The organism is Stenotrophomonas sp. STEN035 (assembly GCF_056759935.1).
The window spans coordinates 1-56,654 of the sequence record NZ_JBRRDY010000027.1; the positions used below are offsets into that span (position 1 = coordinate 1).

Below are 56,654 nucleotides of genomic sequence, written 5' to 3' on the forward strand. Positions count from 1 at the left end.
ACCGCGGCGCGAAGCAAACATTTCCGAGCGGGCCCCAGAGCAGGGCACCCAGCCGGAATGACGCAGTACCTGTAGGGCCGGGCCATGCTCGGCAGGGGCATTATCGGTAGAGCCCTTGCCGAGCATGGCTCGGCACTACGGACATCCGGTTTTATTCCGCTTCCGGCGCGACGTAACCCGCAGGCTTTTCCGCGCCACCAGAGAACAGGAACTTCACCAGCTCTTCCTCAAGGAAGGCGCGGTGCTTGGGGTCGCGCGGCGATAGGCGGTTCTCGTTGATCAGCATGGTCTGGTGTGCCAACCACGTGGCCCAAGCCGGCTTGCCGATATTGGCGAAGATGCGCTGCCCCAGTTCGCCGGGGTAGGGCACGAAATCCAGACCCTCGGTTTCGCGTTGTTCGTATTGGCAGAAGACGGAGCGGGGCATGGTGTAGTCCTGTCGAATCAGTGCGCCGGATGACGTTCCAGCAGTTTGCGGATGGGTGCGGGCAGGCCGAGTGTGGCCAGTTCGTCACGCGCTACCCAGCGTAGATCGGCATTGTCACCGACCTTGGATGTGAGTGCGACCTTGCGCAGGTGCAGTGGCTGCAGATGCAGGCGGTAATGGCTGAAGGTATGCACGATCAGCGGCAGCTCGTTGGCGTTGTCGTAGTTGCCTTTGATGCTGGCAGCGAACCACTCGCGTAGCGCGCTGTCAGTATCGGCCTGCGGCAGCGTCCACAGCGAGGCCCAGATGCCGGTTGGTGGGCGCTTGAGTAGCAGGATGCGGCCGTCGACATCTTCCAGCAGCAGGGCGCTGGCTTCGCGCTCCGGCAGCACTTTGCTGGGCTTCGGAGTTGGCAGTGAATCAACCAGACCCTGCGCATGTGCGACACAACTGCTCTGCAGCGGACACAGGATGCAGGCTGGCTTTGCCCGCGTGCACAGGGTTGCGCCGAAATCCATCTGCGCCTGGGTGTAGTCGGCCATGCGACCGTTCGGCACCTGCGCGACGTGTGTTTCGGCCTGCGCCCAGAGCTGTTTTTCGATAGCCGGCAAGCCGGGGAAGCCAACGATGCCGTGGTAGCGAGTCAGTACACGTTTGACGTTGCCATCAAGGATCGCGAACGGGTCGTTCCAGGCCTGGCTGAGGATTGCACCGGCGGTGCTGCGGCCGATGCCGGGCAGGGCGAGCAGGGCGTCGAAATCACGTGGCAACTCACTACCGTGCAGCTCGACGCATTGTTTGGCGGCGGCATGCAGGTTGCGGGCGCGGGCGTAGTAGCCCAGGCCTGCCCAGTGCGCCATCAGCGTGTCGTTGTCGGTAGCTGCCAGATCGCGCAGCGTTGGGAACGACTGCACGAAGCGCTGGAAATATGGCGTCGCGGTGGCGACCTGGGTCTGCTGCAGCATGATTTCCGACAGCCACACCCGATACGGCGAACGCGGATGCTGCCAGGGCAGATCGTGGCGGCCGTGCTGGTCGAACCAGGTGAGGAGTTGGCTGGGGAAGTTGGGCATTTGCTCGCAGGCGATGGCTGGCGATTGCGCGTTTCCCTTCTCCCGCTTGCGGGAGAAGGTGCCCCGAAGGGGCGGATGAGGGGGGGGGATTCCGCTCGTAGAGCTTCCCCTCACCCCAACCCCTCTCCCGTAAACGGGAGAGGGGCCAGCAGATCAGTTGCTGCCCAGCGCCTGCGGCAGCAGCGCGTCAACGAAGGCTTCAGCATCAAACACGCGCAGATCTTCCGGGCGTTCACCGATACCGGCGAAACGAATCGGAATGCCGAACTCGCGCGCCAGTGCGAATACCACGCCGCCCTTGGCGGTACCGTCCAGCTTGGTCACGACCAGGCCGGTGACACCGGCTGCAGCATGGAACTGGCGCAGCTGCGACAGCGCGTTCTGGCCGGTGGTGCCGTCGATCACCATCAGCACTTCGTGCGGTGCGGATTCATCGATCTTGCCAAGTACGCGGCGGATCTTGCTCAGCTCGTTCATCAGACCGGTCTGGGTGTGCAGGCGGCCAGCGGTGTCGGCGATCAGCACGCTGGTGCCACGCGCCTTGCCGGCCTGCAATGCGTCGAATGCGACCGAGGCGGCATCTGCATTCTGCCCTTGAGCGACCACGGCCACGCCATTGCGTTCGCCCCAGATCTGCAGCTGGGCGACGGCGGCGGCACGGAAGGTGTCGCCAGCGGCCAGCATCAGGCTATGGCCCTGATCCTTGAAGCGCTTGGCCAGCTTGCCGATGGTGGTGGTCTTGCCGACACCGTTGACGCCGACGGTGAGGATCACGAATGGTTTTGCATTGGTGTCGATGACCAGCGGCTTGGCGACCGGCTCCAGCATCGCGATCAGGTCGGCGCGGAGTGCAGCCAACAGGGCATTGGCATCGGCGAACTCGCGCGATTTCATGCGCTTGCGCAGGTCTTCGACCAGCACCATGGTCGCCGGCATGCCGACGTCGGCTGTGATCAGTGCGGTCTCAATTTCGTCGAGCAGGTCGTCATCGAGCTTGGGGTTGCGCGAGAACAGGCCACCGAAGCTGCGCGCGAAGCTGCTGTTGCGCAGACGATCACGCCAGCCGAGCTTGCCGGCCGGTGCTGCGGGAGCTGCGTCGACGGGAATCAGTGCTGCGTCTGAATCTGGGGCGCTTGGGGTGATGGCTTCGGCTACGGCCGGGGCGGAAGCAGCAACAGGAGCAGCAACAGGAGCAGCAACAGGAGCAGCAACAGGAGCAGGTTCCACTGCCTGCGGAGCGATCTCGGCGACTGCAGGGGAGGCGGCTTCGATAGCAGCCGGGGTTTCGGCCTGGGCTGCAACAGGCGCTGCTTCAACTACGACAGCTTGTTCCACAACCGGCGCGGGCGTTACTGCGACCTCGGTTGCTGGTGCTACAGGCGCTGCTACAGCGACAGGAGCTTCGACCGGCACTTGCGCGGTTTCAGTCTGAATGGGTTCTGCTGGCAGCGGCGCTTGCGCCGACGGTGCCTGCGGGAAGGCGGCGGCCAGTTCCTCAACGCTCAGCGTAGACGGCTTTGCGGGCTGTTGGGCGTCGTCGGTCTTTTTGCGGCGAAAGAAGCTGAACATGGAGGAAAAAGGCCTGAAATCAGTTGTCTATGTTACCACCGGCGGTCAGGTGGCCGGCGTTGCAGGCAGCACGATGGCAGTTGATTGAAGCCCCTCTCCCGTTTACGGGAGAGGGGTTGGGGTGAGGGCAGCTTCTGGGGCTTTACCAGTAAGGCCTCTGCCGAGCATGGCTCGGCACTACGGGCATTGTGGGGAAAGCTCCTGCCGAGCATGGCTCGGCACTACACTCAGGCCGACAGTTCCAACAGCAGCTTGTTCAAGCGGCGCACATAACCCGCCGGGTCCTTCAGGCTATCGCCAGCGGCCAATGCCGCCTGGTCGAACAGCACATGGGCAAGGTCGTTGAAACGGTCCATATCGGCCTCCGCGTCCAGCTTCTCGATCAGCGGGTGGGCCGGGTTGAACTCGAACACCGGCTTGCTGTCCGGCACCTTCTGGCCGCTGGCTTCCAGGATCTGGCGCATCTGCAGGCCCAGATCCTGCTCGCCGATGGCCAGGATGGCCGGCGAGTCAGTCAAGCGGTGCGAGACGCGCACTTCGGCAACTTCTTCGCCCAGTACGGTCTTCAGGCGCGCGGCCAGGCCTTCCTTGGTCTTGGCGACTTCTTCCTGTGCCTTCTTGTCTTCCTCGGTCTCAAGCTTGCCCAGGTCGAGATCGCCGCGGGCGATGTCAGCGAAGGATTTGCCGTCGAACTCGGTGAGGTAGCTCATCAGCCACTCATCGATGCGATCGGTCATCAGCAGCACTTCAATGCCCTTCTTGCGGAACACCTCAAGATGCGGGCTGTCCTTGACCTGCTGGAAGCTTTCGCCGGTCAGGTAATAGATCTTGTCCTGGCCTTCGATCATGCGACCGACGTAATCGGCCAAGGCAACGCTTTGCTCGCCGCTGCCGTCATGGGTGGAGGCGAAGCGCAGCAAACCGGCGACTTTCTCGCGGTTGCCATAGTCCTCGGCCGGGCCTTCCTTCAGCACCTGGCCGAAGTTCTTCCAGAAGCCTGCATATTCTTCCGGCTTGTCCTTGGCCAGCTTCTCCAGCATGTCCAGCGAACGCTTGGTCAGTGCCGACTTCATCGAGTCGATCACCGGGCCGGACTGCAGGATTTCGCGCGACACGTTCAACGGCAGGTCGTTGGAATCGACCACGCCCTTGATGAAGCGCAGGTACAGCGGCAGGAACTGCTCGGCCTGGTCCATGATGAAAACGCGCTGCACATAGAGCTTGAGGCCCTTGGGCGCGTCACGGTGGTACAGGTCGTACGGTGCGCGGCCCGGCGTATACAGCAGCGAGGTGTACTCGAGCTTGCCTTCGACCTTGTTATGGGTCCAGGCCAGCGGATCGGTCGGATCGTGGGCGATGTGCTTGTAGAACTCGGTGTATTCCTCGTCCTTGATCTCGGACTTGGGGCGGGTCCACAGCGCGTTGGCGCGGTTGACGGTCTCCCACTCTGGCGTGGCCGGCTTGTCGGCATCCTCGCCGTGGTGCTCTTTCTGCAGCTCGATCGGCAGGCCGATATGGTCGGAGTACTTCTTGATCAGGCTGCGCAGCTGCCAGCCGTCGGTGTAGCTGTCTTCGCCTTCCTTCAGGTGCAGCACGATCCGGGTGCCGCGCTCGGGCTTGTCGATGGTCTCAACCTCGAACTCGCCTTCGCCCTTGGACGACCAATGCACGCCTTCGTTGGCTGGCAGGCCGGCGCGACGGCTGTACACATCAACCTGGTCGGCAACGATGAAGGCTGAATAGAAGCCCACGCCAAACTGGCCGATCAGGTTGGAGTCTTTCTTCTGGTCGCCGGACAGGTTCTTCAGGAACTCTGCGGTGCCGGACTTGGCGATGGTGCCGAGGTGGGCGATGGCTTCATCGCGGCTCAGGCCGATGCCGTTGTCGTCGATGGTAAGGGTGCGCGCGACCGGGTCGGCCTCGATGCGGATGCGCAGCGGCGCGCCGCCTTCGAGCAGTTCGGGCTGGGTCAGCGCTTCGAAGCGCAGCTTGTCGGCGGCGTCGGCGGCATTGGACACCAGCTCGCGCAGGAAGATTTCCTTGTTCGAGTACAGCGAGTGGATCATCAGGTGCAGCAGCTGCTTCACCTCGGTCTGGAAACCGCGGGTTTCCTTGTGATTCGGGTTGCTCATCGGTCGGGGTGCTCCGTTGCTGATGGATCGCGCAGCTGCGCGGTGGCTGCAGCATGGGTAAGGGTGAATGGGCCGATTTCAAGGTGGGCGCAGCCGGGGCGGGTGCTGGTCTATCATCTGCAGCACTTGGATCTGTTGGATGTAGGCCGCCGATGTATTTGATTTGCCACGTTTTGTCATTGGCTTTGCCGGTGCGGGCCGGATGAGCCCGATCCGCGGCAAGGCGCCCTCCGCCAGTGGGCAGGTGCGCATCGTCGGTGGACGCTGGCGCAATACCCGTCTGCAGGTTCCTGAATTGCCGGGCCTGCGGCCGACCAGCGACCGGGTGCGCGAAACCCTGTTCAACTGGTTGATGCCCAAGCTGCCTGGCGCGCGGGTCCTGGATCTGTTTGCCGGCAGCGGTGCGCTTGGGCTGGAAGCGGTGTCGCGCGGTGCGGTGTCGGCACAACTGGTGGAGCGCGATCCGCAGTTGGTGGCTGCTCTGCGCGGCGTGGTCGGGAAGCTGGGGGCAGCGGCACAGGTTGAGGTGATTGCCGGCGATGCCCTGCAATGGCTGGGCAGTGCGTCGCCCGCACGGGCCGATCTGGTGTTTCTGGACCCTCCCTTCGCTGCCGGTTTGTGGGAACAGGTGATCGAACGCCTGCCCCGGCACCTGGCTGAAGATGCCTGGCTGTATGTGGAAGCGCCGGTGGACGCGGCGCTGCAGCTGCCGGCGGAATGGCAGCTACGCCGAGAGGGCAGCACCCGCGAGGTGGCCTATGCCCTCTATCGGCGAGCCGCTGCTACACTTCGCGGCGACATGAACGCGACCGAACCCGCATGACCTCAGCCAATCGCCGCATCGCCGTATACCCGGGCACTTTCGACCCGATAACCAACGGTCATATCGACCTGGTGAACCGTGCCGCGCCGTTGTTCGAGAAGGTGGTGGTTGGCGTGGCGCAAAGCCCGGCCAAGGGCCCGACGCTGCCGCTCGAACTGCGCGTAGCCTTGGCGGTGGAAGCACTCCAACACCACGACAACGTGGAAGTAGTTGGCTTCGACACCTTGCTGGCCCACTTCGTGCGCTCCGTGCACGGCGGGGTGCTACTGCGCGGCCTGCGCGCGGTGTCTGATTTTGAATACGAATTCCAGATGGCGAGCATGAACCGGCATCTGATTCCGGAGGTGGAGACGCTGTTCCTCACCCCCTCCGAGCAGCACAGCTTCATTTCCTCCTCGCTGGTGCGTGAAATCGCCCGGTTGGGTGGGGATGTCTCCGGCTTCGTGCCGGCCACTGTGCTTGAAGCGTTGCGCAAGGCCCGCGAAGCGCGCGGGCAGTAAATTTTTTCAGTAACACCACTTTTCAACGGGAGAACGATCATGAAGAACACGATGCGCGTGCTGCTTGCCGCCTCGATGGTGCTGGCTGTAACCGCCTGCAAGAAAGAAGAAGCGCCGGTAGTCGAAGCGCAGCAGGCGCTGGTCGCCCCGGCCAAGGATGACGATGCAGGTTGGAAGAAGTACCTGCAGGCGGTCGCCGTGCAGAACATGGGCAACATCACCGCCAGCCCGTTCCTGTACTACCTGCCGCCGGAATCGGATCCGGAATTTGCTGCCAAGTACGACCGTCAGGCTGAGAGCGCTACCGGCGCCGTAGGCCGTGGCATCCAGCCGGGCAACATGCTGGCTTTCGGTTCGTCGGCTTCGGCCAAGATGGCTGACCTGATCGAGACCAGCTTCAAGGACGTGCAGGCTGATTCGATGAAGGGTGTGCGCGTGGTGTTCATCGGCGACGCCGCTGACAACGCCCGCGTGCAGACCATCGTCAAGCCGACCGGCGCCGACTACGTCTTCGTCGAAGCCAAGTGACGCACTGGCGCGGGGCCGCGTAGCGACCCTGCCTTTGCCAGTGCGTCATCCCCGCGAAGGCGGGGATCGCTCTTGCTTCTGCTCTAGCCCTGGCTTCTGCTCTGGCTCTGGATGTAGCTCCGCTCCAGCTGGCGCGGGGCCGCGTAGCGACCCCGCCTTTGCCAGTGCGTCATCCCCGCGAAGGCGGGGATCGCTCTTGCTTCTGCTCTAGCTCTTGCTTCTGCTCTGGCTCTGGATGTAGCCCCGCTCCAGCTGGCGCGGGGTCGCGTAGCGACCCCGCCTTTGCCAGTGCGTCATCCCCGCGAAGACGGGAGTCGCCCTTGTTCTGCTCTTGGCCTCAGCGTTGGCTGTAGTTCTGCTCTGGCATTGCGTGACCCCTGTCAACAACGCGCAATTCAGCCAAATCCAGCCGCCACCAAAGCCAGCACCCACATGCGCGGAACGCTGTGGAAGCAGTGGTCTAGACCCCGCCAAAACGAGTATCCGGTAAGCTTGCTGTCGGCACTGCCCTTGGCAGGCCATGAACAGCAGGACCGACGAACCGGCAGGCGCCGGTTGCAAGCCCCGCTCCGACGGGAATACCGCAACAATGTCTTTGAAAATCAATGAGCTCTGCGTCAACTGCGACGTCTGTGAGCCGGCCTGTCCCAACCAGGCCATCGCAATGGGCGAGACGATCTATGTGATCGATCCGGCCCGTTGTACCGAATGTGTCGGTCATTTCGATGAGCCGCAATGCGTGGTGGTGTGCCCGGTCGAATGCATCGACCCGGACCCGGAAATCGTCGAAACCGAAGATCAGCTGCTGGCCAAACTGGCCGGTCTGCAACGCGATCACCCTGAGTTTTACCAATCGGAGAATCCAACGGCATGAAACTCGTTGCCCGTTCCCTGCTGCTGTTCGCACTGGTGTTGTCACCGGTTGCGTGGGCAGCCGATACCGCACCGGCCCGCGCTGCACACCCCGATGGCGCGGCAATTGCCAGCGGCCATTCGCTGGCGACCCAGGCCGGTATGGAAATCCTTGGCAAGGGCGGTAACGCGTTCGATGCCGCGGTGGCCGTGTCCTCCACCCTGGCCGTGGTCGAGCCGATCAGCTCGGGCCTGGGCGGCGGCGGGTTCTTCCTGCTGCATGACGCAAAGACCGGCAAGGACGTGATGCTGGATGCGCGCGAAACCTCGCCTGAGTCCGCCACGCCCGAGCAGTTCCTGGACAAGAACGGCAAGCTGGACCGTGACCGTTCGGTCAATGGCCCGTGGTCGGCCGGCATCCCCGGCCTGCCGGCGGCGCTGGTGAAGCTGGCGCGTGAGCATGGCAAGTTGCCGCTGAGCGATTCGCTGGCGCCAGCCATCCGCGTCGCCACCGATGGCTTCCCGGTGTATGCACGCATGGCCCGTGGTTACGCCACTCGCCGCGAAGTGATGGACCGTTACCCGGGTACCCGCGAGGTCTACCTGCGCAATGGCAAGCCGATTGCCGAGGGCGATATCTTCAAGCAGCCGGAGCTGGCGCATACGTTGCAGCTGCTGGCGACCAATGGCTTTGATGGTTTCTATCGCGGCGAGACCGGGCGCAAGTTGCTGGCCGGCGTGAAGCAGGCCGGCGGCCGCTGGACCGCCGAGGAACTGGCCGGCTATACGGTCAAGACCCGTGAGCCGATCGTGTTCAACTACCGAGGCTGGAAGATCACCACCGCCTCGCCGCCGTCCTCCGGTGGCATCGCGTTGGCCTCGATGCTGCAGATCCTGGAGCCCTGGGATCTGAACAAGATGGATCAGGCACACAGCACCCATCTGGTGGTGGAAGCGATGCGTCGTGCCTATCGCGACCGGACCTTCTTCCTTGGCGATCCCGACTTCGTCGATATCCCGCAGAAGGTGCTGACCAGCCGCGACTACGCGCAAGGTCTGCGTGCCACCATCCATCCGGAAAAGGCCACGCCCAGCGATCTGCTGTCGGGCAACCCGACGCCGCTGGAAGATGACGAGACCACCCATTTCTCGATCATCGACAGTGAAGGCAATCGCGTTGGCGGTACCCAGACGGTAAACCTGCTGTACGGCTCGGGTCTGATCCCGGCCGGCACCGGCGTGCTGCTGAACAACGAAATGGACGACTTCGCGTTGAAGCCGGGCACGCCCAACGCCTTCGGCGTGATGGGCTACGCGGCCAACGCGCCGGCCAAGGGCAAGCGCATGCTCAGCTCGATGACGCCGACCTTCATGGAGAACGACGACAAGGTCGTGGTGATTGGCACGCCGGGTGGCAGCCGCATCATCACCATGGTCCTGCTTGGCATCCTCGGCTATGACGCCGGTCTGGACGCACAGCAGGTAGCCGCCTTGCCGCGCTATCACCACCAGTGGTTGCCGGATGAGATTTCAGCGGAAACCGGTGCGTTCTCGCCGGAAGTTGCCAAGCAGTTGCAGGCGATGGGCCACAAGGTTGAACTGCCGGGCGACTCGGCCGAAGGCGGCCGCGGTTCCAGCCACGTATGGGGCAACCTGCAGACGGTGGAGTGGGATCGACGCAGCAATGTACTTAGTGGCGGCAGTGACCCGCGTAACCCGGTAGGTAGTGCCGAGGTTCGCAAGTCAGGAAAGGTTGACTGAGGAGAACAGGAAACCCCGCTTCGGCGGGGTTTTTGTTTGATTTTTGATCCGTGCCGTCATTCCCGCGCAGGCGGGAATCGCACCTGCTTTTTGCCTTATGTTCTTCGCTCCATTTCCTGCTCGGTCTACTGCATCGTGTAGGCAGTGGCGAGAGCAAGAGTAGAGCGATTCCCGCCTGCGCGGGAATGACGGCATAGGAGCAGAAGCCGATCCAAAGTCAGGCCTCGTCAGCAACCATCCTTCCAATAGGTGCACGCAACACTGCGCTCCCCATCTGTGCCAGCCCGTCAAATATCCGCCACCAGATCCTTGCGAATATTTAACGCGCAGCGGGTAGAATTTTTCATATGAAACTATGGTCGATTCGCGGTAACTCGCAAAAACTCGATGGCGGCGCAATGTTCGGCAACGCACCCAAGGCGTTGTGGGAGCGGTGGGCACCGGCCGATGAATCCAATCGGATTGAATTGGCATGCCGCGCCTTGCTCGCCAGCCCGCTGGGCGGCAAGACCGTGCTGTTCGAAACCGGCATCGGTGCGTTCTTCGAGCCCAAGCTGCGCGAGCGCTATGGTGTGCAGGAACCGCGTCATGTGTTGATCGACTCACTGCGTGAAGCAGGCTTCGAGCATGAAGACATCGACGTGGTCGTGCTCAGTCACCTGCATTTCGATCACGCAGGCGGTTTGCTGGCGCCGTGGTCGGAAGGTCGCGAGCCAGAGCTGTTGTTCCCCAACGCGACCTTCGTGATTGGTGCCGAGCACTGGGAACGAGCCAAGCATCCGCATCCGCGTGATCGGGCCAGTTTCATTCCTGAGTTGACTGGATTGCTGGAAGCCAGTGGGCGCCTTGAAATCGTCAGCGGCGCGTATTCGAAAGTATTGGGCGAGTCGGTGCGTTTCAGCTTCAGCGACGGCCATACGCCGGGATTGATGTTGGCCGAGATCGTCGGCCCCGAGCGGGTCAACGGGCAGCCGCGTGGCGGCGTGGTGTTCTGCGCGGATCTGATTCCCGGCCGCTCCTGGGTGCACGTGCCGATCACCATGGGTTACGACCGCAACGCCGAATTGTTGATCGACGAGAAGCGGGCATTTCTGGAGGACAAGCTGGCGCGCAACGTGCACCTGTTTTTCACCCATGACCCGCAGTGCGCTATGGCGCAGGTGGTACGTGATGAGAAGGGGCGCTTTGCCACCGCACATGAAGTGGGCGAATTGAAGGCGCGTTCGCTGGCTGCCTGAGCTTTCCAGGTAATATGTGACGCGAGCGAAAAGAGCGGAACCCACGGGTTCCGCTCTTTTTTGTTGCCTGCCGATGGCGCTCAGTGGGTGCGCAGGCAACTGCTCATGAAGGTCTTGCGGGCATCGCCGGCAAGATGTTTGCTTGCGGCGTCGGTGTTGCAAGTGGCCATGCGCTGCTGCGGGGTGACTGCCGCGGTTGCGGTGTGTGCTGCAGGCATCGGCGTCGGCGTCGGCGTCGGCTTCGCTGCAGCCGACGAAGGCATTGCCATGGCCGGGTGCGCGGCCATTGCAGGCGTTGCGGCTGCAGCCGGAGTGGCATGGCTGCTGAGGCAGCTGCGTTGCGCCTGCTTGTAGGCGTCGCCCTTCATGCCCTTGTTCTTGGCCGAACAATCGGCCATGCGTTGTTGTTGCGGGGTGCGCGTAGCGGTTGGTGCAGCGCTTGCAGCGAGGGGAAGTGCGGTGGCCAACAGCAGGCAGGCGAGCAGGATGGGGCGGTACATGGTGTGGCTCCTTCGCGGGTGGTGGGGCGAGCATCCGCCTGCAGGGGAGTAAATATTCGTCAACCACGGATGAAACTTTTTTAATCGTTGCAGCGGGCCAGGGATGCGCTTGCCGATGGCTCGAGTGCTGACCTTCGCCCCTGCAGAAACTGACTTCCGGCACTGAATCGGGCCGTTTTCAGCGGCGACAGTAGTCGCATCACGTTATGGATGAGATATCGCCTTGAAACGACCTTCTTTACTACGTCGTGCCATGTTGGCCTGCGTCATGTCGCTGGCACCGGTGATGGCAGCGGTTGCCGCTCCGACCGAAGTAGTCGCGCTGCAGGCGCGCCCTGATCGCGCCACCACAATGGCGATATGGAAACCTGCACAGGTGCACGGGGTGGTGCTGTTTTCCTCGGGGCATGGTGCCTGGCCGGAGCGCTACGAACCTCTGGTGCAATCCTGGTCGGATGCAGGTTTCGTGGTCCTGGCGCCCCTGCACGTGGATTCGGTGAAGTATCCGGGGCGGGAAAAGTTCTCGCTGCAACAGGGCTTGGGCGAACGCTTGGCCGACATGCGCGCGGCCAGTGCTTATGCGGGCGCACATTGGCCGGGGGTGCCGGTGGCTGCGGCGGGACACAGCCTGGGGACCTTGATCTCGACCGCGCTCGGCGGCGCGCTGTCGCAGCTGGGGCCGTTGCGCGACCCGTCGGTGGTTGCGGTGCTGGGTTACTCGTCACCGGGCAGGATTCCGGGCCTGATCGGGCCGAAGTCGTATGCATCGCTGGCGGTGCCGCTGCTGCTTGTTACTGGCGACGAGGACCTGGTGTCGGGCTTCGTTGTGGATCCAATCGATCACCTCTACGCGGTCGAAACCGCGCCGGTGGGTGGCAAGACCGCGGTGGTGCTTGCCGGTGGCGATCACAACTTGATCGGTGGAGAGCCGAAGCAACTGTTCGAAAGAGCCCAGCAACTGGGTACCGCGTTTCTGCAGGCTGAGTTGCTTGAAAGCGAACCGGCGCGCGGGGTATTGGCCGCTCCGCCGGCTGCGGGTGAGCACTGGCTGCGGCGATAAAGCTGGCGTGGCTGCCGGCAGATGCCAGCAGCCACGTGATGTGCGGACTGGCTTCAACCAACCCGGGTGCCGAAGATGCGGTCGCCGGCATCGCCCAGGCCCGGCAGGATGTAACCTTTCTCGTTGAGCCGCTCGTCGATGGCGGCGGTGTAGATCTCAACGTCCGGATGCACGGCTTCCAGTGCCTTCAGACCCTCCGGTGCGGCGACCAGGAAGATGCCCTTGATGCGGCGCGCGCCGGCCCGCTTGAGCATGTCGATGGTGGCGATCAAGGTGCCGCCGGTGGCGAGCATCGGGTCCAGGATCAGCGCGTCGCGTTCTTCCAGACGACCGGTCAGGCGCTCGAAGTAGGGCACGGGCTGCAGGGTCTCCTCGTCGCGCTGCAGGCCAACCACGCTTACGCGGGCAGCCGGAATCAGCGACAGCACGCCGGTGAGCATGCCCAGACCCGCGCGCAGGATCGGCACCACGGTGATCTTGGCACCGGCAATGCGCTGCACCTGCACCGGGCCAGCCCAGCCAGGCATGGTGTGGCTTTCGGTCTCGAGATTTGCGGTGGCCTCATAGGCCAGCAGGGTTCCCAGCTCATTGACCACCTCGCGGAAATCCTTGGTGCTCATCGATGCATCGCGGAGCAGGCCGATCTTGTGTTGGACCAGGGGGTGGCGGACTTCGACGATTTTCATGGGAGTGATCGAGCAGGAGGAGAGCCACCATTTTAGCGCCTCTGCGCTCATGCCTTCGTAACGGCAGGCCGGCCGGGCGCGAGTCGCCAGATAGAGCGAGGCAGCCCGACCGGCGCGGCAAGAAACGTGCGCGCAGACGCGGCTCCGGATCCGGTGGTTGTGCGCCCGCCTCAAACGCTCATACGTGACGCCAGTGCTGGGTGACTTGTGGGGTGGTTTCCAGAGATGATGTTCGCAGCCCGCGTCGGGCTGAAAGTGCGACACAGGGGGGAGCATGCGCTTGCGTGATGAGGTGTTGGTCTGGACGGGCTTGTTGCTGTTCACGTCGTGGGCCGCGGACGCGACTGCCGTGCCAGTGCTGCCGCCGCTGGAGCAGGAGATCGTGAATCCCAGTGAGGTGATATTTCGCAGCGGTGTGCCTTATATCGATCTGGGGCGTGGCCAGCTGGAGGCGCTGCGCACGCGTCGACAGAACGGGCAGCTGATGTACTACCGATTGGTTCGCTACGATGCCGAATTCGGTTACCTCAAAGAACCGGAACCTGAAGTGGAGTTGGGTCCGGAAGTGGAGGTTGCTTCCATCTCTGGTTCGCGCGCCTTGCCTTTGTCTCTTGCGGGAGCCACTCATCACATCGAAAGCCGGATCAAAGGGAATTTCGAGGGATGGACCGGGAAAACCCTGTTCCAGCTGCAGAACGGGGAGATCTGGCAACAGACTGATGGGCGCGTACGGAAAACAACAGCTTATTCGCCACGAGTGACGTTGATGCGGCGGGGCTTCGACTATGAGATGCAGGTTGACGGAGTGTCCGGCACGATCATGGTACGGAGGCGTTGATGCGTTTCATGACGGCGGGGGATCATACATGTGCGTGATGAAACGTATGGCTGGCGTAGCGTTGCTGCTGCCAAGCGTCGCTTGGGGCGGGGATTGCCATGTGGCTAACGTGGTAGGGCCCGAGCGGCTGGAGGGGCGCGCTGGAGAGATCATCATCTTGTCCGATCGCAGCATGTGGGAGGTGAGCTCCGGCCCTGGATACATGAGTAGACGGCGGGGGGAGGTAATCGTGTGCCCGACGAGCAATGAAATCGGAGTTGGTGCAGAGGTGTTGCGGGTGCAGCGTATCGAGCGCTCCCTTTCTGCGTGGATGGAAAGTTCAAACAGCATCGAGTCCACGATCAAGGGCCGGTTTACGGGTTGGAGGGGGGATACCGAGTTCAGGCTGGCCAATGGTCAGCTATGGCGGCAGACACAGGGTGGTTACTCTGCTGGAGACAAGACCGATCCCAAGGTGCGGCTGATCAGAAAGGCCGACGGTGTCTACGAAGCGCGGGTAGAGGGCGTCAGCAACGCAGTGAGCGTTGTCCGGATCAGGTGATGGAGTGCTTTCAGTTGGAGAAAGGCGAAGGTTCTTGTAGGCACTCGCCGCAAATGAGCGAACAGCACTGTGGTGAGGAGCGGCGGCTCCGAGGCTGGCAGTATCGCCCATGACGCTGACGGAGCGGCTTTCTTTGACCGCGCTGTACCTGCGAAGTCACAGGCTGAAATATTCCCGCTGTGCCACTGTAACTGTCGCGTAACTGAACGGACATACCTTGCACACCCATCCTTTACACAGATTGGGGGCGGTAGTGCGCAAGAGCGTCTTGGTGGTGGCGGTGACGACCGCGGTGGCCTGTATGGCTGTCGCGCCTGCATATGCACAACAGGCCGCGGCCGATGGCACGACAACGATCGCCAGCGGTGCGGCGGCCGCCATCGATCTGGAGCGCATTGAAGTACGCGCCCAGCGCGAAGCGCAGATCCGCGCCGTTGAACTCAAGCGCGACGCCAATGGCGTGCAGGACGCGGTTGCCTCCGACTCGATGGGTGACTACCCGGACATGAACGTCGCCGAGTCGCTGCAGCGGTTGCCCGGCGTCAGCGTCACCCGCGATCAGGGCGAGGGTCGCTTCGTGGTGATCCGCGGCCTGGATGCGGCATTGAACAGCGTCAGCATTGACGGTATCGCCATCGGCACCCCGGAGGACTCCTCACGCGCAGCGCCGCTGGACGTGATTCCATCCGAGTCCACCGAGCGCCTGCGGGTGATCAAGTCGGCCACGCCGGACATGCCGGGTGATGCCATCGGCGGCGCGGTGGTGGTGGAGTCGGCATCGGCGTTCGACCGTGATGGCCGCTCCCTGAAGGGCAAGCTGGAAGGCAGCCACCAGGAGCTGTCGGGTGAAACCAGCCCGAAGGCTGCATTCAATTACAGCGAAGTGTTTGCGGATACCTTTGGTGTGGCGTTGGGCGTGAACTACCAGAAGCGAACCTTTGAATCCGACAACACTGAAGTGGAGTACGACAACTTCAAGGGCGGTGCCGATGATGATTTGGCGGCGGTCGAGATTCAGCGCCGCAAGTACACCATCGAGCGCGAGCGCACCGGTGCAAACTTGAACTTCGATTGGCGTCCGGATGACGACAATCGCTACTACCTGCGCACCTTGTACAGCCAGTTCGACGATGCGGAAACCCGCCAGCGCACGATCTTTGGCCTCGGCGACGGCGATATTGCCGCCCTTGGCGGCGGCCGCTATCAGATTGACGATCTACCAGCTGACGCCATCAGCAAGCGCATGCGTTACCGCACCAAGGAAGAGAACACCTTGGCGGTCAGCCTCGGTGGTGAGAACAAGTTGAGCGGCGCGGTATTGGACTACAAGGTGGGCTACACCAAGACCCGCGAGCGCGTGAATGATGAAATGGAAGCGCGTTTTGACTACGACGGTGGTGATATGTCGGCCACGCTCAACCAGAGCAGTGGCATTCCCGGCCTGAGCTTGAGCGACAGCGGCTGGATGGACAACGGCAACTATGCCTTTGATCGTGTGGTGCTCTCGCCCAAGCAGATCGACGACAGTGAGCGCAGCGCGCAGGTCAACATCCGTTTCGATGGCGACAAGGGCAGCTACAAGTTCGGTGTGCTGGGCCGTTGGCGCGAGCGTGATGTCAATGTGGACGAGGTCGAGCTGCGTACCGGCCCGGCGGTTGATCTGTCCAGCTGGAATGGCAAGACGCTTGATCATCGCGGCGGCAGCCTCGGTCAAGGCATGAGTTCGGCGGCAATGCGCGCCTGGTGGGCGGCCAACGGCAGCAAGTACAGTGCCAAATCCGGCGACGTCGCCGGTAACAAGATGACCTCGCTGGAAGAGGACTACATCGCCAGCGAAGACATCCTTTCGGCCTATGCCATGGGTACCTGGGACATCGGCGCGCTGCGCGTGATCGGTGGCGTACGCGTCGAGAATACCCAGTTCAATGCAACCGGCAACGACGTGGATATCGCCAGCGACGGCAAGACCGTTGTTGTTACGCCGCGTATCGCAAACAACAGCTACAGCAGTGTGCTGCCAGGTCTGCACCTGCGCTACGACACCAATAATGACTGGGTGCTGCGCGGTTCGATCAACAAGACCGTGGCGCGCCCGTCGTTCGGTGATGTCTCGCCGCGTTTGGCAGTGAACCGTGACGACAAGGAGGCGCGCATCGGCAATCCGAACCTGGACCCGTACGAGTCCACCAATCTGGATTTCTCCTTCGAGCGCTACCTGGGCGACAGTGGCATCATCTCGCTGGGCTTGTTCCACAAGTCCATCGACGGCTACATCGTGCAGGTCGAGAGCAAGACCGATCTGGAGTATCCGGGCTTTGACGTGACTCGTTCGATCAATGGCGACAAGGCCAAGGTGTTCGGCGCCGAGTTCAACTGGCAGCAGCAGTTGAGCTTCCTGCCGGGCGCTTGGGCTGGCCTGCTGGTCGGTGCCAGCGGCACCTGGCTGGATACCGATTTCGATCCGGGCATCGCTGACCGCGAGGGCGAGGACTTCAATCTGCCGCGCGCGTCCAAGAACATCTACAGCGCACATATCGGCTATGAATGGGGCAGCCTCAGCACCCGTCTGGCAGGTGTCTATCGCAGCGAGTACTTGGATACCATCGGCGACAGCCGCCCCTTTGACATCTATGTCGCGCCGCATACCCAGCTCGACTTCAGCTTCGACTACAAGATAAGCAAGAACGTGAGTCTGTATCTGGAAGCGTCCAACCTGCTGGACGAGCCGCTGGAGCTGTACCAGGGCGTGTCCTCGCGCACCCTGCAGAACGAGGAATACGGCCGTACCTACGCGATTGGCGTGAAGGTGGCACTGTGAGGGCCGCGCTTCTCGTTGCCGCCGTTGCCTTGGTGCTGAGTGCCTGTCAGCCGGCGCCGAAGTCCAGCACGCCGCCAACCGCTGCCGATCTTGCCGAGGGGGCGACCGCTGTGCCGTCCACCTTGGTGGCCGAAGCCTTCCTGACCCCGATGACGCCGGCTGACAACATCGATTCGCCGGCCAGCTGGCGCGGTGCCGATGGCCGGTTGTGGTTGATCGCCACCGCCAAGGCCACCGACAAGTTGGTGGTATACGACGGCCAGACCGGCAAGCATCTGCGTGACGTCGGCAGCACCGGCACCGCGCTGGGGCAGTTCGATCGCCCCAATGGCATTGCCGTGCAGGATGACCTGGTGTTCATCGTCGAACGTGACAACCACCGCGTGCAGGTGCTGCAGCTGCCGGACTTCAAGCCGCTTGGCGTGTTTGCCGGCAATGATCTGCGCAAGCCTTATGGTCTGTGGGTGAACCCGGTGCAGGGCGGTTATGACCTGTACGTCACCGACTCCTACGACGATGGCGAAGATGCGGCCGGCAACGACATCCTGCCGGCGCTGGAGCGTTTGAACGAGCGTGTGCGTCGCTATCACGTCACCGTTGATGGTGGCACGGTGCAGGCCAAGCTGGTGCGCAGCATCGGCGACAGCTCGCCCAAGGGCGCGCTGCGCGTGGTCGAGTCGATCTGGGGTGATCCGGCCAACGATCGCCTGCTGATCGCCGAGGAAGACGAAACCTATGCCAGCGAGTTCAAGGTCTACAACCTTGCTGGCGACTTCAGTGGCGAGACTTTCGGTCGCGGCCTGTTCAAGGCGCAGGCCGAAGGTGTGATGCTGCGTACCTGCGGCGATGGTGGTTGGTGGATCACCACCGAGCAGGGCAAGCAGCGCAGCACCTTCCATCTGTTCGACCGCAAGACGCTGGCGCCGGTGGGCTCGTTCCACGGCAACACGGTGGCCAATACCGACGGCATCTGGAACAGCCAGCAGGTGTCGGCACGTTTCCCGCAAGGTGCGCTGTATGCGGTACATGACGATCAAGGCGTGGTGGCCTTCGATTGGCGTGATATCGCCAAGGCGCTGTCGCTGCCGCAGGACTGTGGCAAGTGAGGGGGCATGGTCGTTTGACACAGCGGCTGCCGCTGATAGCACTGATCGGTGCAGCGCTGATGGGCGCAGCTGGAGCGGCGGGGGCCGCTCCAGCTGCCGAACCCAATACGCAGGTGCCGGCGGGGAGCCGGCACTACGCGGCCAGTGGCTTTCCTGACCGCATCGTCGCTTCACCAGCACAGGACGCCAGCAGCGGCTTTGCGGTGGCGTGGCGTACCGCGCCGCTGGCCCAGCCGGCGCTGCTGGAAATCACCGTGGCTGGCGACTCGCCGGACATGGGCCAGGTGCGGCAGCTCACTGCGAGCAGTCAACTGCTGCAGACCGAGAACGGCAACAGCGAGCACCATCGTGCACTGGTCGATGGTCTGCAGGCTGACACGCTGTATGCCTACCGGGTGCAGGGGCAGGGCAGCTGGAGTGCATGGCAGCACTTCCGTACTGCCGCTGCCGCTGGCCAACCGCTCACCGTGCTGTACTTCGGCGATACCCAGAACAAGAACCTCAGCCATGTCAGCCGAGTGATACGACAGGGTTGGCAGACCGCGCCGGATGCGCGGCTGACGCTGTTTGCGGGTGATCTGGTCAGTGGCGGTGATGGCGAGGACGACAACGAATGGGGCGAGTGGTTCGCCGCCGGTGGCTGGCTGCTGCCGGGTACGGCGGTAGCACCGGCAGCAGGTAACCACGAATATTTCGAAGAGTTCGAGGACACGCCGCAGGAACGGCGCGTGCTTGGCAAGCATTGGCCGCTGACCTTCGCGCTGCCGGGCAATGGTGCATCGGCTACGGCCAGTACCACTTACTGGTTCGACTATCAGGGCCTGCGTGTGGTGGTACTGGATGGCACTTCGGCGCTGGATCTGGGTACCGCCAAGGCGCAGGCGAACTGGTTGGAGGGTGTGCTGGAAAGCAGTCGCCAGCCCTGGAACATCGTGGTGGTGCATCAGCCGCTGTATCCCTTGCGCGCCGAGCGTGACAGCTCGGTGCTGGCCAGTGAGATCCGTCCGGTACTGCAGCGGCACAAGGTCGACCTGGTGCTGCAGGGCCACGATCACACCTACGGCCGCCGTGCCGATGCAGGTGCAGCGTTGCCGCAGTACATCTCGTCCGTTGCCGGTCCCAAGCAATACCGCTTGTCACCGGAAGCAAGGGCGACGATGAAGCCGACCGCCGAGGACACGCAATTGTTCCAAGTGTTGCGGCTGGACGACAAGGGGCTGCGTTACGAGGCGCGTACTGCAACCGGTCGTCTGTATGATGCCTTCCAGATCAGCCGCGGTGCAGATGGCGGCAAGCGGTTCAGTGAGGTCACCGAGGGGCGCATTCCGCAGCGTGATTGCCCGCGCGCAATGTCGCCCAAGGGCCGCGACGACCGTTGCTGGGAGTGAGCAGATGAAGACGATGCTGGCAGCTCTGTACGGCGTAGCGCTGGCGATGGCTTCGCCGCTGTTGGTAGCGGGTGAACTGTTGCATCCGTTCGCGCTGCCGCAGCCAGGCGATGCACCCGAGGAAGCGCTGCTGGTGGTGGAAATTCCCGCTGGCGGCGCAATCAAGTACGAGCTCGGTGAGCATGGCGAGCTGCGGGTGGATCGCTTCCTGTCGATGCCGGTGGCCTATCCGGCCAACTACGGTTCGATGCCGCAGACCTTGGCCGGTGATGGTGACCCGCTGGATGCGCTGGTACTGACCCGCTTTCCGATCCAACCCGGTGCGGTAGTGCGCTTCCGTCCGCTGGGTGTGTTGCGCATGCTCGACAAAGGCGAAGCTGACCAGAAGATCATCGGTGTACCGGTGGATGCCGTCGATCCAACCTATGCGAAGGTGCGCGCGTTGGAGGATCTGCCAGCGGTGGAGATCCAGCGCATCGAAGCGTTCTTCCACGTCTACAAGCAGCTGCCGGCTGGCGCCGACATCCAGCTCAACGGCTGGGGCGATGCTGCCGAAGCCCGGCAGGTGATACGCCGGGCACTGGCTGGGTACCAGCAGATCAAGTCAGCGCGTTGAGTATCGAACCGGTTTCACGGCTTCGCCGATGGCTTGCTCCTATAATGAATGCGGATTCGTCCCGATGGGTCATCGCTTATGTGTCGGCAAGGCTGATGCGGTGATGGCAACAGGTAGCAATGACGGCTCAGTCAGGGGTGCTGGCTGGGCGATCACGGCGGGCTGCCGTTGGCGGCAGGTGCCCAATCAAGGAGGGTGGTCATGCGCATTATGGGTAAGACGTGGAACAAGTTGGCTGTAGCGGCCATGTTGCTTGCAGTAGCAGCGAGTGCGGGGGCCGCGCCGCCGTTGGAGGAGGAGATCGTCAACCCCAGCGAAGTGCTGTTCGAAGGCGGCAAGGCCTACGCTGATGCTGGCGGCGGGCAGATGGAGCAGCTGCATAGCCGCAAGCAGGGCGGCGAGACGATCTATTACCGGCTGGTCCGCTACGACAACGAGAACGGTTACGTCGACAACGACGGTGCGCAGGTGCTGGCGCAGACCTTCGGTACCGAATCGAGCATCGGCCAAACGCCGTACCGCTATTATGGCGAAGGACGGCTTTCGCGCCCGGACTTCTACAACAGCCCCTACAACCGTGATGCCCGCCAGCGCTATTCCGGGCCGGGTTACTTCGGCAGCTGCAGTCGCTATGACGGCTGCAAGGAAGTGCACATCGTGCCGCTGTGGCCGTATTACCGCGGTTACTGATACTTCAAATGCTTGATGCAAACAGTAACGGCGGCCTGGATGGCCGCCGTTACTGTTTGCCGCATGGCACCGCGCTCAGGCGCTGAGCGCTTCCACCACACGCAGCTTCGGGTGCCCCTTCGAGCGCTGCTGATACTCCTGCTCGATATCGGCCAGACGTTTGGCGTTGGGGCATTGCAGCATCATGTAGTTGGCGTCGAAGTTGAGCTTGGCGACCAGGAAGTCGATGAACGCGCGGACCTTGGGGGAGACCAATCGGCCGCCGGCAAACACCGCATTGAAGTCGTAGTCCGGGCCGGTCCAGCCGGGCAGAATCTGCCGCACCATGCCGGATTCGACAAAGGGCTTGGCCATCACATCGCTGCTGAGCATCAAGCCTTCGCCGGCCACCAGGGCTGCGTTCAGCGCTGAAGGGTCATTCGCTACAAGTAACGGGTTGACTGGAAACTCACGCATCTCGCCGCCATTTTCTGCCAACGTCCAAGTAAAGCGTTGGGTTTGCCCGTGATGGGTCTTACGGATCGCCAAGGTGCGGTGGAACTGCAGCTCGTCGGGGTGCTGGGGCTCGCCGTGCACGGCGATATAAGCCGGGCTGGCAAACACCTGGGTGCGCAGGCTGCCCAGCTTGCGCGCGATCAGGTTGGAGTCGGGCAGCGCGCCGACGCGCAGGGCCAGGTCCACTTCGCCGGAGATCAGGTCCAGGGTTTCATTGCCCAGGTGCATGTCGACCCGGATCTCCGGGTATTCACTCTGGAACTGGCCCAGCAGCGGTGCAATCCAGCAGGTGCCGATGGAGTACGGCACGGTGAAACGCAGCCAACCGCGCGGGCCGGACTGCAACTGGCTGACCGCGCTCTCGGCCTGGTCCAGTTCGCGGGCGATACGCTGACAGTGCTCGTAGTAGACCGTGCCAGCCTCGGTCAGGCCCAGGCGGCGCGTGGTCCGATGCAGCAGGCGCGCGCCCAGGCGGGTCTCCAACTCCTGCACCTTGCGGCTGACCGTGGTCTTGGGTTGACCGAGCAGGCGCGCAGCGGCAGTGAAACTGCCCTGTTCGACCACTTTGACGAAGATCAGGGTGTCGTTGAGATCGTTGGCCATGGGTAGGACTCTTGCGGCAGCGGAATTGTGCCGGCGACGGGATGATTATTCCCTTCAATCCGTACTAATCAAGTCTGGATTAGAGGCCTATCTTGTATGCCTGTACCCAATCCGGACATGCCGTCATGCGCATGCGCTCCCCCATGGCACTGCCTGCGCCACGCCGCGAACCCAGTTACCGCAATGCTTTGCCTTCAAGGTTGGCCTGCAATCAATTGAATCCATTGCAGTTTGAGGCCTTGCTTGGCGACTTGGAGGTGGCTGCCCCTCGAGGCGCCAAGCGTCAGGGGGCTGCGATGTTGCGACGCGCCCTGGGGTTATTTGTCCCATTGGTGGTCCAAAAATTTCCGCGGACGGGACAGTGATTCCGCTGCTGCCGCCGCTGTTCCGCTCGTCCAGGGCTCAGCTGCGCAAATTGTCGCGTGACCGGCTGCTGCCACGGCGATGTCGAGCTCCATTTTGTTTTTCCGTAATTCCCTGATCACCTCCCCCTTGGAGCACGAAATGAAAGGTATCTCCCCATCCCCCACGCTGCGCCGCGTTGCCTTGGCAGGCATGTCGGCGCTGAGTCTGGCCGTCCTGGTCGCCTGCAGCGGAGGCCATGCTGAAAATGCCGCGCCGCCGGCACCCGAAGTAAGTGTTGCGCCGGTGCTGGTCAAGCAGGTTGCGCAGTGGGACGAGTTCAGCGGCCGCGTCGAGGCCGTGCAGAGTGTTGAGCTGCGTCCGCGCGTGTCCGGCTACATCGACAAGGTCAATTACGTCGAAGGCGAAGAGGTGAAGAAGGGTGATGTGCTGTTCACCATTGACGCGCGCAGCTACCAGGCCGAGTTCAACCGTGCGCAGGCTGAATTGAACCGTGCACGCACCCAGGCCGGCTTGGCGCGCAGCGAATCCGAGCGTGCGCGTCGCTTGGCTGAGCAGCAGGCCATCGCTGCGGAAACCGCCGAGCAACGCCGCGCCAGCGCCGATCAGGCCGGTGCGCAGGTGCAGGCCGCGCAGGCGGCCTTGGATGCGGCGCGGCTCAACCTGGAGTTCACCAAGGTGCGTGCGCCGATTGATGGCCGCGCCGGGCGCGCGATGGTCACCGCCGGCAATCTGGTCACCGCAGGTGATGCTGCGAGTGTGCTGACCACCCTGGTATCGCTTGATACGGTGCATGTGTACTTTGACGCCGACGAGTCCACCTACCTGCGCTATGCGCAGATGGCACGCAACGGTGAGCGTCCGAGCGAGCGCGATCAGGCCTTGCCGGTTAGGGTTGGCCTGAGCGGTGAGCAAGGCTATCCGCACGAAGGCAAGGTGGATTTCCTCGACAACCAGATCACCCGCAGCACCGGCACCATCCGCGTGCGTGCGCTGCTGGACAACGCCAGCCGTCAGTTCACTCCGGGCCTGTTCGCTCGCGTGCAACTGTTGGGCAGTGGCCAGTTCCAGGCAGTACTTGTCGACGACAAGGCGGTGCTCACGGATCAGGACCGCAAGTACGTGTTCGTGCTGGACAAGGACAACAAAGCGCAGCGTCGTGATGTGCAGCTGGGCCGCAATGCTGAGGGCCTGCGCATCGTCGAACAGGGTCTGGCCGCTGGCGACAAGGTGATCGTCGACGGTGTGCAGAAGGTGTTCATGCCGGGCATGCCGGTGCAGGCCAAGCCGGTTGCGATGCAGCGTGTTGCTGCAACAGCAACCCAGGCCGTGAGCAGCATCAACTAAGCCGCTACTACCTTTGCCGGCGTGGCTGCCGGCCGTGCGTGTCTGCTCCTGTTGGGAGCGGGCAGGGCGGCTGCAGCCTGACGCCAGCTTTTCCAAGGACTTCCCATGGATTTTTCCAGATTTTTCATCGACAGGCCGATCTTCGCGGCGGTGCTGTCGATCGTGATCTTCGCCGCTGGCCTGGTCAGCATTCCGTTCCTGCCCATTGGTGAGTACCCGGAAGTGGTGCCGCCGTCGGTGGTGGTGCGTACCGTGTACCCGGGCGCCAATCCCAAGGTGATCGCCGAGACCGTGGCCACGCCGCTGGAAGAAGCCATCAATGGCGTCGAGGGCATGATGTACCTCAAGTCGGTGGCCGGTTCCGACGGCGTGCTGCAGATGACCGTTACTTTCCGTCCGGGTACCGATCCTGACGAAGCAGCGGTGAAGGTGCAGAACCGTGTTGCGCAGGCACAGGCGCGTTTGCCTGAGGACGTGCGGCGGCAGGGCGTGACCACCCAGAAACAGTCGCCTACCTTCCTGATGGTCGTGCACCTCACCTCGCCCAAGGGCAACTACGACACCTTGTACCTGCGTAACTACGCCCGCCTGCACGTCAAGGACGGGCTGGCGCGTATTCCAGGCGTTGGTGATGCGCAGATCTTCGGCGGCGGCGATTACGCCATGCGTGCCTGGCTGGATCCGGACAAGGTTGCCTCGCGCGGCTTGACCGCCAGTGACGTGGTGCGCGCCATGCGCGAGCAGAACGTGCAGGTGTCGGCCGGTCAGCTTGGTGCCGAGCCGATGCCGAACAGCCAGTTCCTGACCCTGATCAATGCGCAGGGCCGCCTGCGCAGCGAACAGGAGTTCGGTGACATTGTGCTCAAGAGCGGCACTGACGGCGAGGTGGTGCGGCTGTCGGACGTGGCGCGTATCGAACTGGGTGCGGGCGACTACACCTTGCGCTCGCAGCTGGATGGAAAGAACGCGGTAGGCATCGGTATCTTCCAGGCACCGGGAGCCAATGCGCTGGAGATCCGTGATGCGGTCATAGGTCGCATGGACGAGCTGCAGAAGACCTTCCCCGCCGACGTGAAGTACGAGGCTGTGTATGACACCACCATCTTCGTGCGTGACTCGATCAAGGCGGTGGTGACCACGCTGTTGGAAGCCATCGCGCTGGTGGTGCTGGTGGTGATCCTGTTCCTGCAGACCTGGCGTGCCTCGATCATTCCGCTGATCGCCGTACCAGTGTCGATTGTGGGTACCTTCGCTGCGCTGTACATGCTTGGCTTCTCGATCAATACGCTGAGCCTGTTTGGTCTGGTGCTGGCGATCGGCATCGTGGTCGATGACGCGATCGTGGTGGTGGAGAACGTCGAGCGCAATATCGAAGAAGGCCTTTCGCCAACGGCTGCTGCGCATCAGGCAATGAAGGAAGTGTCCGGCCCCATCGTCGCGATTGCGCTGGTGCTGTGCGCGGTGTTCGTGCCGATGGCGTTCCTGTCCGGCGTTACCGGCCAGTTCTACAAGCAGTTTGCGGTGACGATTGCCATCTCCACGGTGATCTCGGCTATCAACTCGCTGACCCTGTCGCCGGCCTTGGCCGCGCGTCTGCTCAAGCCGCATGGCGCGGCCAAGGATGCGCCCAGCCGTTTGATCGACAAGCTGTTCGGTTGGGTGTTCCGTCCGTTCAACCGTTTCTTCAAGACCAGCTCGGAGAAGTATGAGCGCGGCGTGTCGCGCATCCTCGGCCGTCGTGGCGCGGTGTTCGTGGTCTATGCGGTACTGCTGCTTGGTACCGGGGTGATCTTCAAGCTGGTGCCGCCGGGTTTCATCCCAACCCAGGACAAGCTGTACCTGATCGCCGGTGTGAAGCTGCCAGAAGGCTCGTCGATTGCACGCACCGACGAAATGCTGCGCAAGGTGGCCAGGATTGCCCAGGAAACCGATGGCGTCGCCCATACCATCTCGTTCCCCGGCTTGAATGCACTGCAGTTCACCAATACCCCGAACACAGGCGTGGCCTTCATCCCGCTCAAGCCGTTCAACGAGCGCAAGGGGCGTACCGCCGCGCAGATCAATGCCGAGATCAACCAGAAGATCGCCGGGCTGCAGGAAGGTTTCGCGTTCGCGATGATGCCGCCGCCGATCCTTGGTTTGGGTAACGGCAATGGCTACCAGATGTTCATCGAGGACCGTGGCAATCTAGGCTATGGCGCCTTGCAGAACGCAGTGCAGAGCATGCAGGGCGCGGTCGCACAGACGCCGGGTATGGCCTATCCGATCACCAGCTACCAGGCCAACGTGCCGCAGTTGGATGCGGAGGTCGACCGCGTGAAAGCCAAGGCACAAGGTGTGCAGCTGACCGAGTTGTTTGACACGCTGCAGACCTACCTGGGTTCGGCCTATGTCAACGACTTCAACCAGTTCGGTCGTACCTGGCAGGTGATCGCGCAAGCTGACGGACAGTTCCGTGACAGTGTGGAGGACATCGGCAAGCTGCGTACCCGTAATGACCGCGGCGAGATGGTGCCGATCGGTTCGATGGTGACCGTCAAGGAAACCTATGGCCCGGATCCGGTGCTGCGCTTCAACGGTTACCCGGCAGCTGATCTGGCCGGTGAAGCCGATCCGCGCATGCTGTCCTCGGCCGAGGCGATGAACAAGCTGACCGAGATTGCAGGACAGGTGTTGCCGGCCGGCATGGTCACCGAATGGACCGACCTGAGCTACCAGCAGGCGACCCAGGGCAAGGCGGCCTTCATCGTGTTCCCGGTTGCGATCCTGCTGGCCTTCCTGGTGCTGGCCGCGTTGTACGAGAGCTGGTCGCTGCCGCTGGCGGTGATCCTGATCGTACCGATGACCTTGCTGTCGGCATTGTTCGGGGTATGGCTCACTGGTGGTGATAACAACGTCTTCGTGCAGGTAGGCTTGGTGGTGCTGATGGGCTTGGCGTGTAAGAACGCGATTCTGATCGTCGAGTTCGCCCGCGAGTTGGAGATGGGCGGTAAGGGCATCGTCGAGGCGGCATTGGAAGCCTGCCGTCTGCGTCTGCGCCCGATCGTGATGACCTCGATCGCCTTCATCGCCGGCACGGTGCCGCTGGTGCTTTCGCATGGCGCCGGTGCCGAGGTGCGCTCGGTGACGGGTATCACCGTATTCGCTGGCATGTTGGGTGTGACCTTGTTTGGCCTGTTCCTGACCCCGGTGTTCTATGTGGCGCTGCGCAAGTTCGTGTCACGTAACGGCGGTGGCAAGCTGGTACAGCATGGTGAGCCGACCATCCACCATTGATGGCAGGTGTAACTCCGTTGCGGGAGGCTGCAGATGTGTTGCCTCCCGCAGGTCCTTGCCACCCTCACTGGCAAGGATGGTTTGAAATGTTATCGGGCTTGTATCAATTCATTCCCCCAAGGAAAAGCAGATGAATACCCAGAACACCAAAGTTGCCCTCGTCACTGGTGCCACCCGCGGCATCGGCCTTGAGACCGTACGCCAGCTCGCCGCCGCAGGCGTGCACACGCTGTTGGCCGGGCGCATCTACGACACCGCCGCCGCAAAGGCGCAGGAGCTGCAGGCAGAAGGCCTGCCGGTGGAAGCGATCCAGCTCGACGTCAACGATACCGACAGCATTGCGGTAGCGGTTGAGCGGGTGACGCAACAGCACGGCAAGCTCGACATCCTGGTCAACAATGCCGGCGTGTTGGTCGATGACCTGCAGGCCGGTGCCAGCGGTCAGTCGCTGGAAACCTGGCGCAGCACCTTCAACACCAATCTGTTCGCCGTGGTTGAAGTGACCGTGGCCTTCCTGCCCTTGCTGCGTGCTGCGCCGGCCGGGCGCATCGTCAATGTGTCCAGCATTCTGGGTTCGGTGACCCTGCATGCCCAACCTGGTTCTTCTATTTACGGATTCCTGGTGCCGGCGTACAACGCATCCAAGAGTGCACTGAACGCTTGGACGGTGCAGTTGGCGCACGAATTGCGCGAAGGCCCGATCAAGGTCAACGCGGTGCACCCGGGCTACGTTAAAACCGACATGAATGGCGGCGAAGGCGAAATTGATGTCGCCGAGGGCGCGCGTTCCAGCGTTGGCATGGCCTTGGTTGGCGATGACGGCCCGACCGGCAGCTTCAGCTACCTCGGTGAGGTGCTGCCGTGGTGATGCGCCTGTTGGTGACCGCAATGGCCAGTGCCTTGCTGGCCGGCTGCGTGAGCGTTGGCCCTGACTACAAGGCAGCACCGGTTGAGCCGGTGAGCCTGCAGGGGGCGGCAGATGCCGCGTTCTCCAACGCCCCGCCGGTAGCCAACTGGTGGGCGCAGTTTGATGATCCGGTCCTGGGCCAGTTGGTGCACGATGCGCTGGGCGACAATCTGGACCTGCAGATCGCCATGGCCCGGGTGCGCGCCGCACGGGCGGTGTTCACCGAGCAGCGTTTGGATCAGCTACCGCATATCACTGCAGGGGGCAGCCAGGACAGGCGCATGCAGCCGGATGCGTCGATGGGCGGTGAGCGTGCTTTCAGCGAAACCTACCAGCTCGGCTTCGATGCGGGCTGGGAACTGGATCTGTTCGGCAGGCAACGCCGTGCGGCAGAAGCTGCACGCGCCGACCTCGGAGCAGAGCGCGACAATCTGGCCGACGCGCAGGTGATGGTGGCGGCCGAAGTGGCACGCAACTACTTCGAGCTGCGCGGATCACAGAAACGGATCGCCGTTGCCCGTGACACGCTGCTCAATCTGCGTGAAACCCAGCGGCTGACCGAAACCCGGTTGGAACTTGGCGCAGGCAGTGAGCTGGACGTGCAGAGCAGTCGCGCCCGCTTGAAGGCGATCGAGGCGGATATCCCGTTGCTGGAAGTTGCCGAGGTGCAGTCGCGGCATCGTCTAGCCGTGCTGCTTGGGCAGCGTCCCGGTTCGCTGGACACACTGCTGCAGCCACGTGAAGTGCCTGCATTCGCCAAGGCCTTGCCGCTGGGCGATACCAGCGACCTGCTGCGGCAGCGTGCTGACGTACGTATGGCTGAGCGCCGACTGGCGGCGGCTACCGCACGCGTAGGCGTGGCAACTGCCGATCTGTTTCCGCGCATCAGCCTGAGTGGTTTCGTCGGTTTCCTTGGCGGCGATGCTTCGGGTCTGGTGAACGGCAACAACAAGGCCTGGTCGTTGACTCCATCGATCAGCTGGGCGGCATTTGACTTCGGCACAGTGCGGGCGCGCCTGCGTGCCAGCAAGGCGCAGGCCGATGGTGCGGCAGCCGAGTACGAGAAGGCGGTGTTGCTGGCATTGGAAGACACCGAGAACGCGCTGACCCGATATGCCAAGCAGCAGGCGCGGTTGGGCATCGTGGCTGAGCAGGCACAGGCCGCGCGCAAGGCGGAATCGCTTGCGCAACTGCGTTATCGCGAGGGCTCGGAAGACTTCCTGGCCTTGCTGGATGCACAACGCAATCAGCTGGCTGCCGACGATGCATTGGCGGCAGCGGAAGCGTCGGTGAATGTCAGTGTCGTTGCTGTCTACAAGGCGCTGGGTGGCTGGGGTGGACAGCCTGGTCCTGCGTTGGCGGTTACCAGCGTGCGTTGAGAGAGCGGGGGCTTTTGGATACGCAAACAGAAACAGGCGGCCAATGGCCGCCTGTTTCGTTACGCATCACAGAAAATCAGGCAGCGTCAGCTTGCGCCCGGCGCGGGCCTTCAACCAGCGCGCGGCCAACCATGTCCACCAGCACGTCGAGTTCTTCCTCATCCATGCCGAAGTGCGGGGTGAAGCGCAGCGAATTCTCGCCGCCGTGGATCACGTTGACGCCGTGCATGCGCAGCCACTCTTCGGTGGAGCCGGCGCCATAGCATTTGAACTGCGGGGCCAGCTCGCAGGAGAACAGCAGGCCGGTGCCCTGCACCTTGGTGATTAGGCCGCCGAGCTTGGTCTTGAGCGCTTCCAGCTTCTGCACGGCTTGTTCACCGCGCAGGCGGATGTTCTGGCGAACTTCCGGCGACAGGCGGGCGAGGGTGGCAACAGCCACATCCAGCGCGCGCGGGTTGGTGGTCATGGTGTTGCCGTACACGCCCTTGCGGTAGAGCTTGGCGGCATGCTCGGTGACGGCCAGCACCGACAGCGGGAACTGCGCGCCGTTCAAGGCCTTGGAATAGGTTTCCATGTCCGGCGGGTCCAGCGTCTCGTAGCCCGGGTAGTCGACGAAGGACAGGGTCCCGTGCGCGCGCAGTGCGGCCTGGATGGAGTCGATCAGCAGCAGGCTGCCGTGCTCGCGGGTGAGCTCGCGTACCAGCTTGTAGAAGCTGGCCGGTACCGCGCGGCCGGGGTCGCCTTCGCCCATTACCGGTTCCAGGAATACTGCCTCGATGAACCAGTTGTTGGCCTTGGCATCGGCAAACACCTTGCGCATCGCCGCTTCGTCATAAGGCGCAACGGTGATGACGCTGTTCTCGCCGCGGTAGCTGGCCAGGTGCTGGTCATAGGCCTTGCGGCTGGAATCGGAGTACAGCGCGGGGCGGTCGGTGCGGCCGTGGAAGCTGCCCTTGATCACCACCCGCTTGATGGTGGCGCCGGCATGCGGTGCGCCCGGGTCGGTCTGCAGCTTGGCGTTGATATCGGCGATGCGTGCGGCCAGGCCGACGGCTTCGGAGCCGGAGTTCAAACACATGAAGTGGGTAAACGGACAGCCACCGCGGCTGTGGCCGATCTCTTTCTGCATGGCCTGCACGAAGCGACGCTGGGCCAGGCTCGGGGTCATGATGTTGGCCATCACCTGCGGTTTGGCTGCAGCGGCCATCACGTCGGCCGGGGTGTGGCCGAAGCCGAGCATGCCGTAGCCGCCGGCGTCGTACAGCACGGCGCCCTTGAGCGAGACCACCCACGGGCCGCAGGCGGCCAGTGCGATGTAGGGGACCACGGCGTCGTCGGCGTAGAAGTTGACGAAGCCAGCCTGCATGGCGGCGATCTGGTCGTGCTCGTCCAGATCCAGCAGATCGGCAGCTTCGTCCTTGATGCGGCTGTATTCGCTGGCGGCAGCGGCGATGGCGCCGGCCAGGTCCGGGTGAGCGACGGCCAGGCGTTCAACGCTGGCGTCGTCCAGGCCTTGGGTCAGGCGTTGGCCGGCGTGCGCGCGAAGCGGGGCGAGGGGGCCGAGTACGGTCATGCTCATCTCCAGAAGTTTCTTGTATATACCCATTATCTGGAGATTCTGGACATATGGCAGCTATGATCTCGACGGATTTTCGGTTAATTTCGTCGAATCGACGAAGCTGGTTTGCAATGTGAATATTTCTCCTGCCGACGAACGCCTGTTGTCCGTGTTGCGCGAGGACGCGCGCGCCTCCACCGCGCAGATTGCCCGCCGGCTTGGCCTGTCACGGACCACGGTGCAGAGCCGCATCGATCGGCTTGAGCAGTTGGGGGTGATTGCCGGCTATACGGTGCGTACCCATGAGGACTACGAGCAAGGCCAGGTGCGTGCGCACGTGCTGATCACCGTGCTACCGAAGAAGATGCCGGCCGTGGTCAAGGCGCTGCGTGACATCACCGAGGTGCGCTCGCTGCATTCGGTCAGCGGCAACCACGACCTGATTGCGATGGTGGTGGTGGGTGGGGTCAGCGAGATGGATGTGGTGACTGATGCGATCGGTGCGGTGGATGGGGTGGAACGGACCAATAGCGCGATCATTCTTTCTACCAAGTTTGAGCGGTGAGGTAGAGGGACGCGCTGCTTTGGCGCAGTTTTGGTTCTGCTTTGGGTTTGCTTTGGTCTTGCTTTGCCCTTGCTCTACAGCCGTCATTCCCGCGAAGGCGGGAATCGCTCTTGCTTTGGCTGTTCGCTGTTGATTTGGCCTGGCCAGTGCGAATTCAGGAGCAAGCCAGTGCCAGAGCCAGAGCGATTCCCGCCTTCGCGGGAATGACGGCATAAAGCGAAGCCAAGCCCAAAGCCAAAGCCACAGCCACAGCCACAGCCACAGCCACAGCCACAGCCACAGCCACAGCCTAAAAACCAGCTCTTCCGCCCCTGGGAGCTACAATAGTCAGCTCCCCGCACGAAGTTCCGGCCTTGAAGAAGTCCGATTTCACCTATGACCTGCCTGAGGAATTGATCGCCCAGGCCCCCTTGGCCGAGCGTTCGGCCAGCCGCCTGCTGCTGGTTCCGCCGGCACCGGCGCCGTTCGACGACCGCCAAGTGCGTGATCTGGCCGAGTTGCTGCAGCCCGGCGACCTGCTGGTGTTCAACGACACCCGCGTCATCCCTGCACGCCTGTTCGGGCAGAAAGCCAGTGGCGGTCGTGTCGAGATCCTGATCGAGCGTCTGCTCGGTGGCCAGCAGGCGCGTGCGCAGATCGGTGCCAGCAAGTCGCCCAAACCCGGTAGCCGTATTCAGCTTGATGCCGGCGGTGAAGCAGAGGTGCTAGGTCGCGATGGCGAGTTCTATGTGCTGCGCTTCGATATTCCAGAGTCGCTGGAATCCTGGCTGGTGCACGAAGGGCGCCTGCCGTTGCCGCCTTACATCCATCGTGAGCCGGGTGTGGACGACCGCGAGCGCTACCAGACGGTGTTCGCCAAGCAGGTGGGTGCCGTGGCTGCGCCCACCGCCGGCCTGCACTTCGATGAAGCACTGCTGGCGCAGCTGCGCGAGCGTGGCGTGCAGTTTGGCCACATCACCTTGCACGTCGGTGCGGGCACGTTCCAGCCAGTGCGGGTGGATGATCTGTCCCAGCACGTGATGCACCGCGAATGGCTCAATGTCGGTGCCGAGCTGGTCGAGCAGGTGCGGCGCACCCGCGCTGCCGGTGGTCGCGTGATCGGCGTAGGCACCACTGTGGTGCGGGCGCTGGAGAGTGCGATGCGCGAGGGCGACCTGCATCCCTACGCTGGCGAAACCCAGATCTTCATCACCCCGGGTTACCGCATCCGCAGCGTCGATGCGATGGTCACCAACTTCCATCTGCCGGAAAGCACCTTGCTGATGATGATCAGCGCATTTGCTGGCAAGGAGCGTGTTTTCGAGGCCTATGCGCACGCTATTGCGCAGAAGTACCGCTTCTTCAGCTACGGCGATGCGATGCTGCTGTTCCCGGCCGGCGAGGGTGCGGCTGTTTGACGCAGTGCACGGGCGGATCAAATGAGATAAGTTCTCATTTGATCCGTGTCCGGCCATCGTGGCCGGGACCGACGACCACTTCCGGAGTAATCCATGCGTCATCCGAAGCGTGCCGCCGGCCATCTGGCTGCCCTGTGCTCCCTCGTCCTGCTTGGCGCCTGCGCCAAAACTGGTGACACCCCCGCCTCTGCTGCTGCGCCGCAGAAAGCCACCGCTGCTGGTGAGGTCAACCTCTACACCACGCGCGAACCCGCCCTGGTGCAGCCGCTGCTGGACGCCTTCACCGCGGACACCGGCATCAAGGTCAATACGGTGCTGCTCAAGGACGGTTTGACCGAGCGACTGGCTGCCGAAGGCGAGCGTTCGCCGGCCGACGTGCTGATGACCGTGGATACCGGCCGTCTGCTCGACGTTGTCGAAGCCGGCCACACCCAGGCGGTGAAGTCGCCGGTGCTGGAAGCTGCCATCCCGGCGCATTTGCGCTCGCCGGAAGGGCAGTGGTTTGCGCTGTCGCTACGCGATCGCGTTGTCTACGCCGACAAGGACCTGGACCTGACCGGCTTCACCTATGAAGATCTGGCTGACCCGAAGTGGAAGGGGCGGGTATGCATCCGTTCCGGCCAGCATCCCTATAACACCAGCCTGTTCGCAGCGATGATCGCGCATGACGGCGCGGAGAAAACCGAAGCCTGGCTGCGCGGGGTCAAGGCCAACCTGGCACGCAAGGCTGCCGGTGGTGATCGCGATGTTGCACGCGACATCCTTGCCGGTATCTGTGATATCGGTGTTGCCAATGCGTACTACGTCGGTCGCATGAAAAATGCCGAAGAAGGCTCCGAGCAGCGCAGCTGGGGCGATGCCATCCAGGTGGTGCGACCGGTATTCGCCAGTGCCGCTGATACCGGCACCCACGTCAACATCTCCGGCGCTGCTGTCGCCCGCCATGCCCCCAACCACGACAATGCGGTGAAGCTGCTGGAATACCTGGTCAGCGACAGTTCGCAAAGCCTGTACGCGCGTGCCAATTACGAATATCCGGTGAAGCTGGGGGTGGCGTTGGATCCGGTGGTTGCCAGCTTCGGGCCGATGAAGGTGGATCCGCTGCCGTTGGCCGAGGTGGTCGCCAACCGCAAGCTGGCCAGTGAGCTGGTGGACAAGGTCGGCTTCGATAACTGAACCTTGTGGTTCCCGACGGGCTGGTGCCGTGCATGCGGTGCCGGCCTGTTGTTTTAATGGATAGTGCTTGATGACGTGGCGATGGAATCCATGGCTGCTGGGCGCGGCATCGGTGGCGGTGCTGGTGTTGGCGCCGGTACTGGGCTTGGCGTGGGCGGCGAGCGATGGCAGCGCCGGGCTGTGGACGCATCTATGGGCCAATGTGTTGCCGACTGCGCTGCTCAATACCGGCCTGTTGTTGCTGGGCGTTGGCGTACTGGTCGGCGTGCTTGGTACGGGAAGTGCGTGGCTGGTTACGGCGTTCGCGTTCCCGGGACGCAAGCTGTTGAGCTGGGCATTGTTGCTGCCCTTGGCCGTGCCCACGTACATCGCGGCCTTCGCCTATCTGGATGTGCTGCATCCGCTTGGCCCGGTGCAGGGGCTGATCCGTGACCTGCTGGGCTATGACAGCCCGCGCCAGTTCCGTCTGCCGGATATCCGCCATCTTGGCGGCTGCATCGTGTTGCTGGGCTTCGTGCTTTATCCCTATGTGTACCTGACCACCCGTGCCTTGTTCATGACCCAGGCTGCGGGCTTGCTGGAAGCGGCACGCAGTCTGGGCGAGACCCCTTTGCAGGTGTTCTGGCGGGTGGCGCTGCCATTGGCGCGGCCGGCAATTGCAGTAGGCGTGGCGCTGGCCTTGCTGGAAACCCTCAACGACATCGGTGCCTCCGAGTTCCTCGGCGTGCAGACGCTTACCGTGTCGATCTACACCACCTGGGTAAGCCGCGGCGATCTGGCTGGCGCTGCCCAGATCGCGCTGGCGATGCTCGGTGTGGTGGCCTTGTTGCTGACGCTGGAGCGTTATGGTCGGCGCCGGCAGCGCTATGCCAGCGTGCTGCGGCCGCGCCCGTTGCAGCCGCTGCAGCTGCGCGGCGCGCGTGCCTTGCTCGCGTTGCTGCTGGGGCTGCTGCCGGTGCTGTTGGGCTTTGTGGTGCCGGCGGCCTATCTGCTCTGGGAGGCGGTTGAGCGCTTGCAGGTTGCTGGTTTCTCGCCGCAGTTGCTGGTGGCGCTGTGGAACACCTTGCGGGTTGCCTTGCTGGCAACGATTGTGGCGATGGCGTTGGGGCTGTTGGTTGCGTGGGTATTGCGGTTGGCGCAGGCGCGGCGACGTCATGGTTTGGCCATGGCCAGTAGTCGCACTGCTACGCTGGGCTATGCAATCCCGGGCACGGTGCTTGCGATCGGCTTGTTGCTGCCGCTGGGCGGATTGGATGCCATGGCCAGTCGATTGCTGGTGTTGCTTGGCGGTCAGCCGCAGATGCTGTTGATGGGTTCGGTGACCGTGTTGGTGCTGGCCTATACGCTGCGCTTTCTTGCGGTGTCGGTCGGCGGGATTGAATCGGGGCTGGCGCGCATTCCGCTGTCGCTGGATCAGGCCGCTGCGAACCTGGGCGAAGGTGCGGCGGGTATGTTGCGACGCGTGCATCTGCCGCTGTTGCGCCCGGCCTTGGCCGCTGCGGCATTGCTGGTGTTCGTCGACACGATGAAGGAGCTGCCCGCCACTTTGGTGCTGCGGCCTATGAATTTCGAAACGCTTGCTACCTGGTTGTATGCCGAGGCCGCACGCGGGACGTACGAAGAAGGCGCGGTAGCCGCCTTGTTGATTGTCGTCAGTGGCTTGCTGCCGGTGATCCTGCTGGCGCGCGCAGGCGCGGCGTATGGAGTTGAAGATGCACGTTGACGCACAGCTGGTACTGGACGGCTTACATATTGGCTATCCCGTTGCGGGCGGTTTCAAGCCCGTGGTTGAGGGCTTGTCGTTGCAGCTCGGCCGCGGCGAGATCGGCTGCCTGCTGGGCGCTTCCGGCTGCGGCAAGACCACGGTGCTGCGTAGCATTGCCGGCTTTGAGCCGCTGCAGCAGGGCAGCATCGTGCTGGCCGGGCGACAGCTGGCTTCGGCGCAGCAGGCGCTGCCGGCCGAGCAGCGTCGGGTTGGGATGATGTTCCAGGATTACGCCTTGTTTCCGCATCTGGATGTGACAGCGAACATTGGCTTCGGTCTGCGTGGACTGTCGCGCGCACAGCGCAAGGCTCGGGTGCAGGCCTTGTTGCAGTATGTGGGCTTGCCAGGTCTGGAGCAGCGCTACCCGCATGAACTGTCTGGCGGCCAGCAGCAGCGCGTGGCCTTGGCGCGCGCGCTGGCGCCAGCGCCGGACCTGTTGCTGCTCGACGAGCCGTTCTCGAATCTGGATGTGGACACCCGCCAGCGCCTTGCCGGCGAACTGCGCGATCTGCTCAAGGCGGCCGGCACCACGGTGCTGATGGTGACCCATGACCAGAGTGAAGCCTTTGCCATGGCCGACCGCATCGGCGTCATGCATGAGGGCCGTTTGCTGCAATGGAGCAGCGCCCAAGCGCTGTATCAGGCGCCGCAGGATCCGTTCGTCGCCGGCTTCATCGGTCGTGGCGTGCTGATCCAGGCCGCACAGCTCGGCATTGGCGGTGGCGCGCGGGTGCTGGTGCGCCCACACAGCCTGCTGCCGGACCCCTCTGCGCCATTGCGTGCGCGGGTTGAAGCCGTGGTGTTCCGCGGGCCGGGCAGCAGTGGCTGGGTGCGCCTGGCCGGTGGCGAGCGGCTGGAGCTGGACTTCGGCTCCGGCCAACTGCCCGAGATCGGCGCTGAGATCGGCCTCACCTGGCACGATCCAGCGCCGGTTCGCTTCCCCGACTGACTGTTTCGGGCCCAAAGTTCGCCCTGCAGGTCCATATCCGCGACAATTGGCGCAACTGACGCCTCAATGCTTCCATGTCCAGATTGCAGTTCAAGCTCCAGAACACCGATGGCCGCGCCCGCCGTGGTCAGCTGTCCTTCCCGCGCGGCACCGTGCAGACCCCGGCCTTCATGCCGGTTGGCACCTATGGCTCGGTCAAGGGCGTGCTGCCAGAGCAGGTGCGTGCGCTCGGTGCCGAGATCATCCTCGGCAACACCTTCCATCTGTACCTGCGCCCAGGCCTGGATGTCATCGCCGACCACGGCGGTCTGCATGGCTTCTGCCAGTGGAATGGTCCGATTCTGACCGATTCGGGTGGTTTTCAGGTGTTTTCGCTGGCGCATCGCCGCAAGATCACCGAAGAAGGCGTAACCTTCGCTTCGCCGACCGACGGTGCCCGGGTCTTCCTGGGCCCGGAAGAGAGCATGAAGATCCAGAAGGTGCTGGATTCGGACATCGTCATGATCTTCGACGAATGCACCCCATACCCGGCCACCGAACCGGTGGCGCGCAAGTCGATGGAGCTCAGCCTGCGCTGGGCCCAGCGCAGCCGCAACGCACATGACGCGATGGGTAACGATGCAGCGCTGTTCGGCATCGTCCAGGGCGGGGTACATACCGACCTGCGCAGTCGCTCGGCTGAAGGCCTGCAGCAGATCGGTTTTGATGGCTATGCCATCGGCGGCCTGGCCGTGGGCGAGCCCGAGCATGAGCGCAATGCCATGCTCGACCACATGCATCCGATCCTGCCCGCCGACCGTCCGCGCTACCTGATGGGTGTGGGCCGGCCGGAGGACCTGGTCGAAGGCGTGGCCCGCGGCGTGGACATGTTCGACTGCGTCATGCCGACCCGCAATGCCCGCAATGGCCACTATTTCACCTCGTTCGGCACCGTTCGCATCCGCAATGCCAAGTACGAGCGGGACATGAACCCGATCGAGCCAGGCTGCGGTTGCCACGCCTGTACCGGCGGCTATACCCGCTCCTACCTGCGTCACCTGGACCGCTGCAACGAGATGCTGGCGCCGATGCTGGGCACCCTGCACAACCTGTTCTATTACGAAAAGCTGATGGCCGACATGCGTGCGGCCATCGAGGCGGGAACCTTCCTGACCTTCCGCGAGTCCTTCTATGCAGCCCGGGGCCTGAGCGTCCCGGCGTTGTCGGGGGAGTAGCGGTCTTCACACGGTCCGGGACGTGCTCCCGGACGCGTGGCATACTTCACGGCTGACCCCGTTTCGCGGTAACTGCTGCAGGCCATCCGGCCTGCATGGGTGCCGCCCAACATCAAGGATTACAAAATGACTCTCATGGCTATCCTGCTCCCCGTCGCCCAGGCCGCTCCGGCCGCACCGGGCATGGGCACCTTCCTGCTGCCCATCGCGCTGATCGCAGTGATGTACTTCCTGATGATCCGCCCGCAGATGAAGCGTCAGAAAGAACACAAGGCAATGCTGGAGAAGATCGCCAAGGGTGACGAAGTGCTGACCTCCGGCGGTATCGCTGGCGTGGTCACCGACATCGGCGACAACTTCATCACCGTGGAAGTGGCCGACAACGTCCGCATCCGCGTGCAGAAGGGCTCGGTCGGCAACGTCCTGCCCAAGGGCACGCTGAAGTCCGCTGCCTGAGACTGATCCCTTTCCGTCACGTCGTGACGCCGCACCGGCGTCACGCAGGATCCTGCAATGCTTGAATTTCCGCGCTGGAAGTACTTCCTGATTCTGATCGTTCTGGCGGTCAGCGCGTTGTACGCGCTGCCCAATATCTACCAGAAGGATCCGTCCGTTCAGATCACCGCCAATCGTGGTGGGCAAATTGACGATGCGCTGCAAGAGCGCGTCAGCAAGGCGCTGAGCGAGGCGGGTGTTACCGCCAAGTCGGTGGAGAAGGAGGGCGAGAACAATCTGATCGTCCGTCTGACTTCGCTGGATGCCCAGTCGCGCGCCAATGAGGTGCTGCGTGAAACGGCCGGCGAAAACTACACCGTCGCCCTGAACCTGGCTTCGACCGTACCTGATTGGCTGGCCAATCTCGGCGGCAAGCCGATGGTGCTGGGTCTGGATCTGGTCGGCGGCGTGCACTTTGCTTTGCAGGTGGACCAGAAGGCCGCGGTGGACAAGCGCTTCGAAGCCTTCACCGAAGACGTGCGCACCACCCTGCGTGACAACCGCGTGTCCTACCGTTCGGTTGAGCGTCGCGGCGAAAGCGATATCGCCATCGCCCTGACCAACGCGGCCGATGCCGACAAGGCACGCGCGGCACTGGCCAAGGCACAGCCGACTTTCAGCTACTCGGTAAGCGGCGATCGCATCACCGCCACCGTGCCGCAGGCGGAAATGCTGCAGATCGCCTCCGGCGCCATCGAGCAGAACCTGACCACCCTGCGTAACCGTGTCAACGAACTTGGCGTGGCCGAGCCGATCATCCAGCGTCAGGGCGAAGACCGCATCGTGGTCGAGCTGCCGGGCGTGCAGGACACCGCCGAGGCCAAGCGCATGATCGGTGCGACTGCGACCCTGGAATACCGCGCCGTGGTGGATGGCAATGCGCAGGATGCCGTGGATACCGGCCGCATCCCGCCGGAAGCCAAGCTCTACCGCGACCGCCGTGGCATGCCGGTGCTGTTGAACAAGCGCACCATCGTCACCGGCGACCAGATGGTCAAGGCCGCAACCTCCACTGACCAGAATGGCCTGCCGTCGGTCAGCGTGACGCTGAACAGCGTCGGTGGTCAGCGCATGTTTGATTTCACCAGCGCCAATGTCGGCAAGCCGATGGCCGTGGTCTACACCGAGCGGATTCCGCAGGTGACCATGGTCAACGGTGTGGAGCAGCGTAGCTTCCGGGTCAAGGAAGAAGTGATCTCCATCGCCAACATCAATGGCGTGTTCGGCAAGGAATTCCAGACCACCGGTCTGGAGAAGACCGAAGCCGACGGTCTGGCCAAGCTGCTGCGTGCAGGTTCGCTGGCTGCGCCGATGGACTTCGTCGAGGAATACGTGATCGGCCCGAGCCTGGGTAAGGAGAACGTGGACCGCGGCGTCAAGGCAGTGGTGTTCTCGTTCATCTTCACCCTGGTGTTCTTCGCCATCTACTACCGCATGTTCGGCGTGATCACCTCGGTGGCGCTGCTGTTCAACCTGCTGATCGTGGTGGCGGTGATGTCGATGTTCGGCGCGACCATGACCTTGCCTGGCTTCGCCGGCCTGGCCTTGTCGGTTGGCTTGTCGGTCGACGCCAACGTGCTGATCAACGAACGTATCCGTGAAGAGTTGCGACTGGGCATGCCGGCCAAGAAGGCTATCGCGGAGGGCTACGAGCGCGCCTCGGGCACCATCCTCGACGCCAACCTGACGGGCCTGATCGTCGGTGTGGCGCTGTACGCGTTCGGTACCGGCCCGCTGAAGGGTTTCGCGCTGACCATGATCATCGGTATTTTCGCCTCGATGTTCACTGCGATCACCGTTTCGCGTGCTCTGGCGACGCTGATCTACGCCAAGCGCAAGAAGCTGAACTCCGTGGCCATCTGACGCGAACCTCTTCGCAGAAGCCCACATCTGACCGGTGCGGGCTTTTCAAGGAACTCCTTGCATGAAACTGTTTCCACTTCACATCGTTCCGAACGACACCAACATCGACTTCATGAGTCACCGCAAGCCGGTGCTCGCGGTCATGGTGGTGTTGCTGCTGGCCTCGTTCGCCATCATCGGCTTCAAGGGCTTCAACTACGCCCTGGAGTTCACCGGTGGTACGGTTGTGCGTACCCACTTTGAAAAGAGCATCAACGCCGACACGGTGCGTGAGCGTCTGGAGAAGGCTGGCTTCGACAATGCCCAGGTGCAGAGCGTCGGCGGCGGCAATGACTTGATGATCCGCCTGCCGCCAGATGGCGAGCACAACAATGCTGCCGATGCCGCACAGAAGGTTGCTGAGAGTGTCCGCGTCGCTGTGACCGCGCCGGACAATGTCGCTACCGTGCAGCCGGGCGAGTTCGTTGGTCCACAGGTCGGCAAGGACCTGGCAATGAACGGCATCTACGCCACGCTGTTCATGGTCATCGGCTTCCTGATCTACATCGCCGCGCGCTTCGAGTGGAAATTCGCCATCGTCGCCAGTGTCACCGCGTTCTTCGACCTGATCCTGACCATCGCCTACATGTCGCTGGTTGGTCGCGAGTTCGACCTGACCGTGTTGGCCGGTATGTTGTCGGTGATGGGCTTTGCCATCAACGACATCATCGTGGTGTTCGACCGTGTGCGCGAAAACTTCCGCAGCCTGCGCGTGGAGCCGCTGGAAGTGCTGAACCGCTCGATCAACCAGACGCTGTCGCGTACGGTGATCACTGCGGTGCTGTTCTTCCTGTCTGCACTTGCGCTGTACATGTTCGGTGGCGAGTCGATGGAAGGCCTGGCCGAGACCCACATGGTCGGCGCCGTGATCGTGGTCATCTCCTCGATCATCGTGGCCGTGCCGCTGCTGAGCATCGGTCCGTTCAAGGTCACCAAGCAGGATCTGCTGCCCAAGGCCAAGGACGAGGAAGAGCTGGCCCGTCGTCCCTGACGGATCTGCACCGCCTCGCTGAAAAGCCGCGCCCTGCGCGGCTTTTCTTTTGCCCGCAACTCGAGCGGGGGCAGGGCGGTCCATGCGGGGGCGTCGGTTGTTTTCGATGCGGCAGCGCACTACGATCCTCCCGGTTCAGCGCGCAAACTGCTTGTGCTGCTGTCTTCTGTTTAGCCAACCGAGGTTTTCATGGTCATCAAACCGCGTGTGCGCGGCTTCATCTGCGTCACCACCCATCCGACTGGTTGCGATGCGGCGGTCAAGGAACAGATCGATTACATCAAGGCTCAGCCCAAGCTGGCCAATGGCCCGAAGAAGGTGCTGGTGCTCGGTGCGTCGACCGGTTACGGTCTTGCCGCCCGTATCAAGGCTGCGTTTGGCAGCGATGCTGCCACCCTGGGCGTGTTCTTCGAGCGGCCGGGCAGCGAGACCAAGCCGGGTACGGCGGGTTGGTACAACTCCGCTGCGTTCGAGAAGTACGCACACCAGGCCGGTCTGTATGCGCGCAGCGTCAATGGCGATGCGTTCTCCGACGAGGTGAAGCAGAAAGTCATCGAGATCATCAAGGCCGATCTGGGCCAGGTCGATCAGGTGGTCTACAGCCTCGCCGCGCCGCGTCGCAAGCATCCCAAAACCGGCGAGATCATCAGCTCCACGCTCAAGCCGATCGGCGCGCCGATCACCTTGCGCGGCCTGGATACCGACAAGGAAGTGCTGACCGAAACTACGCTGCAGCCGGCAACGGCTGAGGAAATCGCCGGCACCGTGCAGGTCATGGGTGGCGAAGACTGGCAGATGTGGATCGACGCCCTGCTTGAAGCCGGTGTACTGGCCCCGGGCGCCACCACCACCGCGTTCACCTATGTGGGCGAAGAGATCACCCAGGCCATTTACTGGAACGGTTCGATCGGCGCCGCCAAGAAAGACCTGGACAACAAGGTGCTGGCCATCCGCGACAAGCTGCAGAGCCTCGGTGGCGATGCGCGCGTGTCGGTGCTGAAGGCGGTTGTGACCCAGGCCAGCTCGGCGATCCCGACCATGCCGCTGTATCTGTCGCTGCTGTTCAAGGTGATGAAAGAGCAGGGCACGCACGAAGGCTGCATCGAGCAGCTCGATACCCTGTACGACATTCTGTACAACGGCCCGCAGGGCGGCGCCAACGCGGCCGACCACATCCGCCAGCAGCTGCAGGACGCGCAGGGCCGCGAGATCGCACTGGTCGACGGTGAAGGCCGTCTGCGTGCGGACTACAAGGAAATGGCGCCGGAAGTGCAAAGCAAGGTGCTGGAGCTGTGGCCGCAGGTGACCAATGAGAACCTGTACGAGATCAGCGACCTGGCCGGTTACAAGGCTGACTTCCTGCGCCTGTTCGGGTTCGGCATCGATGGCGTGGATTACGAAGCCGATGTGAATCCGGATGTGGCTATTCCGGGGATTGTTGAGGTCTGAGTTTTTTGGTTTGTAGTTGTGAGAAGGCCGCGCTTTGCGCGGCCTTCTTTTTTATTTGAAGCTAAGAGCTTGCCCTCACCCCAACCCCTCTCCCGCAGGCGGGAGAGGGGCTAGCAATCCGCGAGCGCGAGCAATGTCTGCAATCGCAGATTTAAAGCCCCTCTCCCGCCTGCGGGAGAGGGGTTGGGGTGAGGGCAGCTCTTGGCGCAAACAGGCAGCCCACAGCAACCCATCAACCAAACTCAAAATCCATCTCAACGGTTGGCGGCCCGACAAAATCGCCTTCCACGTAGTCAACGCCGGCACTGAACAACAAGCTCATCGTCGACGCATCCGCCACGAACTCGGCGATGGTCAAAATGCCCGCAGACTGCGCCTTGTTGGTGATCTCCTGGGTCTTCTCCAGCTGCTCTTTGGCCAGCGACGGGTCAGCAGTGAAGGCGCTGTCCAGCTTGAGGAAGCCGGGCTGGAAATGCGCCAGCAGCTGGAACGAATCCAGCCCCGAACCAAACTGTTCCAGACCGACCTTGCAGCCCAGTACGGTGACATCACTGAGAAACTGCTGCGCATTGCGGAGATGGGTGAAGACCTTTGCTTCAGGAATCTGCAGCCACAGCTGCGCGCCTTCCACGCCTTCGGCCAGCAGTCCAGTGCGGATCACCGATAGCAGCTCCGGGTCGGAGAACGACTCCGGGGTGATGCGTACCATCAGGTGTGTGCGATGGCCGGCACGGCGACGCTCGCCCAGCGCGCGGATGGCGTTGGCCACTACCCAGCGGTTGATCGGTGCCAGCAGCTCGTGTTCCTGCGCGATCGGCAGGAAGGTGGCCGGGCCAATCATTTCGCCGTTGTTTTCCATCTGCAGCGAGGTGTCATACAGCTGGATCGCCTCGCCCATCAGGTTCAACACGGGGCGGAAACGTAGATGGAAGCCATCGCCGGCCACCGCCTCGCGAATGCGCTGCACCCAGCTCTGGATGCGCTCCTCTTCGACGCGGTCTGCTGCGCCCGGATCGAACACCTTGACCGTATTGCCGCCCAACTCGATCGCAGCGCGTGCGCAGTCGTTGGCGCGGTTCAAAACCTGGCCGACGCTGGCAATCTTCTCGCCTACCTGTACGCCGCCAATGCTGACGGTGACGGTTGCCGAGCGCTCGCCGATGCTGAATACCGACGAGGCAAAGGCGCTGCGCACGCGTTCGGCCATCTGCGAAGTGTGTGCGTAGTCGCCTTCGGTAAGCAGGGCGAAGTTGTGTTCGCCGAAGCGCGCCAGCTGCGCGTCTTCGCCGATGGCCTGGGCCAGTTTCTGGCCGAGTGCGGCGATCAGCGCATCGGCTGAATCCAGGCCGATATCGGGTAGCAGGCGCGCATAGTGATCCGGTTCAACCAGCAGGAAGCCGTACTGGCCATCGCTGCGGCCGACCTGGGCGACGGCTTTTTCCAGCTGCACCATGAAGGTCGGGCGGTTGAGCAGGCCGGTGACCTGGTCGCGCTGGCGCAGGGCTTCCACTTCGCGTGCCAGTTCCGGGTCGAACTCTTCGCGGCGGCGGAACACGATCTGGAAGCAGCTCTCGTCTTCATACGTGGCAGCGGTGAACTCCATCGTCGCCGGGAAGGTGTCGCCTTCCTGGTTGCGTGCGTGCACTTCGTACTGCGGTGGCGGCGCTTCGCCCTTGCTCAGGGACTTGAGCAGCTGCTTGAAGTTCTCGACGTGCTGCGGTGCCACCATGTCCAACAGCGAGATGCCTTCCACATCCTCGAACGACTCGAATCCGAACATGTCCAGATAGGCTTCGTTGGCGCGGATGTGCATGCCTTCGTGGATGTAGGCGATGGGGTCGCGCGAGGACGAGATCAGCGCATCGCAGCGGCGCTCGGTCTCGCGCATCTGCGCTTCGATCCGGCGCAGGCCGCGACGGGCCTGCAGGTCGGTCCATTCGGTCTGCACCACCGACAACAGGTGATCCGGCTGATGGCGCAGTGCTATGGCGCGGATGCCATTGGCGGCCGAGTCCAGCAGCATCTGTGCATCGATGCTGTCGCTCAGCAGGATCATCGGGATGTCCTTGCCGCTGGCCGCGACCTGCTGGGTCAGCAGCAACTGCGGGATAACGTAAGAGTTGGCCGCCAGCACCAGATCGATGGGCTGGCTCAGCGCCTGGCTCAGCTCGTCGGGGCTTTGCGGCCGCGACGGGCGTACTGCGATGCCGCTGTTGCGCAAGGTGCTGACGATGGCCTCGGCGTTTTCGGCACTGTCGTCAACGATCAGCAAGCGCAAGGTGATGTCTTTGGCGTTCTGCATTCAGGACTCCCGGGGGACGGGGTTTAATACACGATGCACGGCGCTGGCGTCTATGCGCAGATCGCTTGCCTGTGACGTACACACGTGAGTGTAGTCTCAAGGTCGGCTTCAGGCCGTCGTCGTCACCGGCCGCAGCGCGTATCAGCAGGTGCTGCACCCGGCCGTGTGACGGTCTTCATGCTTCGATGGATCCGTTTGATGAATCCGCTTACACGGCCATGCCGGCGGCGCGGCCAGAGGCCCAGGCCCACTGGAAGTTGTAGCCGCCCAGCCAGCCGGTCACGTCCAGTACCTCGCCAACAAAATGCAGGCCCGGCACTAGTTGTGACTCCATCGTCGATGACGACACCTTGCGGGTATCCACGCCGCCCAGGGTGACCTCGGCGGTGCGGTAGCCTTCGGTGCCGCTGGCGACCAGCGGGAAGTCGGACAACAGGCTGGCGGCAGCCTTGAGCTCGGGCTCGTCCATCTGCCGCATCGGCTTGTCCTTCAGCCATTGCTCGCACAGGCGTAGCGCCAGCCGCCGCGGCATCACCTCCGACAGCACGGTGCGCAGCTCGGAGGCACCGCGTTCGCGCTTCATCTGTCGCAGCCATTCAGCTGCATCGTGATCGGGCAGCAGGTCCAGCCGCAGGTCGTTGCCTGGCTGCCAGTAAGAGGAAATCTGCAGGATCGCCGGGCCACTGACACCGCGGTGGGTGATCAGCATGGAGTTGCGGAAGCTCTGGCCGTTGCAGCGTGCCTCCACCGGCAGCGCAACGCCGCTGAGCTCGGCGAAGCGTTCCTGGTGGGTGCCGCTCAGGGTCAGTGGGACCAGGCCGGCGCGGGTCGGCAACAGCTCATGGCCGAAGTTGCGTGCCACCTCGTAGCCGAAGCCGCTGGCACCCATGCTGGGGATCGACAGTCCGCCGGTGGCGATCACCACCGAGGCGCTATGGAATTGCCCCTGCGCGGTGCGCACGTGGAAGCCATCGGTACCACGCTCGATCTGCTGCACGCCGCAGTCGGTGCGGATCTGCACGCCTGCGTCGGAACATTCGTCCAGCAGCATCTTCACAATCTGCTTGGAGGAAATGTCGCAGAACAGCTGGCCCAGTTCCTTCTCGTGATAGGCGATGCCGTGGCGCTCGACCATCTCGATGAAATCGGCCGGCGTGTAGCGTGCCAGCGCCGATTTGCAGAAATGCGGGTTGTTCGAGATGAAGTTCGCTGCGGTGGTGCCAGTATTGGTGAAGTTGCAGCGGCCACCGCCGGACATCAGGATCTTCTTGCCAACCTTGTTGGCATGATCGATCACCTGCACGATACGGCCGCGCTGGCCGGCGGTGAGCGCACACATCAGCCCGGCCGCGCCTGCGCCGATCACCAGTACGTCGCAGCGGATTACCTTGTCTGCCACTACTGCTTACTCCGCCGGGCGCTTGCGCCAGACCGGGATCACGTCCAGCTGGATCTGATCATTGAGGATCTGCACCTCGCCATCCTGGATCAGTATGCTGAAGCGCATTGCCCGCTGCACCAGCTCACCCCAGCGTTCGACGAACGCGGACGGCAGATCGACCACCGACAGGTTGTTGAAGCGGGTCAGGTGCTTGCTCTGCTTCTGCCACCAGATATCGGAGGCATTGCCGCCGTAGTTGACGATCTGCACGCGGCGGCTGCGGTTGCAGGCCTTGCGCACGCGTGATTCGTCCGGGTGGCCCAGATCGATCCACTGCTCGATATCGCCGGTGTAGTCCAGCTGCCACAGGTCCGGCTCGTCCTCGCTGCTCAGGCCCTTGCCGAACTCCAGCCGGTCCTCGGCATTGAGGGCGAAGGCGAGCAGACGCACCATCAGGCGCTCGTCGGTTTCGGAGGGATGCTGGGCCAGGGTCAGGTTGTGGGTCGCGTAGTAGCCGCGGTCCATGTCGCTGATCTGCAGCTCGGCCTTGCGGATGGTGGCGGTGAGGGCCATGGGAATACCGGGTACAAAGACCGCCCATCATAATGCCTGGCCCCGCAGCGGACCCGTTCCAACGTGCCTGATCATGATCTGCCCAGCCATCTGCAACTCGCTCCAGGCCCGTGGGCCATCCTGTTAGAGGGTCTGTGCGCCCGGTTTCCGGCGATAAGCCAGGCGCAATGGCTGGACCGGTTTGCGCGCGGGCGGGTGCTGGACAGGGATGGCCAGCCGCTGTCACCGGCGCAGCCGTGGCGGGCAGGGCAGGAGATCCAGTACTTCCGCGAGGTTGCCGACGAGCCGGAAGTGCCGTTCGCCGAGCAGATCCTGCATCAGGACGAGCACCTGCTGGTGGCCGACAAGCCGCATTTCCTGGCGGTCACCCCGGCCGGCCGCTTCGTGCGCCAGACCCTGCTTGCGCGGCTGATCGCCAGCACCGGCAATCGCGCGCTGGCACCGCTGCACCGGATTGACCGCGGCACCGCCGGGTTGGTGCTGTTTTCCTGCAATCCCGATACGCGTGCCGCCTACCAGCGGCTGTTTGCCGAGCGCCGCATCGACAAGGGCTACGAAGCCTTGGCCCCGGCCCTGCCGGCGCTGCAGTTTCCGCTGCAGCGCAGTAGCCGCATTGGCCGTGGCGAGCCGTTCTTTCGCATGGCCGAGCTGGCGGGCGAGGCCAATGCCTTGAGTCGGATGGATGTCATCGAGCGGCGAGGTGAGGTCTGGCGCTATGCGCTGGAGCCGGTGAGCGGGCGCAAGCACCAGCTGCGCGTGCATATGGCCGCGTTGGGCGCGCCTATCATCGGCGACGATTTCTATCCGCAAGTGATCGAGCGCGCGCCGGAGGACTACCAGCAGCCGCCGCAGCTGTTGGCGCGGCGTTTGGCGTTCGTAGACCCGCTCACCGGCGAAAAGCGGGAATTCCGCAGTGCGCGTGAGTTGCTGTGAGTTTCAGCGCCGCTGGGCCAGCCAGCGGTCCAGCTGCGCGGCAAATGCCTGGCGATCACGCGCGTGCAAGGTGGCCGGGCCGCCGGTCTGAACCCCAGCGCCGCGCAGTTCTTCCATGAAGTTGCGCACCGATAGTCGCTCGGCGATGGTATTGGCGGTATAGAGCTCGCCGCGCGGATTCAGTGCGACGGCTTTTTTCTCCAGCACACGCGCTGCCAGCGGAATGTCCTGGGTGACGACCAGGTCGCCAGCGTTGACCCGCTCGGCGATGGCGTCGTCGGCGACATCGGGCCCGCCCGGCACCTGCATGGAACGGATGAAGCGCGAAGGTGGGGTGCGCAGCCATTGGTTGGCGACCAGCACGGTCTCGACCTTAGCCCGTTCGGCGGCCCGGAACAGGATCTCCTTGATCACCACGGGGCAAGCATCGGCATCGACCCAGATCTGGGTGGGTAAACCAGTGGCGGAAACGGCGTCTTCAGGGCTCATGCCGCGCAGTCTATTGGATTTGCCGACTTTGCTGTTATCGGGCTATCGCCAGAAAATTGACTGATTTCAGCAACTTAATGGCCGAACTGAACCATATTTGGTTTCTGAATGCGGTAAATATCGCTTTTTGGAACAAAGCGGCGTATCGTCCATCCCACTGTGCTTGCAAGGGTCACCGTGAATCGTGGCCTGATGCAGTTGATCTTCTTGATCGGCTCATCGATCCGCTTTACCAACGCCTGCAACTCAGTCTCGGCCCCGATACCCGGTGGCTGCGATTATTTCAACTTATGTTTCAGGAGTTAGTACATGTCTGATCGTCAGACCGGCACTGTCAAGTGGTTCAACGACGCTAAGGGCTTCGGCTTCATCACCCCGGAAAGCGGCCCGGACCTGTTCGTGCATTTCCGCGCCATCCAGGGCAACGGCTTCAAGTCGCTGCAGGAAGGCCAGAAGGTGACTTTCGTCGCCGTGCAGGGCCAGAAGGGTATGCAGGCTGACCAGGTGCAGGCGGTCTAATCGACCCCTTGCTACCGTAAGGTTGCTTGGAACGCCGGAAGCGAAAGCTTCCGGCGTTTTTATTTGTGTTTTTTCAGCGCGACGTCGTAGCGGAGTGATGCTGGGTTCTGCTGGCCTTGGTTAGGATGCGCTTTCGATTTCGATTGCACGGAGCCGGTGATGATCACGGTGCACCACCTGGAACAATCGCGTTCGCAGCGCGTGCTGTGGATGCTGGAAGAGCTTGGCCTGGACTACGAGCTGGTCAGCTACAAGCGTGACCCCAAGACCTGGCTGGCGCCGCCGGAGCTGCGCAAGGTGCATCCGCTGGGCAAGTCACCGGTGCTGCAGGACGGCGCACTGATCCTGGCCGAATCCGGGGCCATCCTCGAATTCCTGGCCGACCGCTACGACCTGCAGCGCAGCCTGTCGCCGCAGCCGCTGCCAGTGGAGGCGCCGGAGCGCCTGCAGTATCACTATTGGATGCACTACGCCGAAGGCTCGGCGATGCCGCCGCTGGTGATGAGCCTGGTGTTCGCGAAAGTGCGCAAGGCGCCGCTGCCATTTTTCGCCAAACCGATTGCCCACAGCATCGTCGACAAGGTGATGAAGAGTTTCATCAGCCCGCAGCTGCGTCTGCACCTGAGCTGGATGGAGCAGGCTTTGAGCCAATCCACCTGGTTTGCCGGCGAGCGCTTCAGCGCGGCTGACATCCAGATGAGTTTTCCGGTCCTGGCGGCGGCGGTCCGCGCCGGTCCCATGACCGACTACCCGAAGCTGCAGGCCTTCCTGGCACGTATCGTCGAGCGGCCGGCCTACCAGCGTGCCGAGCAGCGTGGCGGGGCCTTGGATCTTATTGGCGGCGCTCGCTGAGCACGGCGGACCAAGCTTGCAGCAGCGGCCGCCAGCCCCCACGTTGAGACGATGAACAACACGCCCCCGCAATTTGACAACCGCTTCCAGCGCGAGCTGCCTGGCGATCCTGAAACCGGCGCGCGCCGCCGGGAGGTGCTGGGTGCCGCATGGTCAGCGGTAATGCCGACGCCGGTCTCCGCGCCGCGCTTGTTGGCGCATTCGCCCGAGGTCGCAGAGCTGCTCGGCTTCGATCCGGCAACGATCGCCAGCCCGGAATTTGCCGAGGTCTTCGGCGGCAATGCCTTGTTCGCCGGCATGCAGCCGTGGGCGGCCAATTACGGCGGCCATCAGTTCGGCCATTGGGCCGGGCAGCTTGGCGATGGCCGCGCCATCTCCTTGGGCGAATTGCTTGCCGGCGGCAAGCGCTGGGAGCTGCAGCTCAAAGGTGCTGGCCCAACCCCGTACTCGCGCGGAGCCGATGGCCGCGCGGTGCTGCGTTCGTCACTGCGCGAGTTCCTGTGCTCCGAGGCCATGCATCATCTCGGTGTGCCCACCACCCGTGCATTGAGCCTGGTCGGCACCGGTGACAAGGTTATGCGCGACATGTTCTATGACGGCCATCCGCAGGCCGAACCCGGTGCGGTGGTGTGCCGGGTCGCACCGTCATTCATCCGCTTCGGGACATTCGAGCTGCCGTCGGCACGCGGTGACGTGGCGCTGCTGCGGCAACTGGTCGATTTCTGCATCGCCCGTGATTTCCCCGAGCTGCAGGGCAGTGGCGAGGCGCTGTACGCCGACTGGTTCGCGCAGGTCTGCACGCGCACCGCGGTAATGGTGGCGCAGTGGATGCGGGTCGGCTTTGTGCACGGGGTGATGAACACCGACAACATGTCCATTCTTGGTTTGACCCTGGATTACGGCCCCTACGGCTGGGTCGAGGGCTACGATCCGGACTGGACGCCGAACACCACCGATGCACAGGGCCGCCGCTACCGTTTTGGCACGCAGATGCAGGTGGCGTACTGGAATCTGGTGCGATTGGCGCAGGCGCTGTCGCCCCTGTTTGCGGAAGTCGCACCGTTGCAAGCCGGATTGGACGGTTTCCGCGAGCGCTTTGAAACCGAAGAACGTGCCCATCTGGTCGCCAAGCTTGGTCTGGGCGAGTACCGGGACGGCGACGTCGAGCTGATGACGCAGTTCCAGCAGTTGCTGCAGGACGGTGAGATGGATATGACGCTGGCGTTCCGCGCCTTGGCGTCCATTAATATCGACGTGCCACAGGCAGCAACCCTGGAGGTGGCTTTCTATTCCCCAGTCGCCCGCGAACAGGTGTTGCCAACGCTGACCGACTGGCTGCAGCGCCATGCAGCGCGGGTTCGGGGCGCCGGGCAGTCGCCGCAGCAGCGCCGTGATGCCATGCAGGCGGCAAATCCCAAATACGTGCTGCGCAACTGGCTGGCCCAGCAGGCCATCGACCGTGCCGAACAAGGCGATCTGGCCGGAATCACGGACTTGCTGGACGTGATGCGGCATCCTTACGACGAACAACCCGGGCGCGAGGCATTTGCCGGCAAGCGCCCGGAATGGGCGCGCGACCGCGCCGGCTGCTCGATGCTGTCGTGCAGCTCCTGAGCACTTTTCCACGAATGACTGATATGACTTCTTCTGCCTACCCCGAATGGTCGCGCCCGATCCGCGACATCGCCGACTTCCCCAAGCCCGGCATCCTGTTCAAGGACATCATCCCGCTGCTGGGTGATGGCGCCTGCTTCCGTGCTGCCGTCCAGGCGATGGCCGAGCCCTGGCGAGATGCCGGCCTGCATGCGGTACTCGGTGTGGAGGCGCGCGGCTTCATTCTCGGTACCGCACTGGCCTTGGAGTTGGGCGTGGGCTTCGTGCCGGTGCGCAAGCCGGGCAAGCTGCCGGGCGCAACGCTGAAGCAGGAATACGCGTTGGAGTACGGCACCGATCGCATCGAAGTCAGCGTCGGCGCAACCCCGCCGGGCGCGCGCGTACTGCTGGTCGATGACGTACTGGCCACCGGCGGCACCTTGCTTGCAGCCTTGCAGTTGGCTGCGCAGCTTGAGGCGGAGGTGGTCGGCGGTGCGGTACTGGTCGAGCTGGATGGCCTTGGTGGCCGTCAACGCTGGCCCGATGGCCTGCCGCTGACCGCTACACTGGTTTACTGAGCGCCTGATCCACCCAAATCTGCGGAGTTCCGAATGCCGACGTTGAGCGAGCTGCTGTCTTCCTTCGATGGTGAACAAGGGCTGCTGCTCCCTGACAGCTGGCGCCAAGGTCGCACTGCTTATGGCGGTGTGCTTAGTGCATTGGGTGTGGCTGCAGCGATGCAAAGCCATGCAGCAGCACTGCCACCGCTGCGCTCGATGCAGGTGACCTTCATCGGCCCTGCAGCGGGTCTGCTGCGTTTCGTGCCGGCGGTTCTGCGCGAGGGCAAGTCGGTGGTGAACGTTGGCGTGGATGTGTATTCCGACGACGCCTTGGCTGCGCGATTGTCGCTGGTGTTCGGCCGCGCCCGCGAAAGCACGGTTGCGCATGATTTCGGTGGCGAGCGCCCTGCCCAGGGGCCTGCCGCGTACCGCGATTTCGATATGGCGGCGATGCCGTTTGCGCCAGCCTTTACCCGCAACTTCCAGATGCGTCCTGCCGGTGGCGCGATGCCGGTGTCGGCTGCGGAAGTGCCCGAGTTGCTGACCTGGATTCGCCATCGCGACGCCGCCCAGGTTGACCCGGCGGTTGCCTTGATCGCGATGGGCGACGCGATGCCGCCGGCAGCATTCACCAGCTTCAGCGCGCCTGCGCCGATCAGTTCCATCACCTGGAACGTAGAGCTGCTTGAGCCTTCACCGCAGGGCGAATGGTTCCTGCTGCGTTCCTTCAGCCAGCATGCGGGTGACGGCTATTCGTCGCAGGACATGCAGGTATGGGACGAGCAGGGCCGGGTGGTGATGCGCGGCCGCCAGAGCGTGGCGGTGTTTGCCTGATGCGCGCCCTGCGGGTGTTGGGTGGACTGGCGCTGCTGTTGGCGATGCTGGGCTGGAGCGCGTGGTTCGTGATCTGCAATGTCTATGAGTTCTCGCCAGCACTGGACCCGCTGGCGTTTGCCGGCGGCTGGCTGCTGAGCGCGGTGTTGGCCTGGCGCGTGTTCCGCCGCGGTCTTCGCCGCGTTGCCTGGCCATTGTTTGCACAGGCAAGCTGCATCGGCGTGTACCTGCTGCTGATCCATCGCGGTGTGGGCGAGACCACTGCGCTGGCGCTGTTTGTCGCAGCCAGCGTAGCGGTTGTTGCCGCGGCGTTCCGGGTGACGCTGCGTGCTCGCGCTGCCTGATAGAGGTTCAGCGGGTCAGCCGGATGTCCCCTTCGACCAGGGCCTGCCGCAGGAATACCAATACTGCGGGGCCGCTTTCGCGGTCCGCGCGGGCATAGCCTTCGGCTGTGCCACCGACCGGAATGTAAGGACCGGTGTCGCTGCGGAAGGTGGTGGGTTGCAGGAAGGGAGTGATCAGGTGACCGGCGTCCGAGTAGTACAGCAGGGTGTCTGGTTGTGGCGCAGTGCGACGTTGTAGGCGCTGCATCGCCAATGCAGCCATCTCGCCGGAAACACCGAGCTGATCGTCACCGCCTGCGACCAGTAACAGTGGGCCGTTGATGCGTTCGATTGGCAGCATCGCCTGCTCCAACGCCGCAGCATGCGCGCCGGGCTGATTCCAGTTCAGCTTTTCAACATACGGCAGGAAGGGCAGGTCGCGGCCGCCAATACTTAGAGCGGGCTCATCAACCGCGCGGAAATCAGCCGGCGGCACATCACGGCGAATGCCACGGAACGGTGCGGGACTGCCCACCCACGACACCGCCGCCTGCAGACGTGGATCATGTGCTGCTGCCGCCATCGCCACGATGCCGCCCCAGGAGCCGCCCATCACGCCGACCTTGCCGGCAAAGGATTGGGTGCGCAGCCAATCGACCGTGCCGCTGACCGGATCGATCGGTACGCGGATCAGATCCTTGGGCAGTCCGGGCATCCGGTAATAGGCAACAGCCACGGCGAGGAAACCGTTGGACGCCAACCAGGCGGCATACAGATTCGCGGTATCGATGCCGCCTTCGGCGCCGCCCAGGGTGATCACGACAGGATGTCGGCGGCCATCGTCCAGGGCTCCTGCAGGGTGATAGAGATTTCCCACCACGCCGTGCAGTTGCAATGGCGTGGCAACGACGTCGGCCGCGTTGATTCGCCGTAGCAATGCCTGTTCACCGATCCGTTTGCCATCGACGAAAGCCTCCAATTGCATCGTTGCTGGCGCATGGCGCAGGCCGTCGGCTTCATTGCGCACGGGCAGTGGCGTGGGTCGGCCCTTGCCCGATTCCGGCCGCATCGACCAGAACAATCCCATCGCATCGACACCCGCGTAGCTGCCGGCCTCGGCGCCGGCAGAGGCTGTATCGGCAATACCGTTGTGATCGGCGCGGTAGTTGGCTTGCGCCAACCATTTATTGCCGCTGCTGTCCTGCATTGAGAGTTGCAGTTTGACGACTTGGGTTGGCAGCAGTCCGGCAACACTGATCTGCACAGGCTGGTCGGCTGGACCGTCCACGGGATGTACGCGAAGTTCAGCGGCAAGGGCCAGTGAGCTGCAGCTGAGCAGCAGCGGAAGCAATAAATGCTTGAGCATGGGTGATGTGGTCGGTGAGCGGCCTGAGATGTTGCCGCTGCTGTGGGTGCCGTGGAAGATGCGGATGCTGCTATTGGCACAAGGCGTGCCGGGCTTGGCGTGAGCCGTGCGCGATCAGTCGTGCTGATGCATCTTCGCTTCGAACGCTTCGCGATGAATCCGGCTTAATGGCAGCTGGGTGCCATCGAGCAGTTCCAGCGTCGCATCGCCGTTGCGGCGTGGCAGCAGGCTACGCACTCGCGCGCAGTTGACGATCACCGCGCGCTGCACCTGGATGAAGCCGGCTGGCGCCAACTGCTCAGCGAGCCGGCCAATGCTTTCGCGCAACAGGTGCACCTGCTTGCCGACATGCAGGCAGGCATAGTGGCCGGCGCTGTCGATGTAGTCGATGTCGGTCGGTGATACGTAGTCACTGCGGCTGCCATTGCGGATGCACAGCGGTGCCATAGGGTTGATGACTTCGCGCGCGAGGTGTCGACGCAGGCGATCCAGCGACATCGCGAGCCGGCTGGCATCCAGTGGCTTGGGCAGATAGTCGATCGCGCCGAGCTCGTAGGAAGCCAGCGCGTGCTCGGCGTGGGCGGTGGTGAAGATGATTGCCGGCGCGGGTGCCGGCAGGCTGCGTGCGAGATGCAGGCCATCTTCTTCGGGAAGCTGGATATCCAACAACAGCAGTTCCACCTGCCTCGCCGCGAGCAGCGCGCGGGCTTGGGCGATGCTGGACGCCTCGCCGACTATCTGGATATCCGCATGCGCACCCAGCAGCTGGCGCAGCTTGTCGCGGGCCAGTGCAACGTCGTCGACCACGAGAGTGCGGATCATGCTGCCTGCTCGCTGGCGACAAACGGTAGCTGGACGCGCACCTGATAGTGCGCACCCTCGCGCTGAGCATGAATTGTGGCGCGCTCGCCGTAGATCGCCTGCAGGCGATCGCGGCTGGCTTGCAGACCAATGCCCATGCCGGCTGCGGCGTCACCAAGCGGGTTGCGGATCTGCAGGTGAAGCAGATCATCGCGCGACTCGAACTGCAGGCTGATCGTGGCCTCGTCTGTGTCCGAGGTGCTGGCGAAGCGCACGGCGTTCTCGACCAATGGCTGCAGCAGCAGGCTGGGCACGCGCGCCTCCCAGGCCTCGGTGCTGGCCTGCAGCTGCACCTGCACTGGCTGTTGCTGCAACAGCTGCTGCAGCTCAACGAAGGCCATCGCCTGCGCCACTTCCTCGCGCAGGGCGACGAAAGGTTCGCTCTGCAGCAGGTTGCGTAGCAACTCACCCAGCTGCGCCAACGCCGCGTCAGCACGCTCGGCATCGCGATAACCCAGCGCGCCGATCGCATTGAGTGCGTTGAACAGGAAATGGTGATTCAGCCGTGCCCGCAAGGCTTGTTCGCGAGCCTGTGCCAGCAGCTCGCCACGGCGGCGATAGCGACGGATATAGGCCAGTGTCTGGCCGATGCCGATTACCCCGATGTAGGTTGGCAGCGCAAACAAGCTGGTGGCGACAACCGCGTGCAGCCAGTTGTTGGGCAGCGCACGAGGCAGTGCCAGTTGCGAGAGGTAATAACCGAACAGCCAGCCAATCAGCGACAGCGCCGGAATGATGCAGATGCCGGCGGCCAGCAGCTTGCTCGCCGCCTTGGCGTCGCTGCCCATGCCCAGCGGCCAGCGCGCGCACAGTTGCCAAAGAACAGGTGTCGCTAGAAGCCAGGGACTGTAGATGCCGAGCAGGAAAAGCAGCGAGCGCATCAGCTCGATGGGAGCCAGACTGCCGCCCGCAGGCCCGGTCAGTTGCACCGCAGGCAAGGTGACCAGGGTCAGCAACAGCCAGCCGGCACAAACCGCACGCCACGGGAATACCGTGGCATACGTGTCTCCAGTAGAGCTGGAAGTGCCGGAGTCGGGCCGGGTAGACATGTGCGCGTTCAAGCGCCGGGCTGGGCCGGCGCCTGCTTACAT

At 63.2% G+C, this 56,654-nt stretch carries 51 protein-coding genes (1 of these 51 running past the window's edge); 35 read left to right on the forward strand and 16 right to left on the reverse strand.

Translation table 11 applies throughout. From position 1 onward, the window contains the following. Positions 1-151: 151 nt before the first annotated feature. From ACVOLL_RS14460 to htpG, 4 genes are all read right to left on the reverse strand, one after another. Positions 152-427, reverse strand: coding sequence for an oxidative damage protection protein (locus tag ACVOLL_RS14460; RefSeq protein ID WP_481513528.1), 276 nt, complete (start codon positions 425-427; stop codon positions 152-154). Between the two features lie 17 nt (positions 428-444). Beyond that, positions 445-1,500 (reverse strand): A/G-specific adenine glycosylase, encoded by a 1,056-nt coding sequence (gene mutY / locus ACVOLL_RS14465; protein WP_481513529.1) that lies wholly within the window; start codon positions 1,498-1,500, stop codon positions 445-447. A gap of 153 nt (positions 1,501-1,653) precedes the next feature. Next, on the reverse strand, positions 1,654-3,069 hold the full coding sequence (gene ftsY / locus ACVOLL_RS14470; protein ID WP_481513530.1) for a signal recognition particle-docking protein FtsY: 1,416 nt from the start codon (positions 3,067-3,069) through the stop codon (positions 1,654-1,656). A gap of 227 nt (positions 3,070-3,296) precedes the next feature. Then, complete coding sequence (htpG, locus tag ACVOLL_RS14475; RefSeq protein WP_481513531.1) at positions 3,297-5,201, reverse strand: molecular chaperone HtpG; 1,905 nt, start codon at positions 5,199-5,201, stop codon at positions 3,297-3,299. A gap of 202 nt (positions 5,202-5,403) precedes the next feature. Here htpG and rsmD point away from each other — a divergent pair, with 202 nt between their 5' ends. From rsmD to ACVOLL_RS14505, 6 genes are all read left to right on the forward strand, one after another. Further along, positions 5,404-6,024, forward strand: coding sequence for a 16S rRNA (guanine(966)-N(2))-methyltransferase RsmD (rsmD, locus tag ACVOLL_RS14480; RefSeq protein WP_481513532.1), 621 nt, complete (start codon positions 5,404-5,406; stop codon positions 6,022-6,024). Then, positions 6,021-6,524: a pantetheine-phosphate adenylyltransferase gene (gene coaD, locus ACVOLL_RS14485; protein ID WP_481513533.1), complete on the forward strand. Its 504-nt coding sequence runs from the start codon at positions 6,021-6,023 to the stop codon at positions 6,522-6,524. Before rsmD ends, coaD begins: the two co-directional genes overlap by 4 nt. Before the next feature lie 39 nt (positions 6,525-6,563). Next, positions 6,564-7,052, forward strand: coding sequence for a hypothetical protein (locus ACVOLL_RS14490; RefSeq protein ID WP_481513534.1), 489 nt, complete (start codon positions 6,564-6,566; stop codon positions 7,050-7,052). 589 nt (positions 7,053-7,641) lie between these two features. Next, a complete protein-coding gene (locus tag ACVOLL_RS14495; protein ID WP_481510864.1) occupies positions 7,642-7,926 on the forward strand; it encodes a YfhL family 4Fe-4S dicluster ferredoxin in 285 nt (94 codons plus the stop codon). Beyond that, a complete protein-coding gene (ggt, locus tag ACVOLL_RS14500; protein ID WP_481513535.1) occupies positions 7,923-9,665 on the forward strand; it encodes a gamma-glutamyltransferase in 1,743 nt (580 codons plus the stop codon). Before ACVOLL_RS14495 ends, ggt begins: the two co-directional genes overlap by 4 nt. A 347-nt stretch (positions 9,666-10,012) precedes the next feature. Next, positions 10,013-10,903: an MBL fold metallo-hydrolase gene (locus tag ACVOLL_RS14505; protein ID WP_481513536.1), complete on the forward strand. Its 891-nt coding sequence runs from the start codon at positions 10,013-10,015 to the stop codon at positions 10,901-10,903. A gap of 80 nt (positions 10,904-10,983) precedes the next feature. On the opposite strand, the gene ACVOLL_RS14510 is transcribed toward ACVOLL_RS14505, so the two are convergent. Continuing rightward, entirely contained in the window at positions 10,984-11,403 is a 420-nt protein-coding gene (locus ACVOLL_RS14510; protein WP_481513537.1) for a PsiF family protein, read from the reverse strand. 223 nt (positions 11,404-11,626) lie between these two features. On the opposite strand from ACVOLL_RS14510, the gene ACVOLL_RS14515 reads away from it, so the two are divergent. Continuing rightward, positions 11,627-12,463, forward strand: a complete 837-nt coding sequence (locus ACVOLL_RS14515; RefSeq protein ID WP_481513538.1) for an alpha/beta hydrolase family protein — start codon at positions 11,627-11,629, stop codon at positions 12,461-12,463. A gap of 53 nt (positions 12,464-12,516) precedes the next feature. Here ACVOLL_RS14515 and upp read toward each other — a convergent pair whose 3' ends face one another. Further along, positions 12,517-13,149: a uracil phosphoribosyltransferase gene (gene upp, locus ACVOLL_RS14520; RefSeq protein ID WP_481513539.1), complete on the reverse strand. Its 633-nt coding sequence runs from the start codon at positions 13,147-13,149 to the stop codon at positions 12,517-12,519. Between the two features lie 274 nt (positions 13,150-13,423). Between upp and ACVOLL_RS14525 the strand changes: the two genes are divergently transcribed. The 7 genes from ACVOLL_RS14525 (at position 13,424) to ACVOLL_RS14555 (ending at position 21,146) form a co-directional block, all read left to right on the forward strand. Then, complete coding sequence (locus ACVOLL_RS14525) at positions 13,424-13,987, forward strand: hypothetical protein (protein WP_481513540.1); 564 nt, start codon at positions 13,424-13,426, stop codon at positions 13,985-13,987. 37 nt (positions 13,988-14,024) lie between these two features. Then, positions 14,025-14,528, forward strand: coding sequence for a hypothetical protein (locus tag ACVOLL_RS14530; RefSeq protein ID WP_481513541.1), 504 nt, complete (start codon positions 14,025-14,027; stop codon positions 14,526-14,528). A 301-nt stretch (positions 14,529-14,829) separates the two neighbouring features. After that, on the forward strand, positions 14,830-17,346 hold the full coding sequence (locus ACVOLL_RS14535; protein ID WP_481513582.1) for a TonB-dependent receptor: 2,517 nt from the start codon (positions 14,830-14,832) through the stop codon (positions 17,344-17,346). Next, complete coding sequence (locus tag ACVOLL_RS14540; protein WP_481513542.1) at positions 17,343-18,452, forward strand: NHL repeat-containing protein; 1,110 nt, start codon at positions 17,343-17,345, stop codon at positions 18,450-18,452. Before ACVOLL_RS14535 ends, ACVOLL_RS14540 begins: the two co-directional genes overlap by 4 nt. 59 nt (positions 18,453-18,511) lie before the next feature. After that, entirely contained in the window at positions 18,512-19,840 is a 1,329-nt protein-coding gene (locus ACVOLL_RS14545; RefSeq protein WP_481513583.1) for a purple acid phosphatase family protein, read from the forward strand. Positions 19,841-19,844: 4 nt separating this feature from the next. Beyond that, positions 19,845-20,456, forward strand: coding sequence for an inorganic diphosphatase (locus ACVOLL_RS14550; RefSeq protein ID WP_481513543.1), 612 nt, complete (start codon positions 19,845-19,847; stop codon positions 20,454-20,456). A 210-nt stretch (positions 20,457-20,666) separates the two neighbouring features. Next, the gene (locus ACVOLL_RS14555; protein WP_481513584.1) at positions 20,667-21,146 is read left to right on the forward strand and encodes a hypothetical protein; all 480 of its coding nucleotides are present in this window, start codon (positions 20,667-20,669) and stop codon (positions 21,144-21,146) included. A gap of 75 nt (positions 21,147-21,221) precedes the next feature. On the opposite strand, the gene ACVOLL_RS14560 is transcribed toward ACVOLL_RS14555, so the two are convergent. Continuing rightward, positions 21,222-22,244: a LysR family transcriptional regulator gene (locus ACVOLL_RS14560; protein WP_481513544.1), complete on the reverse strand. Its 1,023-nt coding sequence runs from the start codon at positions 22,242-22,244 to the stop codon at positions 21,222-21,224. A gap of 513 nt (positions 22,245-22,757) precedes the next feature. Here ACVOLL_RS14560 and ACVOLL_RS14565 point away from each other — a divergent pair. The 4 genes from ACVOLL_RS14565 (at position 22,758) to ACVOLL_RS14580 (ending at position 29,516) form a co-directional block, all read left to right on the forward strand. Next, entirely contained in the window at positions 22,758-23,954 is a 1,197-nt protein-coding gene (locus ACVOLL_RS14565) for an efflux RND transporter periplasmic adaptor subunit (RefSeq protein WP_481513585.1), read from the forward strand. 105 nt (positions 23,955-24,059) lie between these two features. Continuing rightward, complete coding sequence (locus tag ACVOLL_RS14570) at positions 24,060-27,230, forward strand: efflux RND transporter permease subunit (RefSeq protein ID WP_481513545.1); 3,171 nt, start codon at positions 24,060-24,062, stop codon at positions 27,228-27,230. A 130-nt stretch (positions 27,231-27,360) separates the two neighbouring features. Continuing rightward, complete coding sequence (locus tag ACVOLL_RS14575) at positions 27,361-28,098, forward strand: SDR family oxidoreductase (RefSeq protein ID WP_481513546.1); 738 nt, start codon at positions 27,361-27,363, stop codon at positions 28,096-28,098. Beyond that, positions 28,098-29,516, forward strand: coding sequence for an efflux transporter outer membrane subunit (locus ACVOLL_RS14580; protein ID WP_481513586.1), 1,419 nt, complete (start codon positions 28,098-28,100; stop codon positions 29,514-29,516). The genes ACVOLL_RS14575 and ACVOLL_RS14580 overlap by 1 nt, the downstream gene beginning before the upstream one ends. Before the next feature lie 76 nt (positions 29,517-29,592). On the opposite strand, the gene ACVOLL_RS14585 is transcribed toward ACVOLL_RS14580, so the two are convergent. After that, positions 29,593-31,089 (reverse strand): aminotransferase class III-fold pyridoxal phosphate-dependent enzyme, encoded by a 1,497-nt coding sequence (locus ACVOLL_RS14585; RefSeq protein ID WP_481513547.1) that lies wholly within the window; start codon positions 31,087-31,089, stop codon positions 29,593-29,595. A 118-nt stretch (positions 31,090-31,207) separates the two neighbouring features. On the opposite strand from ACVOLL_RS14585, the gene ACVOLL_RS14590 reads away from it, so the two are divergent. The 10 genes from ACVOLL_RS14590 (at position 31,208) to fabV (ending at position 42,977) form a co-directional block, all read left to right on the forward strand. After that, entirely contained in the window at positions 31,208-31,639 is a 432-nt protein-coding gene (locus tag ACVOLL_RS14590) for an Lrp/AsnC family transcriptional regulator (protein WP_282271858.1), read from the forward strand. A 323-nt stretch (positions 31,640-31,962) separates the two neighbouring features. Then, positions 31,963-33,036: a tRNA preQ1(34) S-adenosylmethionine ribosyltransferase-isomerase QueA gene (gene queA / locus ACVOLL_RS14595; protein WP_481513587.1), complete on the forward strand. Its 1,074-nt coding sequence runs from the start codon at positions 31,963-31,965 to the stop codon at positions 33,034-33,036. A gap of 93 nt (positions 33,037-33,129) precedes the next feature. Continuing rightward, positions 33,130-34,212: a Fe(3+) ABC transporter substrate-binding protein gene (locus tag ACVOLL_RS14600; RefSeq protein WP_481513548.1), complete on the forward strand. Its 1,083-nt coding sequence runs from the start codon at positions 33,130-33,132 to the stop codon at positions 34,210-34,212. Between the two features lie 70 nt (positions 34,213-34,282). Beyond that, positions 34,283-35,935, forward strand: coding sequence for an ABC transporter permease (locus ACVOLL_RS14605; protein ID WP_481513549.1), 1,653 nt, complete (start codon positions 34,283-34,285; stop codon positions 35,933-35,935). Further along, positions 35,925-36,926, forward strand: a complete 1,002-nt coding sequence (locus ACVOLL_RS14610) for an ABC transporter ATP-binding protein (RefSeq protein ID WP_481513550.1) — start codon at positions 35,925-35,927, stop codon at positions 36,924-36,926. The genes ACVOLL_RS14605 and ACVOLL_RS14610 overlap by 11 nt, the downstream gene beginning before the upstream one ends. 74 nt (positions 36,927-37,000) lie before the next feature. Further along, positions 37,001-38,140, forward strand: a complete 1,140-nt coding sequence (gene tgt, locus ACVOLL_RS14615) for a tRNA guanosine(34) transglycosylase Tgt (RefSeq protein ID WP_481513551.1) — start codon at positions 37,001-37,003, stop codon at positions 38,138-38,140. 126 nt (positions 38,141-38,266) lie between these two features. Beyond that, positions 38,267-38,596 (forward strand): preprotein translocase subunit YajC, encoded by a 330-nt coding sequence (gene yajC, locus ACVOLL_RS14620; RefSeq protein ID WP_481513552.1) that lies wholly within the window; start codon positions 38,267-38,269, stop codon positions 38,594-38,596. A gap of 57 nt (positions 38,597-38,653) precedes the next feature. After that, positions 38,654-40,498 (forward strand): protein translocase subunit SecD, encoded by a 1,845-nt coding sequence (gene secD / locus ACVOLL_RS14625; RefSeq protein ID WP_481513553.1) that lies wholly within the window; start codon positions 38,654-38,656, stop codon positions 40,496-40,498. Positions 40,499-40,559: 61 nt separating this feature from the next. After that, positions 40,560-41,528: a protein translocase subunit SecF gene (secF, locus tag ACVOLL_RS14630; RefSeq protein ID WP_481513554.1), complete on the forward strand. Its 969-nt coding sequence runs from the start codon at positions 40,560-40,562 to the stop codon at positions 41,526-41,528. Between the two features lie 189 nt (positions 41,529-41,717). Continuing rightward, a complete protein-coding gene (gene fabV / locus ACVOLL_RS14635) occupies positions 41,718-42,977 on the forward strand; it encodes an enoyl-ACP reductase FabV (protein WP_481513555.1) in 1,260 nt (419 codons plus the stop codon). Positions 42,978-43,209: 232 nt separating this feature from the next. Here the strand turns inward: fabV and ACVOLL_RS14640 are convergent, their stop codons facing one another. From ACVOLL_RS14640 to ACVOLL_RS14650, 3 genes are all read right to left on the reverse strand, one after another. Next, positions 43,210-45,279: an EAL domain-containing response regulator gene (locus tag ACVOLL_RS14640; protein WP_481513556.1), complete on the reverse strand. Its 2,070-nt coding sequence runs from the start codon at positions 45,277-45,279 to the stop codon at positions 43,210-43,212. A 208-nt stretch (positions 45,280-45,487) separates the two neighbouring features. Further along, the gene (locus tag ACVOLL_RS14645; protein ID WP_481513557.1) at positions 45,488-46,678 is read right to left on the reverse strand and encodes a BaiN/RdsA family NAD(P)/FAD-dependent oxidoreductase; all 1,191 of its coding nucleotides are present in this window, start codon (positions 46,676-46,678) and stop codon (positions 45,488-45,490) included. A gap of 6 nt (positions 46,679-46,684) precedes the next feature. Continuing rightward, positions 46,685-47,233 (reverse strand): YaeQ family protein, encoded by a 549-nt coding sequence (locus ACVOLL_RS14650; protein WP_481513558.1) that lies wholly within the window; start codon positions 47,231-47,233, stop codon positions 46,685-46,687. Between the two features lie 63 nt (positions 47,234-47,296). Between ACVOLL_RS14650 and ACVOLL_RS14655 the strand changes: the two genes are divergently transcribed. Then, the gene (locus ACVOLL_RS14655; RefSeq protein WP_481513559.1) at positions 47,297-48,166 is read left to right on the forward strand and encodes a pseudouridine synthase; all 870 of its coding nucleotides are present in this window, start codon (positions 47,297-47,299) and stop codon (positions 48,164-48,166) included. Between the two features lie 3 nt (positions 48,167-48,169). Here the strand turns inward: ACVOLL_RS14655 and ACVOLL_RS14660 are convergent, their stop codons facing one another. Continuing rightward, positions 48,170-48,655, reverse strand: coding sequence for a YaiI/YqxD family protein (locus ACVOLL_RS14660; protein ID WP_481513560.1), 486 nt, complete (start codon positions 48,653-48,655; stop codon positions 48,170-48,172). A gap of 309 nt (positions 48,656-48,964) precedes the next feature. On the opposite strand from ACVOLL_RS14660, the gene ACVOLL_RS14665 reads away from it, so the two are divergent. The 6 genes from ACVOLL_RS14665 (at position 48,965) to ACVOLL_RS14690 (ending at position 53,357) form a co-directional block, all read left to right on the forward strand. Further along, positions 48,965-49,174 carry a cold-shock protein gene (locus tag ACVOLL_RS14665; protein WP_054659637.1) on the forward strand — a complete coding sequence of 70 codons (210 nt, stop codon included), beginning with the start codon at positions 48,965-48,967 and terminating at the stop codon, positions 49,172-49,174. A 159-nt stretch (positions 49,175-49,333) separates the two neighbouring features. Continuing rightward, on the forward strand, positions 49,334-50,026 hold the full coding sequence (locus ACVOLL_RS14670; RefSeq protein WP_481513561.1) for a glutathione S-transferase family protein: 693 nt from the start codon (positions 49,334-49,336) through the stop codon (positions 50,024-50,026). A gap of 51 nt (positions 50,027-50,077) precedes the next feature. Next, positions 50,078-51,640 carry a protein adenylyltransferase SelO gene (locus tag ACVOLL_RS14675; protein WP_481513562.1) on the forward strand — a complete coding sequence of 521 codons (1,563 nt, stop codon included), beginning with the start codon at positions 50,078-50,080 and terminating at the stop codon, positions 51,638-51,640. Positions 51,641-51,654: 14 nt separating this feature from the next. Continuing rightward, positions 51,655-52,197, forward strand: coding sequence for an adenine phosphoribosyltransferase (locus ACVOLL_RS14680; RefSeq protein ID WP_481513563.1), 543 nt, complete (start codon positions 51,655-51,657; stop codon positions 52,195-52,197). 33 nt (positions 52,198-52,230) lie between these two features. After that, positions 52,231-53,013: a thioesterase family protein gene (locus tag ACVOLL_RS14685; RefSeq protein ID WP_481513564.1), complete on the forward strand. Its 783-nt coding sequence runs from the start codon at positions 52,231-52,233 to the stop codon at positions 53,011-53,013. Then, a complete protein-coding gene (locus ACVOLL_RS14690) occupies positions 53,013-53,357 on the forward strand; it encodes a hypothetical protein (protein ID WP_481513565.1) in 345 nt (114 codons plus the stop codon). The genes ACVOLL_RS14685 and ACVOLL_RS14690 overlap by 1 nt, the downstream gene beginning before the upstream one ends. Before the next feature lie 7 nt (positions 53,358-53,364). On the opposite strand, the gene ACVOLL_RS14695 is transcribed toward ACVOLL_RS14690, so the two are convergent. From ACVOLL_RS14695 to dbpA, 4 genes are all read right to left on the reverse strand, one after another. Continuing rightward, positions 53,365-54,702 carry an acyl-CoA thioesterase/bile acid-CoA:amino acid N-acyltransferase family protein gene (locus ACVOLL_RS14695; protein ID WP_481513566.1) on the reverse strand — a complete coding sequence of 446 codons (1,338 nt, stop codon included), beginning with the start codon at positions 54,700-54,702 and terminating at the stop codon, positions 53,365-53,367. A 114-nt stretch (positions 54,703-54,816) separates the two neighbouring features. Next, positions 54,817-55,524 carry a LytR/AlgR family response regulator transcription factor gene (locus ACVOLL_RS14700; RefSeq protein WP_481513567.1) on the reverse strand — a complete coding sequence of 236 codons (708 nt, stop codon included), beginning with the start codon at positions 55,522-55,524 and terminating at the stop codon, positions 54,817-54,819. Continuing rightward, a complete protein-coding gene (locus tag ACVOLL_RS14705) occupies positions 55,521-56,612 on the reverse strand; it encodes a sensor histidine kinase (RefSeq protein ID WP_481513568.1) in 1,092 nt (363 codons plus the stop codon). Before ACVOLL_RS14705 ends, ACVOLL_RS14700 begins: the two co-directional genes overlap by 4 nt. A gap of 36 nt (positions 56,613-56,648) precedes the next feature. Next, a protein-coding gene (gene dbpA, locus ACVOLL_RS14710; RefSeq protein ID WP_481513569.1) for an ATP-dependent RNA helicase DbpA crosses the window boundary here: on the reverse strand, positions 56,649-56,654 show its final stretch. It continues 1,371 nt past the right edge of the window; the window shows 6 of its 1,377 coding nt (coding positions 1,372-1,377); the start codon falls outside the window, past its right edge — the gene reads right to left on this strand; its stop codon occupies positions 56,649-56,651.

What these genes read in the sequence shown, in the direction of transcription:
- ACVOLL_RS14525 (WP_481513540.1), top strand. Translation starts at nt 13,424, where the DNA reads ATGCGCTTGCGTGATGAGGTGTTGGTCTGGACGGGCTTGTTGCTGTTC.
- ACVOLL_RS14575 (WP_481513546.1), top strand. Translation starts at nt 27,361, where the DNA reads ATGAATACCCAGAACACCAAAGTTGCCCTCGTCACTGGTGCCACCCGC.
- htpG (WP_481513531.1), bottom strand. Translation starts at nt 5,201, where the DNA reads ATGAGCAACCCGAATCACAAGGAAACCCGCGGTTTCCAGACCGAGGTG.
- ACVOLL_RS14705 (WP_481513568.1), bottom strand. Translation starts at nt 56,612, where the DNA reads ATGTCTACCCGGCCCGACTCCGGCACTTCCAGCTCTACTGGAGACACG.
- secF (WP_481513554.1), top strand. Translation starts at nt 40,560, where the DNA reads ATGAAACTGTTTCCACTTCACATCGTTCCGAACGACACCAACATCGAC.
- ACVOLL_RS14530 (WP_481513541.1), top strand. Translation starts at nt 14,025, where the DNA reads ATGAAACGTATGGCTGGCGTAGCGTTGCTGCTGCCAAGCGTCGCTTGG.
- ACVOLL_RS14560 (WP_481513544.1), bottom strand. Translation starts at nt 22,244, where the DNA reads ATGGCCAACGATCTCAACGACACCCTGATCTTCGTCAAAGTGGTCGAA.
- ACVOLL_RS14570 (WP_481513545.1), top strand. Translation starts at nt 24,060, where the DNA reads ATGGATTTTTCCAGATTTTTCATCGACAGGCCGATCTTCGCGGCGGTG.
- ACVOLL_RS14690 (WP_481513565.1), top strand. Translation starts at nt 53,013, where the DNA reads ATGCGCGCCCTGCGGGTGTTGGGTGGACTGGCGCTGCTGTTGGCGATG.
- yajC (WP_481513552.1), top strand. Translation starts at nt 38,267, where the DNA reads ATGACTCTCATGGCTATCCTGCTCCCCGTCGCCCAGGCCGCTCCGGCC.
- tgt (WP_481513551.1), top strand. Translation starts at nt 37,001, where the DNA reads ATGTCCAGATTGCAGTTCAAGCTCCAGAACACCGATGGCCGCGCCCGC.
- ACVOLL_RS14600 (WP_481513548.1), top strand. Translation starts at nt 33,130, where the DNA reads ATGCGTCATCCGAAGCGTGCCGCCGGCCATCTGGCTGCCCTGTGCTCC.
- fabV (WP_481513555.1), top strand. Translation starts at nt 41,718, where the DNA reads ATGGTCATCAAACCGCGTGTGCGCGGCTTCATCTGCGTCACCACCCAT.
- ACVOLL_RS14495 (WP_481510864.1), top strand. Translation starts at nt 7,642, where the DNA reads ATGTCTTTGAAAATCAATGAGCTCTGCGTCAACTGCGACGTCTGTGAG.
- ACVOLL_RS14695 (WP_481513566.1), bottom strand. Translation starts at nt 54,702, where the DNA reads ATGCTCAAGCATTTATTGCTTCCGCTGCTGCTCAGCTGCAGCTCACTG.
- ACVOLL_RS14685 (WP_481513564.1), top strand. Translation starts at nt 52,231, where the DNA reads ATGCCGACGTTGAGCGAGCTGCTGTCTTCCTTCGATGGTGAACAAGGG.
- ACVOLL_RS14640 (WP_481513556.1), bottom strand. Translation starts at nt 45,279, where the DNA reads ATGCAGAACGCCAAAGACATCACCTTGCGCTTGCTGATCGTTGACGAC.
- mutY (WP_481513529.1), bottom strand. Translation starts at nt 1,500, where the DNA reads ATGCCCAACTTCCCCAGCCAACTCCTCACCTGGTTCGACCAGCACGGC.
- ACVOLL_RS14700 (WP_481513567.1), bottom strand. Translation starts at nt 55,524, where the DNA reads ATGATCCGCACTCTCGTGGTCGACGACGTTGCACTGGCCCGCGACAAG.
- ACVOLL_RS14535 (WP_481513582.1), top strand. Translation starts at nt 14,830, where the DNA reads ATGGCTGTCGCGCCTGCATATGCACAACAGGCCGCGGCCGATGGCACG.
- ACVOLL_RS14605 (WP_481513549.1), top strand. Translation starts at nt 34,283, where the DNA reads ATGACGTGGCGATGGAATCCATGGCTGCTGGGCGCGGCATCGGTGGCG.
- ACVOLL_RS14680 (WP_481513563.1), top strand. Translation starts at nt 51,655, where the DNA reads ATGACTGATATGACTTCTTCTGCCTACCCCGAATGGTCGCGCCCGATC.
- ftsY (WP_481513530.1), bottom strand. Translation starts at nt 3,069, where the DNA reads ATGTTCAGCTTCTTTCGCCGCAAAAAGACCGACGACGCCCAACAGCCC.
- ACVOLL_RS14650 (WP_481513558.1), bottom strand. Translation starts at nt 47,233, where the DNA reads ATGGCCCTCACCGCCACCATCCGCAAGGCCGAGCTGCAGATCAGCGAC.
- ACVOLL_RS14665 (WP_054659637.1), top strand. Translation starts at nt 48,965, where the DNA reads ATGTCTGATCGTCAGACCGGCACTGTCAAGTGGTTCAACGACGCTAAG.
- ACVOLL_RS14555 (WP_481513584.1), top strand. Translation starts at nt 20,667, where the DNA reads ATGGGTAAGACGTGGAACAAGTTGGCTGTAGCGGCCATGTTGCTTGCA.
- ACVOLL_RS14460 (WP_481513528.1), bottom strand. Translation starts at nt 427, where the DNA reads ATGCCCCGCTCCGTCTTCTGCCAATACGAACAACGCGAAACCGAGGGT.
- upp (WP_481513539.1), bottom strand. Translation starts at nt 13,149, where the DNA reads ATGAAAATCGTCGAAGTCCGCCACCCCCTGGTCCAACACAAGATCGGC.
- ggt (WP_481513535.1), top strand. Translation starts at nt 7,923, where the DNA reads ATGAAACTCGTTGCCCGTTCCCTGCTGCTGTTCGCACTGGTGTTGTCA.
- ACVOLL_RS14545 (WP_481513583.1), top strand. Translation starts at nt 18,512, where the DNA reads ATGGGCGCAGCTGGAGCGGCGGGGGCCGCTCCAGCTGCCGAACCCAAT.
- ACVOLL_RS14490 (WP_481513534.1), top strand. Translation starts at nt 6,564, where the DNA reads ATGAAGAACACGATGCGCGTGCTGCTTGCCGCCTCGATGGTGCTGGCT.
- ACVOLL_RS14510 (WP_481513537.1), bottom strand. Translation starts at nt 11,403, where the DNA reads ATGTACCGCCCCATCCTGCTCGCCTGCCTGCTGTTGGCCACCGCACTT.
- ACVOLL_RS14585 (WP_481513547.1), bottom strand. Translation starts at nt 31,089, where the DNA reads ATGACCGTACTCGGCCCCCTCGCCCCGCTTCGCGCGCACGCCGGCCAA.
- ACVOLL_RS14505 (WP_481513536.1), top strand. Translation starts at nt 10,013, where the DNA reads ATGAAACTATGGTCGATTCGCGGTAACTCGCAAAAACTCGATGGCGGC.
- ACVOLL_RS14580 (WP_481513586.1), top strand. Translation starts at nt 28,098, where the DNA reads ATGCGCCTGTTGGTGACCGCAATGGCCAGTGCCTTGCTGGCCGGCTGC.
- ACVOLL_RS14610 (WP_481513550.1), top strand. Translation starts at nt 35,925, where the DNA reads ATGCACGTTGACGCACAGCTGGTACTGGACGGCTTACATATTGGCTAT.
- rsmD (WP_481513532.1), top strand. Translation starts at nt 5,404, where the DNA reads ATGAGCCCGATCCGCGGCAAGGCGCCCTCCGCCAGTGGGCAGGTGCGC.
- ACVOLL_RS14675 (WP_481513562.1), top strand. Translation starts at nt 50,078, where the DNA reads ATGAACAACACGCCCCCGCAATTTGACAACCGCTTCCAGCGCGAGCTG.
- secD (WP_481513553.1), top strand. Translation starts at nt 38,654, where the DNA reads ATGCTTGAATTTCCGCGCTGGAAGTACTTCCTGATTCTGATCGTTCTG.
- ACVOLL_RS14670 (WP_481513561.1), top strand. Translation starts at nt 49,334, where the DNA reads ATGATCACGGTGCACCACCTGGAACAATCGCGTTCGCAGCGCGTGCTG.
- ACVOLL_RS14660 (WP_481513560.1), bottom strand. Translation starts at nt 48,655, where the DNA reads ATGAGCCCTGAAGACGCCGTTTCCGCCACTGGTTTACCCACCCAGATC.
- coaD (WP_481513533.1), top strand. Translation starts at nt 6,021, where the DNA reads ATGACCTCAGCCAATCGCCGCATCGCCGTATACCCGGGCACTTTCGAC.
- ACVOLL_RS14550 (WP_481513543.1), top strand. Translation starts at nt 19,845, where the DNA reads ATGAAGACGATGCTGGCAGCTCTGTACGGCGTAGCGCTGGCGATGGCT.